Source organism: Exiguobacterium sp. UBA5002 (assembly GCF_002396765.1).
Lineage (GTDB): Bacteria > Bacillota > Bacilli > Exiguobacteriales > Exiguobacteriaceae > Exiguobacterium_A.
In genome coordinates, this window is the sequence record NZ_DGYQ01000040.1 from 57,672 (window position 1) to 102,996 (window position 45,325).

General features: G+C 45.7%; 44 protein-coding genes. 22 read left to right on the forward strand and 22 right to left on the reverse strand.

What is annotated here, in order from left to right:
• Positions 1-267: 267 nt before the first annotated feature.
• The gene (locus B4C70_RS12710) at positions 268-549 is read right to left on the reverse strand and encodes a helix-turn-helix domain-containing protein (protein ID WP_290779965.1); all 282 of its coding nucleotides are present in this window, start codon (positions 547-549) and stop codon (positions 268-270) included.
• Between the two features lie 256 nt (positions 550-805).
• On the opposite strand from B4C70_RS12710, the gene B4C70_RS12715 reads away from it, so the two are divergent.
• The 5 genes from B4C70_RS12715 to B4C70_RS12735 all read left to right on the forward strand — a co-directional run bounded on the left by B4C70_RS12715 (position 806) and on the right by B4C70_RS12735 (position 6,837).
• Positions 806-2,473 (forward strand): PTS transporter subunit IIBC, encoded by a 1,668-nt coding sequence (locus tag B4C70_RS12715; protein ID WP_290779968.1) that lies wholly within the window; start codon positions 806-808, stop codon positions 2,471-2,473.
• 86 nt (positions 2,474-2,559) lie between these two features.
• Complete coding sequence (locus tag B4C70_RS12720; RefSeq protein ID WP_035395584.1) at positions 2,560-3,363, forward strand: endonuclease/exonuclease/phosphatase family protein; 804 nt, start codon at positions 2,560-2,562, stop codon at positions 3,361-3,363.
• Between the two features lie 169 nt (positions 3,364-3,532).
• Positions 3,533-4,945: a sucrose-specific PTS transporter subunit IIBC gene (locus tag B4C70_RS12725; RefSeq protein ID WP_290779975.1), complete on the forward strand. Its 1,413-nt coding sequence runs from the start codon at positions 3,533-3,535 to the stop codon at positions 4,943-4,945.
• Positions 4,946-5,072: 127 nt separating this feature from the next.
• Positions 5,073-5,915: a PRD domain-containing protein gene (locus B4C70_RS12730; protein WP_231681717.1), complete on the forward strand. Its 843-nt coding sequence runs from the start codon at positions 5,073-5,075 to the stop codon at positions 5,913-5,915.
• Complete coding sequence (locus B4C70_RS12735) at positions 5,902-6,837, forward strand: carbohydrate kinase family protein (protein WP_050677176.1); 936 nt, start codon at positions 5,902-5,904, stop codon at positions 6,835-6,837. Before B4C70_RS12730 ends, B4C70_RS12735 begins: the two co-directional genes overlap by 14 nt.
• Before the next feature lie 106 nt (positions 6,838-6,943).
• Here B4C70_RS12735 and B4C70_RS12740 read toward each other — a convergent pair whose 3' ends face one another.
• Positions 6,944-7,639, reverse strand: a complete 696-nt coding sequence (locus B4C70_RS12740) for an alpha/beta hydrolase (protein WP_214728837.1) — start codon at positions 7,637-7,639, stop codon at positions 6,944-6,946.
• 158 nt (positions 7,640-7,797) lie between these two features.
• Here B4C70_RS12740 and B4C70_RS12745 point away from each other — a divergent pair, with 158 nt between their 5' ends.
• Positions 7,798-9,069, forward strand: a complete 1,272-nt coding sequence (locus B4C70_RS12745; protein ID WP_290779981.1) for a purine/pyrimidine permease — start codon at positions 7,798-7,800, stop codon at positions 9,067-9,069.
• 45 nt (positions 9,070-9,114) lie between these two features.
• Here the strand turns inward: B4C70_RS12745 and B4C70_RS12750 are convergent, their stop codons facing one another.
• The 4 genes from B4C70_RS12750 to B4C70_RS12765 form a co-directional block, all read right to left on the reverse strand.
• Entirely contained in the window at positions 9,115-10,608 is a 1,494-nt protein-coding gene (locus B4C70_RS12750) for a peptide MFS transporter (protein WP_047390672.1), read from the reverse strand.
• A 239-nt stretch (positions 10,609-10,847) separates the two neighbouring features.
• Positions 10,848-11,483, reverse strand: coding sequence for a hypothetical protein (locus B4C70_RS12755; RefSeq protein ID WP_058704374.1), 636 nt, complete (start codon positions 11,481-11,483; stop codon positions 10,848-10,850).
• A gap of 20 nt (positions 11,484-11,503) precedes the next feature.
• Complete coding sequence (locus B4C70_RS12760) at positions 11,504-12,703, reverse strand: glutathionylspermidine synthase family protein (RefSeq protein ID WP_290779983.1); 1,200 nt, start codon at positions 12,701-12,703, stop codon at positions 11,504-11,506.
• Positions 12,700-13,029: a hypothetical protein gene (locus tag B4C70_RS12765; protein ID WP_035395686.1), complete on the reverse strand. Its 330-nt coding sequence runs from the start codon at positions 13,027-13,029 to the stop codon at positions 12,700-12,702. The genes B4C70_RS12760 and B4C70_RS12765 overlap by 4 nt, the downstream gene beginning before the upstream one ends.
• Positions 13,030-13,176: 147 nt before the next feature.
• On the opposite strand from B4C70_RS12765, the gene B4C70_RS12770 reads away from it, so the two are divergent.
• The 4 genes from B4C70_RS12770 (at position 13,177) to B4C70_RS12785 (ending at position 16,386) form a co-directional block, all read left to right on the forward strand.
• Positions 13,177-13,620 carry a hypothetical protein gene (locus B4C70_RS12770; protein WP_290779986.1) on the forward strand — a complete coding sequence of 148 codons (444 nt, stop codon included), beginning with the start codon at positions 13,177-13,179 and terminating at the stop codon, positions 13,618-13,620.
• A gap of 86 nt (positions 13,621-13,706) precedes the next feature.
• Entirely contained in the window at positions 13,707-13,880 is a 174-nt protein-coding gene (locus B4C70_RS12775; RefSeq protein ID WP_023469740.1) for a hypothetical protein, read from the forward strand.
• A 31-nt stretch (positions 13,881-13,911) separates the two neighbouring features.
• A complete protein-coding gene (locus B4C70_RS12780) occupies positions 13,912-15,468 on the forward strand; it encodes an ABC-F family ATP-binding cassette domain-containing protein (RefSeq protein ID WP_023469741.1) in 1,557 nt (518 codons plus the stop codon).
• A 132-nt stretch (positions 15,469-15,600) separates the two neighbouring features.
• A complete protein-coding gene (locus tag B4C70_RS12785; protein WP_290779989.1) occupies positions 15,601-16,386 on the forward strand; it encodes an alpha/beta hydrolase family protein in 786 nt (261 codons plus the stop codon).
• 9 nt (positions 16,387-16,395) lie between these two features.
• Here B4C70_RS12785 and B4C70_RS12790 read toward each other — a convergent pair whose 3' ends face one another.
• From B4C70_RS12790 to B4C70_RS12800, 3 genes are read right to left on the reverse strand one after another with little or no spacing between them, the layout of a single operon-like run.
• Positions 16,396-16,974: a hypothetical protein gene (locus tag B4C70_RS12790; protein WP_290779992.1), complete on the reverse strand. Its 579-nt coding sequence runs from the start codon at positions 16,972-16,974 to the stop codon at positions 16,396-16,398.
• Entirely contained in the window at positions 16,962-17,852 is an 891-nt protein-coding gene (locus B4C70_RS12795; protein ID WP_290779995.1) for an FAD:protein FMN transferase, read from the reverse strand. Before B4C70_RS12795 ends, B4C70_RS12790 begins: the two co-directional genes overlap by 13 nt.
• 11 nt (positions 17,853-17,863) lie before the next feature.
• Positions 17,864-18,172, reverse strand: a complete 309-nt coding sequence (locus tag B4C70_RS12800; protein WP_058704368.1) for a hypothetical protein — start codon at positions 18,170-18,172, stop codon at positions 17,864-17,866.
• A 101-nt stretch (positions 18,173-18,273) separates the two neighbouring features.
• Here B4C70_RS12800 and B4C70_RS12805 point away from each other — a divergent pair, with 101 nt between their 5' ends.
• The 3 genes from B4C70_RS12805 (at position 18,274) to B4C70_RS12815 (ending at position 20,606) form a co-directional block, all read left to right on the forward strand.
• Positions 18,274-18,951 carry a response regulator transcription factor gene (locus B4C70_RS12805; protein ID WP_058704367.1) on the forward strand — a complete coding sequence of 226 codons (678 nt, stop codon included), beginning with the start codon at positions 18,274-18,276 and terminating at the stop codon, positions 18,949-18,951.
• Positions 18,944-20,113, forward strand: a complete 1,170-nt coding sequence (locus B4C70_RS12810) for a sensor histidine kinase (protein WP_290780001.1) — start codon at positions 18,944-18,946, stop codon at positions 20,111-20,113. The genes B4C70_RS12805 and B4C70_RS12810 overlap by 8 nt, the downstream gene beginning before the upstream one ends.
• A 79-nt stretch (positions 20,114-20,192) precedes the next feature.
• The gene (locus B4C70_RS12815; protein WP_023469748.1) at positions 20,193-20,606 is read left to right on the forward strand and encodes a DUF2231 domain-containing protein; all 414 of its coding nucleotides are present in this window, start codon (positions 20,193-20,195) and stop codon (positions 20,604-20,606) included.
• Positions 20,607-20,672: 66 nt separating this feature from the next.
• Here the strand turns inward: B4C70_RS12815 and B4C70_RS12820 are convergent, their stop codons facing one another.
• From B4C70_RS12820 to B4C70_RS12840, 5 genes are all read right to left on the reverse strand, one after another.
• The gene (locus B4C70_RS12820; protein ID WP_290780004.1) at positions 20,673-21,905 is read right to left on the reverse strand and encodes a DEAD/DEAH box helicase; all 1,233 of its coding nucleotides are present in this window, start codon (positions 21,903-21,905) and stop codon (positions 20,673-20,675) included.
• Between the two features lie 104 nt (positions 21,906-22,009).
• Positions 22,010-22,309 (reverse strand): DUF3817 domain-containing protein, encoded by a 300-nt coding sequence (locus tag B4C70_RS12825; protein WP_050677188.1) that lies wholly within the window; start codon positions 22,307-22,309, stop codon positions 22,010-22,012.
• Between the two features lie 78 nt (positions 22,310-22,387).
• The gene (locus B4C70_RS12830; protein WP_290780007.1) at positions 22,388-23,353 is read right to left on the reverse strand and encodes a ring-cleaving dioxygenase; all 966 of its coding nucleotides are present in this window, start codon (positions 23,351-23,353) and stop codon (positions 22,388-22,390) included.
• A gap of 119 nt (positions 23,354-23,472) precedes the next feature.
• Entirely contained in the window at positions 23,473-23,673 is a 201-nt protein-coding gene (locus B4C70_RS12835) for a cold-shock protein (protein WP_023469752.1), read from the reverse strand.
• A gap of 274 nt (positions 23,674-23,947) precedes the next feature.
• The gene (locus B4C70_RS12840) at positions 23,948-26,335 is read right to left on the reverse strand and encodes an immune inhibitor A domain-containing protein (RefSeq protein WP_290780010.1); all 2,388 of its coding nucleotides are present in this window, start codon (positions 26,333-26,335) and stop codon (positions 23,948-23,950) included.
• 254 nt (positions 26,336-26,589) lie between these two features.
• On the opposite strand from B4C70_RS12840, the gene B4C70_RS12845 reads away from it, so the two are divergent.
• The 3 genes from B4C70_RS12845 to B4C70_RS12855 all read left to right on the forward strand — a co-directional run bounded on the left by B4C70_RS12845 (position 26,590) and on the right by B4C70_RS12855 (position 30,197).
• Positions 26,590-28,077: an HD domain-containing phosphohydrolase gene (locus tag B4C70_RS12845; RefSeq protein WP_290780013.1), complete on the forward strand. Its 1,488-nt coding sequence runs from the start codon at positions 26,590-26,592 to the stop codon at positions 28,075-28,077.
• A gap of 18 nt (positions 28,078-28,095) precedes the next feature.
• A complete protein-coding gene (locus tag B4C70_RS12850; protein ID WP_050677192.1) occupies positions 28,096-28,527 on the forward strand; it encodes a GyrI-like domain-containing protein in 432 nt (143 codons plus the stop codon).
• A gap of 173 nt (positions 28,528-28,700) precedes the next feature.
• Entirely contained in the window at positions 28,701-30,197 is a 1,497-nt protein-coding gene (locus B4C70_RS12855) for a M4 family metallopeptidase (RefSeq protein WP_290780018.1), read from the forward strand.
• Between the two features lie 106 nt (positions 30,198-30,303).
• Here B4C70_RS12855 and B4C70_RS12860 read toward each other — a convergent pair whose 3' ends face one another.
• The 4 genes from B4C70_RS12860 to B4C70_RS12875 all read right to left on the reverse strand — a co-directional run bounded on the left by B4C70_RS12860 (position 30,304) and on the right by B4C70_RS12875 (position 33,799).
• Positions 30,304-31,164 (reverse strand): hypothetical protein, encoded by an 861-nt coding sequence (locus B4C70_RS12860; protein WP_290719620.1) that lies wholly within the window; start codon positions 31,162-31,164, stop codon positions 30,304-30,306.
• Positions 31,165-31,231: 67 nt separating this feature from the next.
• Positions 31,232-32,215 carry a YhdH/YhfP family quinone oxidoreductase gene (locus B4C70_RS12865; protein ID WP_290780021.1) on the reverse strand — a complete coding sequence of 328 codons (984 nt, stop codon included), beginning with the start codon at positions 32,213-32,215 and terminating at the stop codon, positions 31,232-31,234.
• Between the two features lie 254 nt (positions 32,216-32,469).
• Complete coding sequence (locus tag B4C70_RS12870; RefSeq protein ID WP_290719614.1) at positions 32,470-32,982, reverse strand: hypothetical protein; 513 nt, start codon at positions 32,980-32,982, stop codon at positions 32,470-32,472.
• A 43-nt stretch (positions 32,983-33,025) separates the two neighbouring features.
• Positions 33,026-33,799 (reverse strand): hypothetical protein, encoded by a 774-nt coding sequence (locus tag B4C70_RS12875; RefSeq protein ID WP_290780024.1) that lies wholly within the window; start codon positions 33,797-33,799, stop codon positions 33,026-33,028.
• A gap of 142 nt (positions 33,800-33,941) precedes the next feature.
• Here B4C70_RS12875 and B4C70_RS12880 point away from each other — a divergent pair, with 142 nt between their 5' ends.
• Positions 33,942-35,579 carry a glycosyl hydrolase family 28-related protein gene (locus tag B4C70_RS12880; protein WP_290780027.1) on the forward strand — a complete coding sequence of 546 codons (1,638 nt, stop codon included), beginning with the start codon at positions 33,942-33,944 and terminating at the stop codon, positions 35,577-35,579.
• 41 nt (positions 35,580-35,620) lie between these two features.
• Here B4C70_RS12880 and B4C70_RS12885 read toward each other — a convergent pair whose 3' ends face one another.
• The 3 genes from B4C70_RS12885 to B4C70_RS12895 form a co-directional block, all read right to left on the reverse strand.
• A complete protein-coding gene (locus B4C70_RS12885) occupies positions 35,621-36,442 on the reverse strand; it encodes a DUF1028 domain-containing protein (protein ID WP_133208431.1) in 822 nt (273 codons plus the stop codon).
• A 99-nt stretch (positions 36,443-36,541) separates the two neighbouring features.
• Positions 36,542-37,945, reverse strand: a complete 1,404-nt coding sequence (locus tag B4C70_RS12890; RefSeq protein WP_290780032.1) for a YfcC family protein — start codon at positions 37,943-37,945, stop codon at positions 36,542-36,544.
• A 231-nt stretch (positions 37,946-38,176) separates the two neighbouring features.
• Entirely contained in the window at positions 38,177-38,458 is a 282-nt protein-coding gene (locus B4C70_RS12895) for a putative quinol monooxygenase (RefSeq protein WP_035411908.1), read from the reverse strand.
• A gap of 156 nt (positions 38,459-38,614) precedes the next feature.
• On the opposite strand from B4C70_RS12895, the gene B4C70_RS12900 reads away from it, so the two are divergent.
• The 5 genes from B4C70_RS12900 (at position 38,615) to B4C70_RS12920 (ending at position 44,847) form a co-directional block, all read left to right on the forward strand.
• Positions 38,615-39,100: a cupin domain-containing protein gene (locus B4C70_RS12900; RefSeq protein ID WP_035411904.1), complete on the forward strand. Its 486-nt coding sequence runs from the start codon at positions 38,615-38,617 to the stop codon at positions 39,098-39,100.
• An 86-nt stretch (positions 39,101-39,186) separates the two neighbouring features.
• A complete protein-coding gene (locus tag B4C70_RS12905) occupies positions 39,187-40,077 on the forward strand; it encodes an aldo/keto reductase (RefSeq protein ID WP_290780035.1) in 891 nt (296 codons plus the stop codon).
• A gap of 13 nt (positions 40,078-40,090) precedes the next feature.
• Complete coding sequence (locus B4C70_RS12910; RefSeq protein WP_035411898.1) at positions 40,091-41,023, forward strand: aldo/keto reductase; 933 nt, start codon at positions 40,091-40,093, stop codon at positions 41,021-41,023.
• Between the two features lie 80 nt (positions 41,024-41,103).
• Positions 41,104-41,556, forward strand: coding sequence for an OsmC family protein (locus tag B4C70_RS12915; protein WP_155960205.1), 453 nt, complete (start codon positions 41,104-41,106; stop codon positions 41,554-41,556).
• A 126-nt stretch (positions 41,557-41,682) separates the two neighbouring features.
• Positions 41,683-44,847 (forward strand): DUF3427 domain-containing protein, encoded by a 3,165-nt coding sequence (locus B4C70_RS12920; protein ID WP_290780038.1) that lies wholly within the window; start codon positions 41,683-41,685, stop codon positions 44,845-44,847.
• Here the strand turns inward: B4C70_RS12920 and B4C70_RS12925 are convergent.
• The gene (locus tag B4C70_RS12925; protein ID WP_035411892.1) at positions 44,822-45,226 is read right to left on the reverse strand and encodes a (deoxy)nucleoside triphosphate pyrophosphohydrolase; all 405 of its coding nucleotides are present in this window, start codon (positions 45,224-45,226) and stop codon (positions 44,822-44,824) included. The two genes, B4C70_RS12920 and B4C70_RS12925, sit on opposite strands and share 26 nt — an antisense overlap.
• Between the last annotated feature and the right edge of the window lie 99 nt (positions 45,227-45,325).

Genomic DNA, 45,325 nt, shown 5'->3' on the forward strand with positions numbered 1-45,325 from the left:
GGAATCGATGCCGAGTGAACAAAGCGCTTCTCTGATTGTTCTTTCGATATAAAAAAATGACGCGTTACACGCCACTCCTACAGGAAAAAGCGCGATTTTGCGCTATCAGAGACAAACAAGACCCGTTTTTCTACTCGAATAGAGTGGGAAAACTGGCTTGTGTCTCGCCTGAGGAAAGGGCGTGAAAAGACGCGTCATTTTTTGAGTCAGCCCATTTGTTTACAATCTACAAGAAGAAATCCCTTTGTTCCTCCTTTTTGATGCCCATCAACTAGATGGAAGGTCGATCAAGGACGTGCTATCCTGCTGACGGATGACCTCAGGTGGCCAGATATGCCGAATTAAGTGATCCGAAGGGACATGTAAGACACGGGCCAGTCGCTCAATCATTGAAAATGAGGGATGGGCAATGCTACTTTCAATACGCTGGATCATCTCAGGTGTCGTCTCAGTTAACGCTGCTAATGTATTTTGATCTAACTGATGACGTTCTCGTAACGTACGAATCCGCTGTCCGTACTGTCCGATCGGTTGAATCCCTTCTTTCATCCGCTTCAAACATCCTTTCTTCTTTTAAAACTAGACAACGTTCACTTTAGTCTTATTCCCACTTTTTTTAAATCTGAATACCTTTCCGAACTATCAATTTTTAATCAAAATAAAATCTCAAATATTTTTCTTATAAAACACTAGCTTTTTAAAAAGTTATCGCTTACAATTCTATATGCAAACGGTTGCATTAATCGCTTACATTATTGCACTGTTCTTACACACATATTAGAAAAAAAGAGATAAAAAGGAGTGAATGATCTTGAAAAATGCTATTTCGTTCGATTTTTGGCAAAAACTCGGTAAAGCGTTGATGGTCGTCATCGCGGTTATGCCTGCTGCAGGAATCATGATCTCGGTCGGGAAACTGATCGGCATGTATGGAGGCGATATCGCGTTAATGCAAACGATTGCTCGAATCGTTGAAGATTTAGGTTGGGCCATCATTACGAACCTTCACGTCTTATTCGCCGTCGCGATTGGTGGGTCATGGGCAAAAGAACGTGCTGGTGGTGCGTTCGCAGCGTTACTCGCCTTCATTTTGATCAACCGCGTCACAGGAGCTATCTTCGGTGTCAACGCTGACATGATCGCGGACCCAAAAGCAACGGTCGATTCATTGCTTGGTTCTGAGCTCATCGTAAAAGATTATTTCACTTCAGTTTTAGGGGCACCTGCTCTCAACATGGGAGTATTCGTCGGAATCATCTCTGGTTTCCTTGGTGCCGTTCTCTTTAATAAATTTTATAACTTCAGTAAATTGCCAGATGCGCTTGCCTTCTTTAACGGAAAGCGTTTTGTTCCATTCGTCGTCATCGGTGGATCAGTCGTTGCAGCATTCGCCTTATCACTCGTTTGGCCGTTCGTTCAAGGCTTATTGAATGACTTCGGTCGCTGGATTGCCTCATCACGTGATTCTGCACCGATCATTGCACCGTTCGTATACGGTACACTCGAGCGTCTATTACTTCCGTTCGGTCTTCATCACATGTTGACTGTCCCGATGAACTACACGGAACTCGGTGGAACGTACAAAATTCTGACAGGTGCTGCTCAAGGATCGACGGTTGCTGGTCAAGATCCGCTTTGGTTAGCTTGGATCACTGACCTTGTTAACTTAAAACAAGCCGGTAACACACAAGGATACAATGATTTGATCAACAGTGTCGTGCCTGCTCGTTTTAAAGAAGGACAAGTCGTCACATCACTTGCTTCATTGATCGGTATTGCTGTCGCAATGTATATGTCAGTTGATGAAGATAAGAAGAAAGCATACAAACCTGTCTTCTTATCTGCTGGACTTGCAGTCTTCTTGACAGGTGTCACGGAGCCAATCGAATTCATGTTCATGTTCATCGCTCCTGTTCTTTACGTCATCTATGCCGTGCTAACGGGTGTTGCCTTCGCACTAGCAGATGTCATGCATCTTCGGATTCACGCATTCGGTGCGATCGAACTCTTGACGCGGATTCCATTGATTGCAAAAGCTGGATTAATTGGTGATTTAATTCGCTTCATCGGTGTCTGTGTGTTCTTCTTCTTCTTGAACTTCTTCACGTTCCGTTTCGTCATCAAGAAGTTCAACTATGCGACACCAGGTCGTAACGGGAACTATCTTGACGATATCAACGTATCTACAACTGAAGCTTCAGGTGTGGCTGCTGCGACATCAGCTCCTGCCGACGGTTCGCAAGCTTCACAAATCATCGATTTGCTTGGTGGACAGCAAAACATCGAGGACGTCGATGCCTGTATGACGCGTCTTCGTGTCACTGTCAAAGATCCAGCGCTTGTTGCAAAAGAAGCAGACTGGAAAGCAAACGGTGCACTTGGTCTGATCCTTAAGAACAATGGCGTGCAAGCCATCTACGGTCCAAAAGCCGATATCTTAAAATCAGATATCCAAGACCGGATCGGCGCATAAACCTGCGAGATTAGGGAACTACCTAAAGGTGAAGCTCTTTTATAAGAGTTTCACCTTTCTTATTTGAAAAATCAGGAGGACCACTCATGCGTCTACTCACACTAAACTGTCATTCATGGCAGGAAGAACAGCCACTCGAAAAATTAAACCAGATCGTTCAACAAATTCTCGCTCAAGATTATGATGTCATCGCACTACAAGAAGTGAGTCAATTGATGGACACACCGATCGTCTATGACGATGTGCGCAACGATAACTTTGCCTATTTGATCCAGCAAGCGTTAAAAGAACAAGGTCAAACCTACTCCCTCGTCTGGGATTTTGCTCATATCGGCTATGATAAGTATGAAGAAGGACTCGCTCTTTTGACGAAACATCCAATCTTAAAATCGGACAGTTATTATGTTAGCCGCAGTCAAGATACATTCGATTGGAAATCGCGAAAAATCGTCCGTGCGACGATCCAAGTCGACGGTACACCGATTACGTTCAATACATGCCATCTTGGCTGGTGGGCAGATGAAGTCGAACCGTTCCAGGAACAATTCAATCATTTGATGGCTCGGATGGATCCACTCGAATGGACATTCTTCCTCGGTGATTTCAACAACGATGCCTTAGAACGAAATACAGGTTATGACTATATGATGCAACGAGGATTACACGACGTCTTCCTGCTAGCTAAGGAAACGGTCGGAATTGAGACGATTAATGGCAACATCGACGGATGGGAAGACAATCAACAAGGATTGCGGATTGATCTCGTCTTATCGAATCGGAAAATTGACGTTGAACGCGTCGGTGTCGTGTTTGATGGGATTCACGGTCCCGTCGTTTCCGATCACTACGGTGTTGAGGTCGATATTCAGATTCAAAAAAATGAACATTAAGTATTGACAACGCTTTCTTTTCTCCTTTAAGATGAAATCAAATCAATAGTGCGGATTGTGACAGTACGGCTGGCAAGACCGAAATGACACCTCGTTAGGAGAGGTGTTGTTCGGTCTTGCCTTTTTTTGTCTCATTCAGCACGTTTCATGAAAAAGGAGGACTTTTCCGATGGATTATCAACAAACTGCTAAACGTGTGCTCGAACTCGTCGGCGGACGCGAGAACATCATCACTGCCGCTCACTGTGCGACGCGTTTACGTCTTGTCTTGCATGATGAATCAAAGGTCGATCAAGCAGCACTTGAAGACTTAGATGGTGTCAGCGGCGCCTTCTCAAGTTCTGGTCAATACCAGATCATCTTTGGTACTGGTACCGTCAACAAGGTATTTGCTGCGTTTGCACCACTTGCCGGTGTAAAAGTCGATGGCGAGGAACCACTCGACGTTAAAAAGGCTGCATCGCAAAAATTAAATCCGTTCGCCCGACTCGCTCGCTCGCTCTCGAACGTCTTCGTTCCACTCATTCCGGCAATCGTCGCAGCCGGTCTCTTGATGGGATTACTCGGTATGATCAAGGCCTTCGGTTGGGTTGACGGTGATTCACCGATCGTCCAACTACTGGATATGTTCTCGTCTTCTGCCTTCATCATCCTACCGATCCTGATTGGTTTCTCGGCAGCCCGTGAATTCGGTGCGAACCCGTACCTCGGTGCCGTCATAGGGGGAATCATGACACACCCGTCCCTCTTAAACCCTTGGACGCTCGGTAATAGTGATCCGGAAGTCATGAAGTTCCTCGGAATGAACATTGAGTTGATTGGTTATCAAGGAACGGTCTTCCCGGTTCTCTTAACCGTTTGGGTCATGGCAAAGATTGAACAACAAGTCCGGAAACGGACACCCGAAACGCTTGACTTACTTGTCACACCGTTCATTACGGTTCTCGTCACTGGATTCCTGGCATTGATCGTCATTGGTCCGATCGGAACGTTACTCGGAAAAGGCATTTCATTCGTACTCGTCTTCTTCTATGAACAGTTCTCAGTCGTCGCCGGTCTTCTCTTCGGTGGACTGTATTCGACAATCGTCATCACAGGGATGCACCATAGCTTCCATGCGATTGAGGCAGGATTACTTGCAGATAAGAGTATCGGAAAGAACTTCCTCTTACCGATTTGGTCGATGGCGAATGTCGCTCAAGGTGGTGCCGGACTTGCCGTTTACTTCTTGACGAAGAACGTTAAACTCAAAGCACTCGCCCTACCGTCTGCGTTCTCAGCATTTCTCGGAATCACGGAACCCGTCATCTACGGTGTCAACTTACGTCTTGGAAAACCATTCATCGGTGGTGCCATTGGTGGTGCGATCGGTGGCGGTTATGTCGTCTTGACACAAGTCGCTGCGAACGCTTATGGATTAACTGGAATTCCGATGATTGCGATCGTCGCGCCACTCGGTGCGTCAAACTTGATCAACTATCTCATCGGATTCGCCATTGCAGTTGTCACTGCTTTCATCTCGACTGTCGTCTTGATGCGTCTCGATGCACGGAAACAAAAAGAAACGGACGTTGCTGCTTAATCCTTCATGCGACCAAACCGAGTCCTCGGGCTCGGTGGTCGCATTTGTCGGTTCGCAAAGCGCTGAAGTTCGCTTTATAATAAAAGAAAAGACCAGAAAGGAGGACGTCAGGCTGATTATTCATAAGATACTCAATAACAATGCTGTTGTCGTCAAAGAAAATGGACAGGAACGCATCGTCATGGGACCAGGCATTGCTTTTGGGAAAAAGAAAAAAGATCCGATTCAAGCGACGAAGATCGAAAAAATGTTCATCCCTTCATTTGAAAATGCAGAACAGTTCAAAGAGATTCTGACAACGACACCACTTGAGATCATTGATTTATCGGAACGCATCATCTCACATGCAGAAGGTGAGCTCCAAACGCCGTTTCATGACTATATTCACGTCAGTCTGACGGACCACCTTGCTCATGCCGTACGATTAGCGCGTGAACAACTCGTCGTGCATAATCGATTGGCAGAAGAGATTCGCCTTTTGTATGGACCGGAGTATGCGATCGGAGAATGGGCAGTTCTTGAGATCGAGCGTGCCTTACAGGTCACGCTACCGAAAGAAGAAGCTGCGAACATCGCGCTTCACTTATACAATGCACGCCAAACGCATCCGAATATGGCCACTGCGTTGCAGACGGTGACGTTGCTCAATGAACTACGCGAACAGATCGAAGTCTTTTTTGGACAAACGATCGAGACCTCATCGATGACGTATTATCGTTTCTTTACGCACATGAAATTGGTCCTCGCCCGAATTGAACAAGGAGAAACCTTACACGACATGGATGATGTGATTTTATCTGCCGTCAAAACACGTTATGCCGAGGCTTATGCCTGTGCGAGTCAAATGGGCAATTGGTTGACTGTCGAACTCGATACACGTGTACCTGAATCAGAAATCGGCTATATGGCTTTACACATCGAACGGATTCGTCCGGATCTTGAAAGGAGTTCTACGTATGAAAATCTTTAGTTTAGGGGAAGCATTGATTGATTTGATTCCTCTTGATGCTGAAAACATGACGTTTCAAAAAAATCCTGGAGGTGCTCCTGCCAATGTCTCTGTCGGACTCGCTCGATTAGGCGCTGATAGTTATTTTCTTGGAGCTGTCGGTGATGATTCGATGGGACACTTCTTGAAAGATACGTTACATCATTATGGTGTTCGTACCGATCATCTCGTCCACGATTCGACGCAAAAAACAGGACTTGTGCTCGTTACAAACGGTCAGGATGGAGAGCGGTCGTTCGAGTTCATCAACGCGGAGCGCGCTGATATGCAATTCCACGAAACACATGTACCGGAGGATTTCACGTCCGTCGATTTATTACACATCGGTTCGATCTCTTTGATTACTGGAGAATCCGTCAACGCGACACGAAAAGCCATCGCACGTGCAAAAGCACACCAAGTACCAGTCTCTTACGATCCGAACTTACGAGAGTCGTTATGGCCGAATCTTGACGAAGCGCGGACGACGATCCGGTCTGTCCTACCGGATGCACAAATCGTCAAACTTGCTGAGGAAGAATTGACGTTTCTAACTGGACAAACGAATCTTGATGACGGGGCTGCTGAATTGTTAGCTGAATATCCGATTCGTCTTCTTGCCATCACGCGAGGAAGTGAAGGATCGATTCTCTATACGGATCGTGCGATGGCTGTCATCGATGCGATTACGGTCGACGCAATCGATACGACAGGAGCTGGAGATGCCTTCATGTCCGGTTTACTCTACCAGTGTGCGTTACGCGATTTTTCGTTTGATTGGTCTGAAGATGAACTTCGCGACATCGGTCGATTCGCAGCGATTTCAGGCGGACTTGCTGCTTCCGTCAAAGGAGCGATGGCTGCTTTGCCAACGCTCGACGAAGTCGCTCATCGCTTGAATTGAATCGATGACTCAGTAGAAATAAGGATGGAGAGATTCCGGACCCAGTGCCAGAATCTCTCCATCCTTTTCATTTGATTGATGAGTCGTTTATTCACTAGAGAATTGATTAAGGTGTATCGATAAATCGTTTGATTTCATCTAACGACTCGTCCTGTTGTTCTTTTGGCGTTAATGGGCTGCTGTTATCCCCTTTTTGTCGACCGTACATACCAAAGTTCGCATGGTTCCCTTGCTTGATTTCATGGAATACCGCATCTTTTCGAACGTCCTGTTTACTTTTTTCGATATCAGCGACTGGTAAGACACCATCTCGTCCACCATAAATCGTCAACGAGGGCACATTAATCGAATCAATCGGATAGGACGCGAGGAAAACGATTCCTTTAATTTTCGGATGTTGTTCGACGATCGTCGAAGCTGCGCTTCCACCGAGCGAATGCCCGATCAGATACCATTTTTTGACCTGCGGATACTCCTCGATGACATCGAGTCCTTCGCTTGAGTCAAGCAACGCAATCCGAAACGGTAGCTTTGGGATGACGACGAAGCGCCCGTCTTTCGCTAGTTGCTTGCCGTAATAACTGTAGGCCGCTGTATCGACTTTTGCCCCTTGATAAAAGATGAATCCGACGTCACTCGTCTTTTTTCCAAATATCACTTCACGTGGTGTAGCTGTCTCCACGTAAGATATCGCTTGGGGAGACGCATCATAATCGAACTGCGCCCAGATCATGAATGCAAATACGAGCAGTGCCAACAGCGCAGCAATCGTTCCAATGATTCTTATACTCCATTTTTTCATTTCATTCCCTCCCGTTACCGTTATACCCCATATTATGTGTTAAATCACATATGAAAACAAATATTAGAATTTTCAGTCATTGTAAGCATCCCTATCTCTTTTTCATGAATTGGTTTAAGATGAAACCAATATTGTTTTTTCGAAAGGAGATTCACGTTTTGCCGCGTACCCTTGTGTCTACGATTCAATGGTTTTTATTCATCATCTGTACTAACATTGCCCCGCCCCTTGCCATCGCAGCATCGTTTGAACTCTCGGGTGCCGAGACGCTTTCCTTCTTATCTCGTTGTCTATTCGTATTTGCCATCTTAAGTCTCTTTCAAGTCCTGCTCGGACACCGTCTACCAATCATGGAAGGTCCTGCTGGAATTTGGTGGGGTGTATTTGCCCTTTATTCGTCGATTGGTGTCACATTGTACGGCAGTTATTCAAGCACTTTACAGTCGCTTGGATTCTTACTCCTACTCAGCGGTATCATCTGTATCGTCTTGACGATGACGGGTGTCTTACGGCGCTTAGTCCCTCTTTTTACACCGCAAGTCATCGGTGTCTACATGCTACTGCTGTCGGCACAACTGTCCGGATCCGTCATGAAAGGATTGCTCAATATCGAGGATGGACGAATTCAAGTATTACCTGCCGTCATCTCGATTCTGACGGTCTTGATCTCGCTTTATTTAGAACGAAGTGATCGCTTACGCCAGTACGCTTTATTAATCACGCTACTCGTCGGTTGGAGCATGTTTGCATTGATCGGTCGTGCCGAGATGCCAAGTTTCGATGGTCCACTGTTCACTTTACCGAGTTTATTGCCGTTCGGCGGTATTCATGTCGACTGGAGCTTATTACCGACAGCTCTCATCATCTCGTTGTTGTTAATGACGAACGTCTTAGCGAACATCAAGGTCATCGAACGGATCATCAGTGCCAAGCGTGGTGAAACCGTCAAAGGACAAGTCGGAACAGCCGGTATCACGGCTGGTATCGGACAACTCTTCGCTGGTCTGTTCGGTACGGTGGGGCCTGTCGCCATTTCCGGAACGGCTGGGTTCATTGCTTCAACAGATAACACGGACCGCAAAGCGTTCGTCTATGCGAACATCACGTGTCTCTTCCTCAGTATCGTGACACCATTCGTCGGATTGATCGCTAAAATCCCCGTCGCTGTCGGTTATGCGATGGTCGCACCGATCGTTGCCGGGATGGCGATCATCGGCGTCACGGAAGCAGCCCGCGACTTGAATCGTCAAACGGCGATGATCACGGTCGGTCTCCCGGTCCTCGTCGGCATCGGTGCGTTGTTACTACCGAAAGGAGCAACGGCCGATTTACCGCCACTCGTGACGACCCTGATGTCAAACGGTCTCGTCCTCGGAACATTGGTCGCCTTGCTCGCAGAAGGGTTACGCCATATCCGGACGAATGATTAATAAAAAGACGCTTTCTCGATTGAGAAAGCGTCTTTTTTTCATGCATCAGCGAATACCGCGCATGTATTTTTGAAGTTTTGGTGCGAAAGCGAACAAGAGTAATCCGAAGATGACGGCAACGATACCCGTGATACCGAAGTACAAAATCTCCGTGTCATTCGTGTAGTATTTAACGATTTGTGCGTTGACCGCTTGACCAGTTGCGTTCGTCAAGAACCACAGACTCATCGTTTGCGCTGAGAAGGCTGCCGGCGCCAGTTTTGTTGTTGCCGATAGACCGACTGGTGACAAGAAGAGCTCACCGATGACGACGAGGAAGAAGCTCAGTGCAAGCCAGAGTGGACTAACTGACGTCTCCACACCGAACAGGATACCTGGTAGTGTCATGACGATGAACGAAAGTCCGGCGAACAGAAGACCAAACGAGAACTTTTGCATCGTCGTTGGTTGACGGTCACCGAGTTTGACCCAGAAGCTCGCAAAAACAGGTGCTAATACGATGATGAAGAGCGGATTCAACGATTGGAAGAATGCCGGTTGAATCTCAAATCCTAAGAATGAAAGGTTCGTCCGTTCACTTGCGAAGATGGAGAGGACGTATGAACCTTGTTCTTGGATTGCCCAGAAAATCGCTGCTGCGATGAACAACGGAATATACGCAATCAAACGTGAGCGCTCATCATCCGTGATCTTTGGACTACGAAGCATGACTGTGAAGTAAGCGATCGGAATCAAGATCCCGAGAATCGTGACCATTAAAGTAAAACGAGAAATCGTCAACAGTCCTGTCATCGATGCAACGACACCGAGTACAGCAATCACGACGACAACGATTGATGCGATCGTGATGAAACGTTTTTTCTCGTCCCCTTTTAATGGGTTCAAGACGTACGTACCCGCTTGACCAAGGTTTTTCTTTTTCGTCAAGACGAAGACGACAAGTCCTGCGAACATCCCGATGGCAGCGAGTGCGAAACCAGCGTGATATCCACCGCGGTCAGCCACTTCACCGACGACGAGTGGTGAGAGGAATGCACCAGCGTTGATCCCCATGTAGAAGATACTAAAACCAGCATCGCGGCGGTTATCCGTCTTGCTGTACAAGTCACCGACGATATTCGATACGTTCGGTTTCAAGAAACCAGTACCGATGACGATGAGTCCCATCGAGATGAAGAGGGCTGTAATGCCTGCTGGTAAAGCAAGGACGATATGTCCTAGCATGATCAAGATACCACCATAAAAGACGGTCCGTGACGTACCGAGTAAACGGTCAGCTACCCATCCCCCAATGATCCCTGACATGTAGACGAGCGAACCATAAACGGCCATGATAGATGCAGCTGTCGTCTTATCGATACCTAGACCACCGTTGGCAACTGAATCGTACATGTAGAAGATAAGGATGGCACGCATGCCATAGTAGGAGAAACGCTCCCAAAACTCAGTGAAGAAGAGGGTGAACAACCCTTTCGGATTCCCGAAGAATCCTTTTTGCGGAACGGTCTTATAGACCTGATCGCGATCAAACTCTGCCATATGATCGGCTCCTTTCATCAATCCTAAATAAGTGCATAATCCATCATCTTTTCCCGCTTTCCCCAAACGATAAGCGTGACGAAACAGATAGGATACGAATACACTGTTTTGCCTGAATTGTCTCACTTTTTTTTTTATATATGAGACAGCACTTTACCATTCAACCGCAAATCATTTGACGAGTCAAATATTATTTACGTTACAAGAATAACAAAAAGAGCAGTCGACTACTCGACTGCTCAGGATTGCATCTGTTTCGATTCGATGATTGTAATTCCAGGCGGTGCATGTAACGTTTCACGGATCATCGCCGCAGCGACTTGACCAGCTTCGATCGGAGCAATGGCGCTCCGCTTCAACAAGGGGCGTAAGACCGTCGAAATTTTCGCAGCCGCTTGTTCGCCTAAGCGGAATTCATCACGATCCCCTAATAACAAGGATGGTCTAAAAATCAATAACGCGTCATACCCCAGTACACGTAATCCGTTTTCCGTGTCCCCTTTTACGCGATTGTAGAAGGTTTTGGCATTCGGATGGGCACCGAGCGCCGAAATTAAGGCAAATCGTGTCGCCCCGAGGTCTAACAATTCACGGCCAAGTTCAATCGGATATGTGTAGTCAACCAAACGAAATGCCTCTTGCGATCCTGCTTGTTTGATCGTCGTGCCCAGTGCACAATAGACATGGTCGACGACAGGTAATTCGATTTCTGTCACACGATCAAAATCAATCACCCATTCTTCCAATTTCGGATGAAAACGGCGCATCGGGCGACGAACGAGAACATGTACCTCGCTATATGCATCTTCTGCCAACAAACGATCCACGAGTTCTTGTCCGACTAGACCAGATGCTCCTAAAATTGCTGCTCTCATACGTTTCTCCCTCCTTCATGCTATCGACCAATTGGTACGAAATAAGAACGGTTTCCAGTGATCCGTTCTCCGGCACGTACACCGATCGCACTTGGTCTTCCTCCTAAAATAAAGACACCGTACATATACGCGACTTCTCCCTCTTCCTGAAGTGAGTACGTCGGTAGTTCTTGATACGCTTGATAAACAGCCGGTTGATCACGAAACGTATGCTGTTCGTTCTTTAACATGATATTTCCGTGTCCATCATGGACCGTGACGGTATCTCCCTCACGCCCGAAAATCGGTTTTTTAACGAATGATCGCTGGCTTGAAATGAATGGATCAGCGGATAAGTACGTCGGTAAAAAATAACGCGCAATCGTCATGTGGTTCGTTTCGCTCAAGTACGGATGATTGGCTTCATGCAACATCCAGATCAATGCAAGAACTGACTTGGCTTGCATTAAAAAGGCAGACGGCGGGTTGATGATTTCGAGTCGCCCTGCCTCGACGAGTTGCAGGAGTAATTGTCCTAAATTTCTTCCGTCTTCATCCCGGTCAAGTAAGGCCATCTCGATCGGAAAGGTTTGACGATATAAGATATCGATTCTTTTACCTGCCTCATCGTACAGACCTTCTTCCGGACGAATCTCTAATGCATGAAGTGGACAATAGGTCGCCTCATCCCAAAACGACTGCAAATACTCAGCCGTCAACCGATCCTCGACATGGTCACCATGTGAGGTGAAGACGACATGCGGATGCTGTTTCGTCCGATGTGTCGCGGCTTCGATCGCACGACGGACAGTTGCCTTCAGCCATTTGTTTTCCCCATCGTTGACCCGTTCAAAACCTTGTTTTTCCGCTACGACATCATTGACTTCGAATACTTCCTTGATGAAAGTCGGCGTATCCGCGTTCCATTCCATGAGTGAAATACGATCTGTCGTCGCAATGAAATCAAAGCGTCCGATGACGGTCAACGGTCGCATCGTCTCGAGTCGTAAAAAAGCGAGACTCTCAGATGGGAAGCCAAGCTCTAGCAGTGCCTCATCATCCATCGATCGAAGAATCGGAAGTACTTTTTCAAATATCTTGTAAACTTCTTGCGCCGCGATATGCAGTTGGTCGATTCGTTCTTCCGAGATGGGCATGACTTCCGTCACAGCGTACGGTTCCCCGTCTAGCACATCCCAAAAACGATCGATGTCTCCGTAAAAGGTTTGTCGTCTACTCATCCGCCGAAAAACCCGGAAGATGAGCCTGTTCCGAATCCTTTTGTCTTCGTGTTATAACTTTTTACTTCTTTTGATTTCGGCGTATACCCTTTTGTTCGCATCGCACTATGCATCAAGGCACGAGATGCGAAATAACTGCCACCCCAGTAATAGTAGCCTGAATGGGTTGACGAACTATCATCACAGTACCAAACGCCTTCATCATTATCATACTCATAGTCATCACAATCCGGATCATCTGGTCGTTCCGCCCGTGCATCATCCGATCCACACCCACTCAGTGTCGTTCCGATCAACAGTGTTGCAGCTAGTGTCGCTTGTTTCATCCAATTCACCGTCTCAGTCCCCTTTCCTTTTACTCTCGTTATGGATAGTATACGCTTTTTTGGAGAGAAAAGTTTCTTTGTTCTGCCGGAACTTTTTTTCCTTGAAGGTGGTAATAGTATCTATAGAATGAAAAGGAGGATTTACGCATGTCACTTGCCTACTATGTTGAAGAAAATGGTGAATTCCATCCGATCTATCAATATGATCGCTATGCGATCGAACCGGAAGAGATCATCGCCCACCAACTCTGTGAATTTCATATCATCGAAGGACATCAATACGAGCTTCGTTCCAATGAGATGGCAGGTGATTACGATCAATTGATCGTCGATCATATCAAGGCATCACCGCGTGCGACAGAAGAACGCGTTTATCCACCGCACCAAATTCATATCGAGTTCAGACAGTATTTGTCCGACAGCGCTCAACCGCTCCTAAAGACATCAACGGTTCCGAATCACATCCAAGCGATGCGTTTTTTGATCAAAGACAAGATCGAAGTCGAAGACCACGGTATTTTTGAGCGTGACAGCTGTGAAATCGATATCGACCGGAATTGTTACGTCGTCTATCTCGCCGATACACTTTGAGATGTAAAATCAGGTCTCTTCATTTCCAAGAGACGTTTTTTTTGGCATACTAGAAAGTAAGAACGAATCAATCGAGGTGAACGAACATGAGTGAACAACCAAAAAAACTATCGTTGCAAGAGGCAATGATCGAACGCTTGAAAGCAAAAAAACAAGCGCAAACAAAACGTCCGACTGGCTTACAAGGAACACAAACGAAACAATTGACGAGCCAACAGACGAAAAAAGCAAACAACCAGAAAAAACGGACAGGCGTCTAAGTCACAGGAATTCATGAAATAAGGAGTAATTATGAGTATTTTAACGGTATCTAACTTAAGTCACGGATTCGGTGACCGCGCCATTTTCGAAAATGTCTCCTTCCGCCTGTTAAAAGGCGAGCACATCGGTCTCGTCGGTGCGAACGGTGAAGGAAAATCGACGTTCATGAACATCATTACGTCGCAACTTGAGCCAGATGAAGGAAAAGTCGAATGGGCGAAGCATGTACGCGTCGGTTATTTGGATCAGCACGCTGTCCTTGAAAAAGGATTAACAATCCGCGATGCACTTAAAGGTGCATTCCAGTACATGTTCGACATCGAACAGGAAATCAATGATTTGTACGGTAAAATGGGCGAAGTCGAGCCAGAAGAACTTGAAAAGATGCTCGAAGAAGTCGGCGTCTTGCAGGACATTCTGACGAATAACGACTTCTATACGATCGATGCAAAAGTCGAAGAAATCGCGCGCGGTCTTGGTCTTGATGAGATCGGACTCGACCGGGATGTACAAGAGCTCAGTGGTGGACAGCGGACGAAAATCCTGCTTGCCAAACTCCTTCTTGAAAAACCAGACATTCTCTTACTTGATGAGCCGACCAACTATCTCGATGTCCAGCATATCGAATGGTTGAAACGCTACTTGAATGAATATGAGAATGCGTTCATCTTGATTTCGCACGATATTCCATTCCTCAACAGCGTCATCAACTTGATTTATCATATGGAAAATCAAGAATTGAATCGTTATGTCGGCGATTACGACAACTTCGTCACGATCCATGAAGCGAAGAAAAAGCAACTCGAGTCTGCGTTCAAGCGTCAACAGCAGGAAATCTCCGAGTTGAAGGACTTCGTTGCCCGGAACAAGGCACGTGTCTCGACACGGAACATGGCGATGTCACGTCAGAAGAAGCTCGATAAGATGGATGTCATCGAACTTGCGCAAGAGCGTCCAAAACCAGAGTTCCACTTCCTCCAAGCACGGACACCAAGTAAATTGATGTTCGAAGCAAAAGGTCTCGTCATCGGATACGATGAGCCACTTTCGCGCCCTCTTGATCTGACGATCGAACGTGGGCAGAAGATTGCGTTGCACGGTGCGAACGGAATCGGGAAATCGACGTTGCTCAAGAGTTTGCTCGGTGAAATTCCAGCTGTCTCGGGTGTCGTTGAGCGAGGCGAGAACTTGCATATCGGGTACTTCGAACAAGAAGTTAAAGAGAAGAACTCGAATACGTGTATCGAAGAGATTTGGAATACGTTCCCGTCTCTGACACAACAACAAGTCCGTGCCATGCTCGCGAAGTGTGGTTTGATGACGAAACACATCGAATCGAAAATCGAAGTGCTCAGCGGTGGGGAAAAAGCGAAAGTCCGTCTTTGTAAATTGATGAATACGGAATCGAACATCCTCGTACTCGATGAGCCGACGAACCACTTGGACGTCGAAGCTAAAGAAGAATTAAAACGTGCGTTACAAGAGTACAAAGGAACAGTCCTGTTGATCTCACACGAACCAGAATTCTATGAAGCTGTTGCGACAGACTTATGGAACTGTGAATCATGGACGACAAAAGTATTCTAAGCTACATCATACAAAAGATGGGATGCCCAGAAGGGTGTCCCATCTTTTTAGTTCACACACTTAATCATTGCATGATCGTGCATCTTCACGCACACTAAGACTTAGAAAATGATTATGAAGGAGCGTGTTTTTTTGGAAACGATCACGAAAAAGGCAACACTATCCTATCTCCATGTTCCAAGCGGTGGTTCAGAACAATTGATTGCCCGTCTCTATTCACCTGAACATACAGCGGATGCTCCACTGGTTGTCCTCTTCCACGGATTTCCCGGGAAACAGTTGAACATGGACTGGGCAGTTCAACTTCAAAGTGCAGGGTACCATGTACTCATCACGTCGTATCGTGGAACGATCGGGAGTCCTGGAACCTTCCGATTCCAACATGTTTTGGAAGACGCGACCGCGACACTACAGCACGTCTGCTCAGAGCCTTTCACTGCCGAACATGGCATCAAGGCGGATCAGATTACCGTCGTTGGTCATAGCATGGGTGGATTCGCCGGTCTACATGCTTTTGCTGAGACACCGGAGGCTGCACATTATGTCGGAATCTCTCCGTTTAATTTTGGTCTCGTCGGTCAGCTCGTCCTCGAACATCCGGAATACGAAGCTGCGCTACACGGTGTACTCGAACGAGGAGCTTCGTTCCTGAATGGTGCCGTTGCTGACGCGTTACTCGATGAGTTGAAGCACCATCATACGACTTGGAATTTACTGACGCTAAAAGAACGTCTAGCCGATCGCTCGATGTTGCTTATGACGTCAGAACGGGACGAAACATCGATCAAAGCACTCCATCATGACTTATTGCTACCCGGCAGTCCGTTCGAGGAAGCGATCGTCGATAGTGATCACAACTATATCGAAAATCGGGACGCTGCCTTTAACGAATGGACGTCTTGGCTCGCCCGACAATAAAAAGAGCGCTCAGCGTACGACTGAGCGCTCTTTTGCTGAAGTTTGATTTCGTTGCACAGGACGAATCCGCATCCGATAAAGGACGAGCGTAAACATCGTCAGTGATGAGATAGCGTACCAAATCGTCGTGAACAGGGTTCCGATATCCGTACCGATGAAAAGACCATGTGCCGTCATTAATAGCCAAGCAGGTAAGACAAGCCAGTGCGTCAATTTCCAAAGCGTCTTGCCTAACGTCTCCTTTAAGAAATCTGATGTCACGAGAACGAAGCCGAATAAGTAGAGACTGATCGTTCCTAGCGCATTCCAGAGTGGTTCATAAGAAGCTTGGCCCGGAATCAGGACTTCAAAGATCGTCAGTGGTGCGTATGAATCGACGATGATGAGCGTTGCATGAAGGACGATTGCGAGCAAACCTGCCCAGCCACTATATAAATGCACGTGATGCAGTCGTGCTTTTTGTTTTTTGAGTGCCGGGTAGGAACCGAGCAATCCCGCTAAGACTGAAATCGTCATGAAGAAGTGCCCACTTAATCCACTCAACCGGATCATCGTCCATGTTGAGAACAACCATTTCATCCAGTCCATGTCTCACTCACTCCTTTCTGTTCACTTCGCCATTCCCCAGCAGTATCCAAAATCAATAATCGTCCTTTTGGAAACCAACGAAACAGCTTTTCTTGACGTTCTGTCTCTGTCATCTGAAAGGCAAGTTTCGTCATGACTTCCGCTTCATAGAGTTGTGGCGCAGATGCGGTCACTTGAAGAATCGGACTTTTCGTCGGACGTCCTGTTCGTCCATCTAATAAATGATGATGCGTCTGTCCGTCCGTCTTCCACGATCGGTAGACGCGGTTCGATGTCGCGACCGCGCCTTGTCGCAACTGCACATCAGCGACGCGTTGTTCGGTCTCGGGATGCGTGATCGTGATATTCCATGGTTCCTCATCGGACCAGACGATGACGTCGCCTCCCGCTTCAATCAATCCACGATTCCAGCTTTTTCGTAGTCGTTGCGCTGCAATCATCGCGGCAGCTCCTTTTCCGATTCCACCTAGGTCGATAAAACCGCCTCCGACTCGAGTCACGTCACATCCTTCAATGATGAACGGGGCGATCTCTGGTGGAGCAACCTCTTCATAAGCGACAGCTTGTGTGAATGGAAATGATTGGCGATAGCCATTGGCTTGTTGTTGCGCCAGCAGGAATGGGGAAAAATAACGTTCGGTCTGCTCGAAATATCGTGTGGCGCGGGCAAGCAAGCGGGCTAACGGTAAGGACACCGATAACGTGTCGCCAATCCGTAAGCGATTCAATCGACTGACTTCGCTTTGCTCATCAAAGCGTGACCACTGCCGATCCACATAATGAAAGAATCGGACAAGTTCCTCCCATTCTGCTTCATCGATCAGCTGATCCGTTACGAACCGCACCTGATTATGCATCGCATACAATTGTCGCTCCATCTTCCTCCTCCTTACCTCGAATGGCTAGACTGACCGTCACTCGATCCGCCGGGTTGACTGAAGCCAGACGATTCATCACCTTGCCATTGATCATCATCGTCTTCTTCGTAATATCCATCATCCCCTTCGTATTCGCCTTCATCATCGCTATATTGATTCCCTTGAGATGGTAATGTCGTATCGTTCGAATACGTATCGCCTGTCGAAACAGGTGTCGTCGAGGAATCGTTCGAACTGACACTCAACTGACCAATGGCGAGTCCGATGAAGACGGAACTACTAAGCCCGACGAGCCATTTCGCAAATGGTTTGGGTTTCATCTGTTTCCTCTCCCTTCTTGTTACGTTTACTGTATCGAAAAAAACTGACAACTAACTGACGGCAACTATGGGATAATGAGAAAAAAAGAGGAGCGATGTGCATGCGCGTTTTGGTAGCAGAAGATGATCAGCGTCTTGCGAAGATGTTACGCCTCCATTTAGAGCGGGCAGGATATCAGGTAGATGTTGCGCAGGATGGAGTGGAAGCACTCCTCCAATGTCAGACGTATCGCTATGACTTACTCGTTCTCGATTGGATGATGCCTCGTAAGAGCGGAATCGAAGTCGCCGCTACCTTACGCCAAGAACAGTTCGAAGGCGGCATCTTGATGCTGACTGCTCGTGATACGGAAATCGATCTCGTTCATGGTCTCGATAGTGGAGCCGATGACTATCTCGTTAAACCGTTTCAATCGAATGAATTACTGGCACGACTGCGCGCGCTCAGTCGTCGTCAACAAAAGGCATTCGTGTCAACGGTCTCTTTCAATGGACTAGTCCTCGATCTGTCCTCACAAACGATTTCCTACGAGCGACATCCAATCGATTTAACACGACGTGAATTTGAATTCCTTTCTTTGCTCTTAAGACGACCTGAACAGGTGATGAGTCGTGAATTGATCATCGAAGTCGTATGGGGGATCGGAGCGGATATTACGGATAACGCGCTCGATGCACTCGTCCGACTCGTTCGGAAAAAATTAGATGCGGTCGGAGCTCCTAATTTGATTCGGACAGTTCGCGGATTCGGTTATCGTTTAGGTGATCCGCATGCTTGAATCGATTCGAAAACGACTAACCTTGTTATTCAGTGGTTCGTTTTTTCTTGTACTAGTCCTCATCCTGATCGGAGTGTATGTCACAAACGCCCAATTGCTGAATCGGATGGAATTGAATCAATTGAAGGGCGTATCTGATCGAGATATCTTCGAACGGATCGAGCATGGGGAAGACCAATTCATTCGAAATCCGATCTACTTCCAGTTACTCGACGGTTCAGGAAACGAACGCTATGCAAGTCTGCCGCCTGGCGTCGAGATGAAAACACTACGCCGTTTTTTAAGTTCGAATGATACGACGAAACAAGTGGAATGGGATGATCGACACTTCTTGCTGTATCAACGGAGTACCGAAGAAGGACGACTACTACTGATGAAGGACATCTCTCCGACCGAAGACACCTTACAGCGATTGATTGCCGTTCTGGCGGGGATCGCGGTGCTCGCAACGATTGTCCTGACGCTAGTCGGATACATCCTTGCTGGTCGAGCCGTCATTCCGGTGCAACAAGCATTCGATCGCCAACGTCGTTTTACGTCCGATGCTTCACATGAACTACGGACACCTCTGACAATCGTCTATAGCGGAATTGAATTGCTAGAAGCGGAATCACTTTCGAATGAAGGACGTACGATTCTAGAGGACATTAAAGCAGAAACGGCAGGCATGCAGTATTTAGTCTCTGATTTATTATTACTTGCGCGAGAAGGACAACCTTCACCGAAACAGGAAGTTGATCTTAGTTCACTCGTCCAAAAGACTGTCGAACGTTTTCAGCATGCCTACTCGGATCGTGTCATCCATGCTTCGATTGCGCCTAACTTACGCATGAAAGGGGATGCCCATCAATTGAACCGCTTATTGACGGTCTTTCTTGAGAATGCTCTCGTCTACAGTGATGACGTCATTGATGTCTCCCTCGAAGAAACTACTACAGAACGCCAGTTGATGATACAGGACCGTGGAATCGGTATCGCTTCCAGTCAACAAACTAAAATATTCGAGCGTTTTTACCGGGGGGACCATTCGCGTCACGGAACAGGAACTGGTCTTGGGTTATCAATCGCTCAATCCATTGCGGAGCAACATGGTGGAACGATTTCCATTGATTCAACATTAGGTGAGGGCACACGGTTCATCATTCATTTCCCCACTCTTTAAAACGATGTCAGTTAACTGTCAGATAAGCAGGGTAAAGTGAAATTATGCTTTACCATACTTATCCAAGGAGGTTTTTGATATGTTGGGGAACGTACCGCTTCATCCACTTCTTGTCCATGCACCGATTGCACTTTTATTATTTGCGACGATCCTATTACTCATCAGTCTGAAGTGGACACAATTCAAACTGTTTGCCCTTTTTACGTTAGTCGTCGGTCTGATTTCTGGAGTTGCTGCCTATTTGTCTGGAGACGGGGCAGAGGAGTATGCGGAAGCGAACTTAAGCAGCGTTACCCATGCTGCCATCGAAAATCATGAGCATTTCGCGTTGTTCAGTCTTGTTGCCTTTGGTGTCTCACTGTTATTTCTTTTGTTGGGTTACCGCTCGAACAAAAAAATGTTTTTATTACTCAGTTTCGTTGTTGCCATCGTCGGTAGCGGACTACTTGCTTATACTGGTCATCTCGGTGGTCAAATGGTCTATGCCAAATAATACAAGAGCCGGTCTATTTTCTCTTTTGATGAGAGAAGTAGACCGGCTCTTGTATGTTGTTTCGATTTATTTACGATGTGCACGTCCCGAGCGACGGTTATTCGAACGACGCGTGTTTCCGCGTCCTTCTGTCGTCTTCCGTGATCCTTTACTTTGATCGTGCTGTGCGCGAATCGCCTCTTCAGACAATTCGACGACGATCGGCGTGACCGAGATGTTCAATTCCCGTTCCATATCACGGAACGTCCGACCATCTTTCGGTGTCACGATGGAAACGGCAATACCGTCGTTCCCAGCACGTCCCGTCCGACCGATTCGGTGAACGTAGCTTTCCGCATCGTCCGGTAAATCATAGTTAAAGACGTGTGTCACACCTGTCACATCGAGTCCACGCGAAGCAACATCTGTTGCGATCAGGAATTGTGTTTTTCCTTGATAGAACTTCGCCATCGCTTTTTCCCGTTTCCCTTGCGTTAGTCCACCGTGCAATTCATCCGTCGGATACCCTTGCATCTGCATTTCTTCGTTCAATTTACTAACGCGACGTTGTGTACGGCAGAAAATGATTGCTGCGTATGGACGCATCTCGTCAAGCATCGTCCGCAGTGTCGCTTGTTTGCGGCGATCCGTCGTCTCGACGACGAACTGTTCGATCGCTTCAACAGTAATGCTTTCCGCTTCCACCTGTACTTCGACTGGATTACGCAAATACGTTTTCGCCAGTTCCTCTACTTTCGGTGGCATCGTTGCAGATAACATGACGAATTGACGATCAACCGGTGCTGCTTCGATGATGTCTTCAATTTCTGGCAAGAAACCGATTTGCAGCATTTGGTCCGCCTCATCCAAGACAAGCGTCCGTAATTCACTTAAATCAAGTGTACCGCGACCGACGTGGTCAAGAATTCGTCCTGGTGTCCCAATGATGATTTGTGGCATCCGACCGAGACGTTGAATCTGTTTAAAGACGTCTTGTCCGCCATATACAGCAAGTGCACGATACTGTTCCGTATTCCGAATCAGTTTATGCGTCTCATCGGCAATTTGACGCGCAAGTTCACGTGTTGGTGCAACAATCAATGCTTGAACCGTTTGTGATTCGACATCGATTTGCTCAAGGATTGGTAAGAGAAACGCTAACGTCTTTCCTGTTCCCGTTTGCGCCTGCCCAATCAAGTCACGTCCGTCGAGTAATGACGGAATCGCTTGTTCTTGAATGGGTGTTGGCTCCTTGATGCCTTGTTTTTGTAATTTTTTTATCCACAGATCGCTGATGTGTAATGTTTCAAATGTTGACATGATATATCCTCCTAAAAATTATCCACAGAAAAAAGCTGTGGATAACCTGCTTCGCATAGACAAAAACAGTTATCCACAGCCGTGCTCTATTCAGTATACACAATTTACGCGTTTGTTGCTTCCTGTTTTAGCTTCCAGTCGAGCACGAATGTACCAAACGGGATGAATGATGCAATGAACGCAATCCCAGCCTTGATAATCGACCAATCGTATTTGAATTTCACGACCGCGAGCCAGAGTGCATACATGACGAACAAGACACCATGAAGTGCGCCAACGACCGAAACAGCTTGCGGAATATCCGCCATATACTTCAACGGCATCGCAATCAACAGTAAGACTAAAAACGAGATTCCTTCTAGTATCGCAATCATTCGGAACTGCCCAAGCGTAGTTCTTAACATCCCGTCACTCCTTTTTCTTGATTCCTGTTCTTAGTATACGGGATGGACGATCCTTCTGTGACCTGTGTCACAGGATTGTCAGATTTCAAGTGGACGTAACCGTGCTTCGATGGCAGCTCGCTTTGGTTCAAGAAACGGTGGTAACGCAAGCGTCTCTCCTAATGTTTCAACGGACTCATCCGTCGCGAACCCTGGTGTGTCTGTTGAAAGCTCAAACAAGATATGGTTCGGTTCCCGGAAGTAAAGAGCTTGGAAATAGTGACGATCGACTTTACCGGAGTTCGGTAAGTGATAAGAATTCAAGCGTTCGACCCACTTTTCATATTCATCACTGTTCGGCACTCGGAACGCGACGTGATGCACACCACCACGACCGAGACGTTCTCGGTCGAGATCTGGACGTGCCTCAATATGAACCTCTGCTCCGATACCACCTTCTCCAGTTGCATAGACTTCAATCGGTGCAAAGTCACCTGCTAAAGATGGATAAGAACCTACTTTTCGGAATCCCATGACTTCCGTCAGAACACGAATCGTCAACGTCGGATCGTTGACCGTCAATGTCACGGCTCCAAGTCCAACGATGGCATGTTCAGAAGGAATCTCTTCTTGCGGCCATGGGACACCGCCTGCGACACCTACTTCGCCATCTTCCGCGACGAGAATCAAGCGTGTTCCTTCCTGATCACGAAAGGCTAGTGTTTGGCGCCCTGCTCGCTCGACAATTTCATCGTGATCCACACCTTTCGCTTCAAAACGTTGTTTCCAAAAATGAAGTGCAGCCGTTGTTTTGACACGAAGCGATGTCGAAGAAATACTCGATGCTCCTGATACACCCGTTCCAAGATGTGGAATATCGAAAAACGTCAAATCTGTTCCAGGATTCCCTTCCGCATCTCCATAAAACAAATGATACGATGTCGTGTCATCTTGATTTACTGTCTTTTTAATCAAACGCATTCCGAGTATTTTCGTATAAAATTGATAATTTCGCTCTGCCATGCCTGTTAAGATTGATACATGATGAATTCCGAGTAATTCCATCTTCCTCACTCCTTGTCAATGATTTGGTAATTGGAGTATATCTCATATTTACCTTGAATTCAAGATATTAGTCTAATAAAAAACCGCCCCTCCGAAAAGGGACGATTGAATAGTTGAAATTAAAGTTTTACGACGTTAGCAGCTTGTGCTCCACGTGCGCCTTCAGTGATTTCGAACTCAACTTCTTGACCTTCGTCAAGTGTTTTGAAGCCTTCACCAGTGATTGCTGAGAAATGTACGAATACGTCTTCTCCGCCTTCAACTTCGATGAAACCGAAACCTTTTTCTGCGTTAAACCATTTTACTTTACCTGTGTTCATGGGAACAACCTCCAAAAATAAATTACTTAATACATATGCTGAGCATATGAAAGGAATTCATTATTGTCCCGAAATACATGGAGCAACGAAAAGATTGTTCGTGACACGATGTGAATCCGTAATGACAATAACAATATTAAGCTAACGTAAGTATAAAATGGATGCGCTTTAAAAGTCAAGTTGCCAGACCAATGTTTTTCCAATTGATTCCACTTCTTCTACGTAACTCAAACAAAAAACAGGTTCAGCTGAAACTGAACCTGTTCTTCTGTTTTTAACGGTGGATCCAGACTGCTCCAGCAGAGTTATCTTTTGCTTCACCGATGACTTGAATCTTCAGCCCGTTGTTCGGAAGCAATTTTCCTGCGTCCGGAATCAACTGGTTGATGTAAGATTTTGAATCATCAAACTTCGTCACACCTGGGAGACCTTTGTAGTCGTATGTTCCACGTGATGGCGAATCGATGAGCCATGCAGGTGCTTTATCGTAGCTGAACGCAGCATCTGCGATCTGGTAACGTGTGCTTCCTGTCGTGACCGGCTTACCGTTAAGTGTTCCAACGATTGCTTCAGGGTGCGAGTCAACGACTCCGAGGAATCCTTCACCTGGGTGTACGCCAACCCAGTTATTGTCAAAGCTCGAGTCACCGTACCAGACGACAAGACCTGTGTTGTACTTGACGCCACGTGCATGCTCGAGTGCTTTATCCGAGCCTGCATAGTTACGCCATTCGAGGTAGTATGCGTTATCAGCATAAGAGAAACCATTTGAAGCGATGAAACCATTCAATGTGAATTTCGGAGTGCCTTCTGCATCATCTTCGAAGACGACTTTTCCGTCGACTGTCAACTTCGCGTTATCAAGTGCGAATCCGTCGAGTGCGAGACCCGCATCACCGACATATTCGAACTTCAACGTGACTTTTTTACCAGCAAATTCGCTCAGATCATACGATTTATCAACCCATGCACCTTTTGTTGAATCAGCGCGCTGATCGCCATCTGTATCTTCATCACCGATTTTGTCGATGATTTTTGATTGACCACCGGCAGTTGCCGTGACAGTCAAGAAGTCATAGTTGTATTCAACGTCATACAGTGTCTTGAAGTCGAATTTCGCTTCTTTTGCATTCGTCAAATCGAATTCTGGTGATGTCATCGACGTTTTCAAATCATTTCCTTTTGTACTGTAGTAATATTTTTGACCGAACGCCGGCGCGATACCTTTTACCGGTTTTTTCGGTAGGTTAACCTTGATGATTCCTGGATTTTTTGATTTCGTTACGCTTTGGTCGAGGTACGATGCCGTCCCTGCCTTAGTGAGTGAATCAAAATCAATCTGTTGGATGTTCGCCCAGTTTCCACCCATCACGTTTTGGAAGAACTCTTTGTTTTGTGGCGAGAAACTTGTTGGTTCTGTTCCAGCAACTTTACCATTCCAGCTACCACCACTCATGATCGACCATGAAGCGACCGGTTCACCTTGACCTGTGTACTGTGTATCGTACTCATCAGGAAGTCCAAGATCATGACCAAATTCGTGCGCGAAGACGCCGACTGCACCATCTTCTGGTTGAACCGTGTAATCATATGCAGCCATTTTTCCGCCCCAGTAATTGACGCTTGCCGTCGTATCCGCTACAGGATATACGCTACCAAGTGTCCAGCGGTGTGACCAGATCGCGTCGTCACCGAGCTTACCGCCACCCGCTTCTTGTCCAGTACCCGCGTGAATGATCATCAAGTGATCGACGAGACCGTCTGGCTCATTCAAGTTGCCGTCTCCATCCATATCGTACTGGTCAAACTTATCGTAATCTGCTAAGTTGATGCCAGCTTTAACAGCTGCAGCTAACGAATCTTTGACGAGACCACGTGGTCCTTTTGCTCCCGGTAGATTATCATTCCCGCCTTTTGGATCATCTGAACCGTAATCCTTAGCAGTTCCTGGAACCGTTAGCCAGTTCGAAACCTTCCCGTCAACGGAATAACTTCCACCTGATTGCTCTTCGTAATATTGTTTGAATGTCTTTACTTTTTCTCCATTGAAGAGTTTGAATTCCTTATCACCAAACATTAAGTCTTGATAATGTTTTTGGTTGAAGTCATTCGAATACATATATCCAGGCTCCTGCACGACGTTATTATGCTTGAAGTCGCTATATTCGACGAGAAGAACGAGGACTTTATCCGTCCGTGTTGCTCCGTTATAGGCAGCCTGTTTCGCTTTATCAACTTTGACGAAGCCATTCGGATTGCCTTTTTTATAGTTGTCATGCTTTTTCTTTAATTGTTTAGCCAATTGATCTTTCTGTTTCGATAAGAAATCTTTTGTTTTCTTATCGAATGCGGCTTCTTTACTTGATTCATGATGATCATGATCGGCTGCCGGTTTCCCATTCGCCTTTTTATCAAGATACTTTTGAACGGCTTGTTGCTTCGTCGCGGCTGAAGCTGCTTTTGAAATGACCCCACGTTTTTCAAGCACTTTTGCTAATCGATCCTGATCGACCGTGTTCAAATCCATCGGTGCACCAGGTGCTACTTTTTCTGCTGCTTGTACGGACGTTACCTGCCCACCAGGTAAGACCGGACCAACAGCAAACGCAGCTGCCGTAATTCCAGATAGAACGGCTAGACTAAGCTGTTTCTTTTTTCCCACGTGAATTGACCCCCTATGTAGTAGTGAAAAGCATCTGATTACTATACTTTTCTGAATATTCAAATCATAGATTATTTTATTTCGTTAATCAATTGCTTTTAAAACAATTAGTGCTTTGTAACCATACCTATTTTTGGGGATTATTTTCAAAAGATTTTCAAAAGATTCTTTCACCTCTTTTTCAAAAAAATACGCTTCTCTCATTTTAGAAAACGGTACGCTGAAGGCACTCTGATTACCATAAAAAGGATCCAATGAGCGCTTTACGACATTTTGAACGTCATTTACTTAGAAACTACCTGATTGGTTCATTCGTCGCTGTCTTTGGCGTCGGTTGCCTATTTATTTTCGAGACGCTTACCTTCACTGGAATAGAACAATTGATTTTAATCGGTATCATGGCTGCGTCCGTCAGCCTGATGTTTTCACTGGAATACACGCTCTACTCCCGACATGTCGCTTCCTTACGTCGCTTTTTCGAAAACGATATTCCTTCTCTCGTCTCGTTTCAAGAAGCCTATCAAACGACGCATCGTTTTCCGGTACTGACTGTCCAGCGCATCATGGGACCACACTTTTTAGGTCTTTCCGTTCCCGCTTCACTTCTGACAGCCCTGGCGATCTCTCAAGGGTGGTTACAGATGCCGTACTATTTAATTGGTCTTGCTTGTTTTGGTGCGGTCCTCGTCGCCATTCTGCATGCGCTGATTGAGTTTTTTCTTACCTATCGTGTTACCGAACGTATGCTACTCACTTTAGAAAACTATGCGTTTAAACACGGATTTGATTTCCCTAAAAAAACGACGGTCGTCACACTAAAGCAAAAAATGCTCATCAGTACACTGATCATCGGTGTTTTTCCCGTCATGCTGTTCGTTCTCGCCTCAGCTGTCCAGTTAACGGAAAATGAGAGCCTTCGCTCTTACTGGAGTTGGGCGACACTCATTTTAATCGTCATCTTATCCGTTGCGACGTTTTGTAGTCTTCTTCTCTATGAAAACATCCGTAAACCAATCGCTACCCTGCAACAAGGGATTCAAGATGTCGAAAGCAATCGACTCGTCTCGTTACCAAATCCGTATTCGGACGAGTTCTCCCACCTCGTTTCTGGTTTTAACTTGATGATGGAAGGTATCAAAAAGCGTGATGCGGAAAACGAACAGTTACTCGATAGTTTGTTTACCTTGTTCGCTGCGACACTAGATGCCCGTGATCCTTACACAGCCGGTCATTCCGTTCGTGTCGCTGCCTATTCAGTCGAAATTGCTACCGCTGCCAATCTACCGAACGAACAAATCGAACTGTTACGTAAATCCGCGCTGTTACATGACATCGGAAAAATTGGGATTCGAGACGATGTGTTATTGAAAGAAGGACGTCTCACAGACGAAGAATTTCAGGTCATTCAGCAACATCCAGTCATCGGTGTGCACATTCTATCGCAAGTTCAGTTACCAAAGACGTTACAACCGATTCTTCCTGGGGTAAAGTACCATCACGAACGCTATGACGGAAAGGGGTATCCGGAAGGTCTCGTAGGAGAGGACATTCCACTCTTCGGTCGAATCATGGCGATTGCTGACGCCTATGATGCGATGACATCCGACCGTCCTTATCGTAAGGGAATGTCCGCAGAAAAAGCCTTGTCGATTTTAGAAGAAGGTATGGGTATACAATGGGACGCCACCTTTACGCGTCTATTTCTAGATTTGAAGCGTTCGCCCGTCGAGGACGTGTCATAAGAAGGAAGGGAGTTTCTGATGCATCCAAAAATCGTTGAACGCCATGAATTTTATTTTGTTGGACTTGGACTGACGTGTGAAGAGAACGAGTTGCATACATTGATGCCGGAACTCTGGCGTGAATTTTCAAGACGTTCGCATGAGATCCCTGCAAAGCTGGACAGCTATCCGCTCGATATCTCGCTCGAACGAAACGGAACCAAATATTCGCAATGTGTCGGGTATCCCGTCTCGTCGCTTGAACAGATTCCTAAAGGTATGAAAGGGCATCGGATTCCTGCTGCGCGTTATGTCTTTTGGAAGCACGAAGGACCGGATATCGAAATTTGGAAATCATTCGAGAAAATTCAACGCTTCGCTTCAAAACAAGGAATCGAGCTTGATCCACATGACTTTAAGATTGATGAGACACGAGATGACGTCCATCATCTCTACCAACGTATTCGCTGAACCATTCTCTTGAATGGTTCTTTTTTTGTCTTGAAATATCTTTTACACTTAATAATTCAGTCCAGGTACTACGGACTATATTCAGAAAATTCTATTTAATTCGAATGACTTATTCTCGCTTCTCTAATTCTTTGGCATAGTTAGACTCAACCCAAACAAGGAGGCGATTTATTTTGAAAAAGTTTCTCGCTACATCGCTTGTCGCAAGTGTACTTGTTGTTCCTACGGTAGTAGGTGCAGAAGGTCTTCAGTCTGGTAAGCTCACGAAAGCTTCGTCAGAACCAGCTGCAACGATCGTTAAAGATTTCGTGAACAAAAAAGGTGACTTTGCTGTTCAGAACGTCGAAAAAGACGGATCTTCACAGATCGTACGTCTCCAACAAGAAGTGGATGGCGTCCCTGTCTTTGGTAGTGTCGTCGTCGGGAACGTCGCGAAAGACGGTACTTTGAAAGCAGTCGTAAACGATGCAATCAACGTCAAAGGAAAACCAGGTCTCGCGAAAAAAGCAACGCTCTCTGAAAAGAAAGCCATCAAACTTTATCAAAAAGCAATCAAGGCTTCTAAATTCGAAGTCGCTCCAAAAGCAGAACTCGTCATCTATCCAGTAAAAGATGATGCTGTCTATGCATACAAAGTTACATCGACGGTCCTCGCAGGCAAAGAGCCATCACGTTGGACATACTTCATCGATGCAAACTCAGGTAAAGTACTTAACAAGTTCGACCAACTCGCTCACGCAACAGGTACGACAGTACTTGGCACAAGCGCAACGTTCAACACGACGTTGAGTGCTGGGAAATACTATCTTCAAGATACGACGCGTGGAAAAGGTGTCTACACATACGACGCGAAAAACCGGACATCACTCCCGGGAACACTCTGGGCAGATGCAGATAACGTCTTCAACGCGACATATGACCGCGCTGCTGTCAGTGCACACGTCAACGCTGCAAAAACATATGACTTCTATAAAAACACATATGGTCGTAACAGTTACGACAACGCTGGTGCACGCTTGAACTCAACGGTCCACTATTCAACGAACTACAACAACGCATTCTGGGATGGCACGAAGATGGTCTATGGTGACGGAGATGGCACGACATTCGTCGCACTTTCAGGCGCACTTGACGTCGTCGCTCACGAATTGACACACGCTGTCACAGAATACACAGCTGGTCTCGTGTACCAAAACGAATCTGGTGCGATCAACGAAGCCGTCTCAGATATCATGGGTACAGTAGCTGAGTATACAGTCGGATCGAACTTCGACTGGCTCGTAGGAGAAGACATCTACACACCTGGAGTCAATGGTGACGCACTCCGTTCGATGTCGAACCCAGCTGCTTACGGTGATCCAGATCACTACTCTAAACGTTACACAGGTACACAAGATAACGGTGGTGTCCACATCAACTCTGGTATCATCAACAAAGCCGCTTACCTCCTCGGTAACGGTGGAACGTTCTACAACGTATCTGTCACAGGAATCGGTGTACCGAAACTCGGTGCGATCTACTACCGTGCTCTCAACGTGTACTTGACTCCGAACTCGAACTTCAGCTCACTCCGTGCAGCAGTCGTTCAATCGGCGAAAGACCTTTACGGTTCAACAAGTGCAGAAGCAACAGCTGCAGCGAAATCATTTGATGCAGTAGGCGTCTACTAAGAAAATCTCCTCCCAAAGGATTTTCATATTTCCTCCCGAGTGTCGGACTCGGGAGGTTTTTTGCGCAAAAAAAGACGAATTCGCTTGAAGCAAATCCGCCGTTCATTCATTCTTGTCCAGGATCACGCGCAAGACGTAAACGCATCTTTCCGTTATCCGGGAACACTTTTAGTTGTAAGGATTCTCCCTCGTACCACGTACCATAGCTCGTATCGACGACGGGTTCACCCAGTGTCGACAAGGCGTTCGTTGAGGCATTCGTCCAGTCGATCGCTTCAATGATTCCGTCCGAGACGACGAGCAGGTATCCGGCGTTCGAGAAGTAATAGGTATTGACCGCGTCCTGTTGCGTATTACCAACAACACCATATTTTGCTTCGAAGTCAGCAATTGGTTTTCCGAGATACTGCTCCGGCTTATCAATCGGTTGGTTGGCAACTGCTTGTGAGAGTGCCGTAAGGACTGCTTTATCTGATGTTCCTTTTGGTGCTTCTAATCGGACATCGGTCTCAGGCAAATACCCTTCGATACTATCGTTGAGTTTCAAGTGGACCATTCCGTCTTTTGCATCCAATACCTCATAGACATCACCTAAATCTGCTTTATAGATGACACTACTTCGGCTTGCATCGCGATAGACGTTCGCGAACGGACGTGTCACCCAAGCTGCTTGCGCATACTCTGCCGCCTTTTTCTTTGATTTCTTCTTCTCTTTTTTCGCTTCTTTTGGATCCTTTGTCGAGGCTGTCTCTTTCTTCGACTTTTCGTTTTTCGTTGCTTGATCCGTCGTTTTCGGCTTCTCAAGCGTCGATGTTGCTTGAGAGGCATCGTTATTCGTCAACATATACAACCAGCCACCTACGATGAATAGCGTTGCTAAAATACCGCCAAACGCAATCCCCCGGCGATTGCGTTTCTGTTTCCGTCGTTCTTGTCGAGACTGTCGTTCTTGTTGGTGTTCACTCATGTATGGTTCCTCCTGAAAAGTCGACACAGTTTTTCCCCACTATACCACCAATGTTTACTCGAAATATTTAAATTTCGATGACAGTTCGACCACGATGACGTGAAGTCAGCAAGGCTTCTGTAATTTCAGGTAAATCGTTTAGTGTTTTGATAGCGACTTCTGACGCAAGATCGACCTGCCAGTCACTCGCTAAACGTTGCCATAGCTCTTCGCGATAGGCGATTGGTGTTTGCACCGCATCGATTCCAATCAAGCGGACACCGCGTAAGATGAAGGGATAGACTGTCAATGTCATCTCTGCCCCACCGACGTTACCACACGTCGTGACGACACCACCATATTGCACGAAGCGAATGACGGACGCGAGCAATGGTCCTCCTACCGTATCAATAACACCGGCATAAAGCCCTTTTTTTAGAGGACGATCGGTTTCTTCTAGGAATGTCGTGCGGTCTAGTACCTCAGCCACTCCCTTTTTGAGCAATCGTTCTTGTTCTACTCGTTTTCCGGTCACGGCATGAACCGTGTATCCTAATCGAATCAGTAAAGAAATCGCGATCGTACCAACACCACCCGTCGCTCCCGTCACGAGGATCGGTCCTGCATCCTTCGAGACGATTCGTGACAATTCATCAACCGATTGTGCTGCCGTCAATCCGGCCGTTCCATATTGCATCGCTTCTAATGGACGAATGGATTCTGGAAGTAGCGTCACCCAATCGGCTGGTACACGTATGTATTCTTGAAATCCGCCTGAAGTGTTCATCCCGAAATCAAAGCCATTGACGACGACGGCTTGACCGATGTGAAATCGTTCATCAGTCGTTTGTTCGATGAATCCTGCTGCGTCAACGCCCGGGGTATGCGGATAGGATTTCGTCACCCCACGATTACCCGACATCGATAAAGCATCCTTATAATTGACGCATGAGTGCGTGACACGAATCAGGACGTCTCCTTCTGGTAAATCATCGACGTGCTTTGTCTCGATATTCCCCTCGTATGATCCATCGACTTCTCGAACGACGAATGCTGAAAAAGTGTGTTCCATGATCTCTCTCCTTTCGCTTGTGCTTCTCTATACCCTGTTGTTTCCATCGACACACTAAAAATCCCTGCCGTTTCTCAAAGAAACGGCAGGGAGCGGGGACGGAAAAAGCATCAGGGTTCCATAGGTGGTCAAAGGTAACAGGTCAATCTGTCAATGGTTCGTGGTCATCGGTTTGCCGTCGCCATTTCTTCTCCACAGAGGAAAATTGAGGTCCGTCCCCTCCCCTTGACGTGGAGTCTCACCACGCCAAGGAGTTACATATAACGTCCACCATCAAAATCGATCGTCGTCTGGTAGTTCGCGGCATTAATCGCATTTGATACTTTGTGCGCTTGTCGCTCCACTTCCTCCGCCTTTAGGCGATAAGTATCAGGATCAAACAAGGCATGGCGAATGACCGTCGTCCCTTCGAATCCGTATTGGAACTCACGTTTCGGTCGACTCGCAAGCATCTGGTAATTTTGTGCCTTCGCCCGCAATTGGGTAGCCCACTCGATCGCTTCGACGAGCGGCATGTCTCCTTCATCCGTCGCGATCACGGTGTTTAAATTTGCTGCATAAACGAGACGATCTAAGACCCGCATGTCGTAACGCACAATGTCCATTGCGGCTTCTACGTCAGTTATCGTTCGTCCTTGTTGCGTCGGGAGTGCTTCTCCCTTTTCTAAATCAATGAACGCGACGCGCTCCATTTCTTCGATTAGCTGATCGAGTTGTTTCCTCAAAATACTCTTTAATTTCACGGCATCTGCTAGGTACATCATCATCTCCCCTTTCCTGTTCCATTTACGTCATTCCTTTCAAAAGGTTTCAATCAAACTGATGGACAAAGGCACCAAATTCTCCCTGAATCGTTGGCTTGTCCATCTCCGATATCGTAGCAGTTCGTTCTGTGTAGCGTTCTAAGAGGTAGGCTTTTATTAGGATATGTGACGGTTTGAATCCGATCCGCAGGCACCATTCCTGAAGTGTTTCTGTATCATGTCGCTGTAAACGGACCGGGAGAATCTGATTGAACTGGATAAGCTGTTTGCGAATCCAGACATCTGGTAGCTCGACCGGATTCTCAGTTAAAACAAAGTCGTTGGCTAAGGGCTGTAACGGGATGTCGGCTCTGATCGATTCCTCGTCCTGCTTCTTGGTCTTTCGACGTTTTCGCCAAACGATATAGCTTATGATGACTAGAGGTAAAACAAGCAAGCTCATCAGTAAGATCGATGAGGACGATCCCCCTTTTTCGTTCGTACCGCGCTCAGCATTTTCAACCCCTATAGTGAATATCTTATTCTTTTTCTTTTTCGGTTTGAGGCCTTTCTGCTTCTTCGGCTTTTCATTCGTGTCCCAAACACGTAAATCTTCATCATTCTTCATTTTCTTTTTAGGTAACCACGAAAGAAATCGAATGTTTAACAATTCGCCTTTTTTCTTGCAATTCGGTTTACACGATCCATTCGTTTTGAATCCCGACGTCTGAACAGCTTTTGGCTTCAATGCTTGAACAGCCGCTTCCGTCAGTGGCTTACCGATCCCTAAGATTATCAAAATCAGGCCGATACCAATTACGAGTCGTTTGCGAAGTGACATCAGAAGATCCTCCTCTTTTGACATCCATTATAATCCATTTTAAAAATTTTTGTGTATTTTTATGGATGTATTGAAACGAGGAATGATTGTGTAAGGAGAGGGGAAAAGGTAAACAGACCTATTCAGAGAGGGGAACCATTTCATGTTAAAACTCGATCACACGCATGATCCGTATCAAAATGCGGCGTTGATTCAGGAATACGTTGAAACGTCAACCAACGAACAAGCAGTTCGACAAGCGGAACAACTGCTACACGATAGTCCATTCGTCGCACCACGACGCAATCCTAACCTCAGTCGAACGCTTCGTTCGATGATCTCGCCATTATTTTTGACGAACCGTGATAAACATATTCTACCGCTGACACCCGCTTTCGTGACACCACGCGATGAGATTCGACCAAGTTGGTTCGGTCGTCTCAATCATGAGTTCGAACGTTTGATCAGCGATGTCGAAACTGTCGATGTCACTGCTTTTGGCGCAGTCGGTGATGGACAGACGGATGATACACAAGCGTTCATCGACGCACTCGGTGATGGACATCGACAAGTCCATGTCCCAGCCGGTACGTATATCGTTCGAGGGATTCGTTTGCCTAGTTATACGATTTTAACAGGAGCCGGAAAAGGGAAGACAATTTTAAAGATGCACGATGAGGCACCAAAAGGACGACGTCTCGTGACGAATCAAAATTATCTTCTCGGTAATCATCATCTACTCGTCGAGAAAATGACGCTTGATTGGAACATTAAACGCATCGGTGACGCGAAAAAAAGTAGCACATGGGGCAACCACTCCAGTTGTCTTACGTATGCGCATGTCACCTATGGTTGGGTCTTTGATGTTGAGGCCGTCAACCCGGGACTTCACTGTTTTGATATATCGACACCATATTACAATTACAACGGAGATGGAGCTCGAGCAAATTTAAGTAGTTCATTCATCTGGTTCGATGGATTGATCGGTTCTGGATTCGGCGATGACGGGATTACGACGCATCATAGTGATCATCTCTTCATCTCGAACTGTTTCATGCATGACCCAAGTGGACGTGCTCATGCAGAAGGTTTCTCGAATTCAAATGGTATTGAAATCGATGATGGATCACGCGACGTTTGGTTGTTCAACAACGCAACAAGTCGTTGTTTCGGTGGACTTGAGATTAAGGCACATGCAACCTCTTCTGCTGCCTCGACCGTCAAAATCGTCGGGCACCTATCGATTGATGATCATCGCGCCTTTAACTTCCGACACATCGGTCACCATCAAGCGACTGATCCGACGTCTCAGACGGCTTATAATATCATCGCAACGCGTTTGATTGCTCAGACTCCTAAATATACAGAACTCTATGCGAATTCAAAACCGCGTGCGCTCGTCGTTTCCGCTTATCGTAATGTCGTCATACATGATTTTACGGTGCTCGGTGATCCATATTATGACTATCAAGAACAACCGATGATCGGAATTCAATATAAGGCACGAAACGTCACGCTCAGTCAGTTGAAGATGAGCGGATTCCGTCAAGCGAAAACGGATATTCAAATCTTTGGTGGAGAAAACGGGGCTGAGGACGTGCGCCTTCGTGATATCCGCATTGAGGATTCCGCTAAACACGGAATTACGATCGGTCCAGACATCACGCGTGTCAAGCTGACGAACGTGGCATTAAAAGGAGACGGAACAGTTGGCTTAAACGCTAAATCGGAACCGGAAATGGAACGGTTCATCGCGACCGGATTCAAAGTACCGATTCGCGCCCAGTCGACACAAGTATGAAAAAAATGACAGGATGGACCGCGGTCCATCCTGTCATTTTTTCATTGTGCTCGAATATACGCGAGAACACGTGTATCAATCGAACGATCCGCTTGTTCGCGCATCTCGAAGTTTTCCGTATGCAGATACGTCCGGAACGCGTCTTCGAAATCACCCCGGTAGCCGAGCGCTAATAATTTATCCATCAACTCTGACTCTAAGGCATCATCGATTGGCTTGATTTCTTCCGGCTTACTCGGTTGCAAATAAAGTGTATGCAGTTGATAGATGCGTTCGAGCTCTTCAATCGGACTCGGATGATCGTCAACGCGTAAATCAATATATCGGTCGTTGAATCCACCGTATCCGCCACCCTCCTTGACGACGAGGAGTGCCGCTGATTGCATTCCGCGTGAATCCCCGCCTGCTGCTTGACCAGCTGCTAACGCACGCAACAAACGTTCTGCGAGCGGACCTTGTGTTGATTCAAAGACACGTGCCATCTCTTTTACCGTGTTACCGTCTACAAGAATATTCCCTTGCGCTGCAAAGTGTTTCCCGGCAATACCGCCTGCCCAGTCGTTACATCCCTCTCCCGTGAATGTCGCACTCTTGCCATTCGCATCAATGATTCCCACTTGACGATCCGCTCGTCCTTCATCTGCTTCCGTCAATCGACGCAACACTTCGTCCGCTGAAGCACCTTGTTCGATCATTCGTAATCCTTCAGGGCCATACGTCGTGTTTGCAAATGATTGTGTCGCTACAGCACCTACTCCCGCTTTCGCAAACGGAACAGCACTCCCAACAGCTAAAAATTTCGATTGGACAGCAACACCCCATGCTTGTTCTTTCTCGCAATAACCAACGATTGAATATGTCACTTCAGTTCCCCCTTTAGTCACTTCTCTACCCGTTCGTGATAACGCTTCCCGATTCCTGCAACAGAAAAACCTTCCGGACAGATGTCCGAAAGGTCGACTTCATTGAATACCTAGCGTCACAGCAAGTAATAAGGCGGCACATGCTAAAGCAATCCAAATCGCGAAGAGTTTCCAGACGAAACGTAACCATTGCTCATACGGAATGCCTGCGATCGCAAGAAACGCCATCAAATGCGCACTTGTCGGAAAAATCATGTTCGTCAATCCATCTCCGTATTGAAATGCTAAAACAGCTACTTGACGCTCGATACCGAGTAAGTCAGATAAAGGTGCCATGATTGGCATCGTTGTCGCGGCTTGCCCGCTCCCCGATGGAATGAAGAAATTCGTGATCAGTTGTACGATGTACATTCCGATGACAGCGAAGAACGTTGGTAAATGTCCTACGGCATTCGATAAGCCGTAAATGACCGTGTCAATGACACGACCTTCTTCAAGAATGACGACAATGGCACGGGCAAAGCCAACGATCAATGCACCGAACGTCACGGCTTTCGCCCCGTCAATCAGACTCTCAAAAGTACCGTTCACACCGAGTGTGATGATCCCAGCAATCAGTCCAATGATCAAGAACGAGGCTGTCAGTTCCGTCAAATACCAGCCCCACTCGAAAATTCCGATGACGTTGAGCGTGATTCCACCGATCAAAATCAGTAAAACAAAAGCATGACGTTTCGAAAAGCGTGAAATCGTCGTTGCTGCTTCTTCCGCACGACGTTGTTCGAGATCATAAACGAGGCTACGCGTTGGATCCTGTTTGACTTTCCGTGCGTAAGTCATGACATAAAGAATCGTTACGACTAAGAAAACGATATAAACGGCGGTTCGATAACCAAAACCGCTAAAGAGTGGAACTTCCGCGATCGATTGAGCAACACCTACCGTAAACGGATTCAGCATCCCGCCAGCAAAACCAACCGCCGCTCCTAAACTAACGATTGCAGCTCCTGTCATCGCGTCATAACCGAGTGCACGCGCGAGCATGATACCAATCGGTACAAAGATAATTGTTTCCTCTGCCATCCCGATTGTTGCTCCGGCAATCGAAAAGACGAACATCGTCATCGGAATCATGATGTGTCCCTTTTGACCAAACCGACGAATCAATTGATTGATTCCCGCTTCAATGGCACCCGTTTGACGAATGATGCCAAAGACACCACCGACTAAGAAAATGTAAAAGATGATCGCAGCGCCTGCTTCCATTCCTTTCGGGATCGCTTCGAATAAACCAAAGAAATTGACGGGTGCAGACTCCACCGCGCGATAGGTACCATCGATAACGACGGTCTGACCATCCTGTTTTTCACGGTCGAATTGTCCTGCTGGAAGCGTGTACGTCAAGATGACTGAAATAATGAGAATCGCCATGATGATGGCATATGTATGAGGCATCTTGAAGAATGATTGCTTCGACTGTGTGGCATCTGTTCGATCATTCATGATAAAGGCCTCCTTTTCGTGTCTTTATAAGAATAATGCCCTAATCAGGGAAAAACTAACAGTTTCAATGAAATGTCATATGATTGTAAAAGAAAAGTGGAATACTGCTAACTTAAAGTTTCGTTAAAAGTAGAGGCTTTGATCAACCGTGTCGCATGAAACAAAAAAGGAAGGTATTCTAGGCCATGAACCCCGAATACCTTCCTTATGTGTTACGTCAATCTCTTATGATTATGCTTGGAATGATTGAACATCCAATGGTTTAGCAAGAGCTGTTTGAGCAAATGCAACGAATTGTCCGAAATGAGCACTTGTGTTATGAGCTTCGATCGCAGCTTGGTCTTCCCATTTTTCAATCATCATGAAGACATTTTCGTCTTCTGTACTTTGGAACAGATCGTAGCTGATGTTTCCAGCTTCAGCACGCGATCCTTCTACTAATGTTTTAGTTGCTGCTAAAAATTCTTCTCGTTTTGCGGGTTGTACTTCTAACTTTGCTTCGATGGCGATCATCGGAAAGCCTCCTTTGTAATTTCGTTAACTTAAGCATCGTAGCACCTCCCGATTCGTTACGCCATAAAGATGCTCGGACGATTGATGATATTTAATTACGGGTATTTATAGAGGGAATTATTACTTTGTACCACATCAGAGAAGGGAGCAACGAAGATGCGTGTTGAGGTATTTTACTTTGAGGATGACGGACATATTCCGAATAACCCTAATTTTCCGGTGTTGATTTATCGGCATGCATTTGAAGAACCGTCACGCATCGAACAGACTTTCCATTCACATGACTGGCGCAATAGCTGGGTAGATGGCATTTTTGATTTTCATCATTATCATAGCATCGCCCATGAAGTGATTGGTATCCTCGAAGGACATGCGACTGTCCAACTCGGTGGTCCACTCGGTAAGACCTTCACCTTGACGAGTGGAGACGTTCTCTTACTTCCTGCAGGCACAGGACACAAAGCGCTTGATACAAGTCGACACTTCCGTGTGATCGGTGCCTATCCGAATGGTCAAGACTACGATACGTTGACCGGGCAAACAAGTGAACGCCCGGAAAACCTTCAGCGTATCCGCCAGGTAATGCGTCCCAAAAAAGATCCCGTCCTCGGCGATCATGGTCCCTTATTTGAGCATTGGTGACGTCTCTTTCTCTTGAAGAAGACGTTTTTGTTCAGAGTTCGCGTGGTAAACCCTACTATTGTCTCTCTACTTAAAGGAGGAATTCGATGAACGCAACAGAAAAGACGCTAATACTTGCTGCATTAAAGCAAAAAACAGTGACGTTTCCCGATCAGACGCACGTTCGGGCACTTGGACAAGGCACATGGCGGATGGGAGAAGAATCGGAGAAACATGAAGCTGAAATCGAAGCACTCCGCGTCGGTCTCGACAGCGGGATGGAACTCATCGATACGGCAGAAATGTACGGGGAAGGTGCTTCTGAAGAATTAATTCGTGACGCGATCGCTGATCGACGCGAAGAAGTCTTTCTTGTCTCGAAAGTCTATCCGCATCACGCTGGTGGGGAAGCGTTAAAAAAAGCTTGTTCCAAATCGCTTGAACGTCTCGGTACGGATTATCTTGATCTCTATCTTCTTCACTGGCGTGGCGACATTCCACTTAAGAAAACCGTTGAAGGACTGGAAGCCTTAAAACAAGAAGGCAAGATTCGCCGTTGGGGTGTATCGAACTTTGACGTATCAGACATGAAAGAACTGTTAGCATTACCGAACGGTGATCAGTGTGCTGTCAATCAGGTACTCTATCACCTCGGCTCACGCGGAATTGAGTATGAACTGCTCCCGTTACTACGCGAACATGGTATTCCAGTAATGGCGTATTGCCCACTAGCTGAAAGTGGTTCACTGCGTGATCAACTCCTGAATCATCCGACCGTCGAGGAACTCGCTGAGACACATGGTGTTGAACCGGCACAGATCTTACTTGCTTGGGCGATGCGTGAAGGTGACGTCATCGCAATTCCTAAAGCCGGACAAGCACATCATGTCGAAGCCAACGGTCGCGCCGCACTTTTGAATTTAACAAAAGAAGAGCTAGCTGCACTTGATCAAGCGTTCCCAGCACCAACAAAAAAAGAACCACTCGATATCGTTTAAGGAGGTCATTTTCATGACAAAACATGTTCAACTCGGTCAATCTAACCTATTCGTTCACCCCATCGGTCTCGGTACGAATGCTGTCGGTGGACACAACTTGTATCCAAATCTTGATGAGCAAGCCGGACGCGATCTCGTTCGTGTCGCGTTACAGCAAGGGATCAATTTCCTCGACACAGCTTTCATCTACGGACCAGAACGTTCGGAGGAACTCGTCGGTGAAGTCTGGCACGACACGGTCGCTCGAGAAGATGTCGTCCTCGCGACGAAAGGTGCGCATCAGTTCGTTGACGGAAACGTCGTCATGAACAACTCACCTGACTTTCTCCGTCAATCGGTCGAAGATAGTTTAAAACGTCTTAAAACAGACTATATCGATTTATATTACATCCATTTCCCAGATGAATCGACACCGAAGGATGAAGCCGTCGCTGCACTTGCTGAACTGAAAAAAGAAGGAAAGATTCGCGCGATTGGTGTCTCGAATTTTTCACTCGAACAACTGAAGGAAGCGAACAAGGACGGACATGTCGACGTCTATCAAGGAGAATACAATCTGTTTAAACGGGATGCAGAAAAAGAGTTACTTCCATACATCGTTGAGAACGGCATGTCCTTCGTTCCGTACTTCCCACTCGCCGCTGGATTATTGGCAGGGAAATATACGAAAGAGACGACGTTTGATGATTTACGAAAAAACGACCCGTTGTTCCAAAAAGACGTCTTTGAACAAAACCTCGCAAAAGTCGATCAACTGCGTCCGATCGCAGACGCACACGATGCGGAAGTCGCACACGTCGTACTCGCCTGGTATTTGGCACAAGATGGCATCGATGCTATCATTCCTGGTGCGAAACGCCCGGATCAGGTGACAGATACGTTGCGTACGTTAGACGTTCAGTTATCGCAAGAGGATATCGAAAAAATCGACCAAATTTTTAGCTGATCGTTCTCTTCTTATGCACATGAGCAGAATAGGCGAAAAATCATGCTGAACTTCGTATGATGGAGGCATGGAGGCGATTGATCATGAAGCACCATTTTCATTTAACTGCAGACTGGCCGGGAAATCGCAATGATGTCGGTCAGATCGAGACAGGTGAGTTAAAAACAAAAATTTCAATTCCGGACGCTATGGATGGTCCAGGGGTTGGCACGAATCCAGATGAGATGTTGCTTGGGGCAGCTGCTACATGCTATATCATCACGCTTGCCGCAATGCTTGAGCGTAGTAACATCCCAAAAGTCTCCTTAACGATGGAATCTGAAGGCATCGTTGATGTCACGAACGGCGTCTTCACATACGATGCGATCATTCATCGTCCGAAACTCTTATTACCAGCCGATCTGTCGGATCGTGATGTGGAGAAGGCGCAACGTCTCGCTGAAAAAGCAGAAGGTTCGTGTATGATTACGCGGGCACTGGCTGGTAATGTCAAAGTATCGCTTGAGGCTGTGGTAGAGAGAATCTCAAATTAACAAACAAAAATCATCGTTTAACTTTTTAGTTGAACGATGATTTTTTACTTTATTTGTCTAATTATTGGTATATTATTGATGATTTAATCATTCTAAATACCATTTACTATTATTCGGAGGATAACCATGTCTTATTATGAAACATTACGTTCTTCAACTGAAACTAACTCACAATCCGATGCAATAAGTGTATCTGTACCAGCACATGACTACACAACAGAATTACTTACACACCTCAATCAAGTACTGTATCAATCTTTAGACCATTTCCAAAAACAAGATAAACCTGATCAAATGGTTGAAACGGTCAATGAATGGCTCATGCATTTAAATCAACCTCTGATCGACTTGCCACTTCATCGTGAACTCACTACTAGCACAACACATGCTTTACCTACACAATATAAAAATTCTTTGCGTGCTTGGGAACTCATTGCTCCTGGCCAACTGGAACAAGAACAGTTATTGCATCATATTAGTCAAGAATTATGGACAGCATCTGCTGCCGATTGGATGGTGAGTTTTACACGTCATTCTGGAGTACAGACGCTTGTCCCAGCTTTGAAGGAAGCAGAAGCTCAAAGCAAATCAATCCGCATTTTGACTTCATTTTATATGAATATTACAGAAGCGAAGGCTATCCGACAGTTGATGGAATTCAGAAATATTGAAGTAAAAATTTATGAACCGATAAAAAAAAATCATGCGTTCCATCCGAAAGCCTATTTATTTTCTCGTCCTGATCAGTTGGATAGTGCTATTGTTGGGTCCTCTAATTTATCAAAGTCGGCTTTAACGCACGGTATGGAATGGAATATTCGTATACCTTCTACACCCGTCACAACATTAGTCACTCAAGCGAAAAACTTATTTGAACAACTTTGGAACAGCCCAGAAGCGACTATTTGTACAGAAGAATTATTACTTCAATACGAACAGTACCAACAAGAAACCCCACCTATAAAATCATTTTCTATCCGCGATACAATTGCCGAATCCGCTGTCGATTACAACGTTATTGAACCGAACCTCATGCAGATTCCGGCTTTAGAAGAACTGGATCGTTTACGCGAGCGAAAAGAAACAAAAGCAATGGTCATTGCGGCAACTGGAACTGGAAAAACGTATTTAGCAGCATTTGATGTCCGTCAAACTCAGGCTAAAAAAGTATTATTTGTTGCACATCGTGGAAAATTACTATCACAAGCTGAGCATACATTTAAACAAGTTTTTTCAAATGAAAATTATACATTTGGTAGATATTCAGGATCACAACAAATTCAAGATGCACAATTTACCTTTGCTACCGTTCAAACACTTTCAAAAGAGGTTCACCTTAATCAATTTTTACGGGATGCGTTTGACTACATCATTATTGATGAATTCCATCACGCTTCATCTGCTTCTTACCAAAACATTCTTGACTATTTTACGCCTCAATTTTTGCTTGGAGTAACAGCAACACCAGAGCGTATGGATGGTCAAAATATCTTCCGGCTTGTTGACTATAATATTGCTTACGAAGTTCGTCTGTATGATGCCTTAGCACAAGATTTACTTTCACCATTCCATTACTTTGGCATTCAAGATGATGAATCGATTGATTATTCTCTTATTCCTCAACAAAACGGCTTTTATGTAGAACAGGATCTGGTTGTTGCACTCGAACGCTCAACGCGAACAGATTATATTGTTGAAATGATTCGTAAATTTGGGTTCAGTGGTAATCAGGCGGTTGGATTAGGATTCTGTGTCAATATCAATCATGCAGAGTTTATGGAGAAGGAATTTAAACGACATCAGATTGAAGCAATGGCTGTTACAAGTAAACAGTCCGAAGAAGCACGCGAAGAAGCCATTCGCCGACTAGAGGATGATCAAGACCCACTGCAATATATTTTTACCGTTGACTTATTTAACGAAGGAGTCGATATTCCAAAAGTCAATCTAATGCTATTTTTACGTCCAACGGAATCCCCTACTATTTTTATTCAACAATTGGGTCGAGGCTTACGTAAACACAGCTCAAAAGAATTTGTTACGATTTTAGATTTTATCGGAAATAGTCAAAAAGCTTTTGTTGCACCACTTGTGTTATCTGGTCAACAATCGTTTCATTCTATTGATCGTTATAAAATTGCTACTGCTGTAAAACAACATTTTCCGATTCTACCCGAAGGATCTTTAGCTATTCTGGATTCAATTACAGAAAGATTTATTATTGAACAAATGAAAAAAATAGAGTTTTCAGCTAGCAAACGGCTTCGTGAAAGTTATCAACGATTGACACGTATGATCGGAAATCCTCCGAGTTTAAATGATTTAGTTACGCACAAAGACGCACCAGCTATTGAAAATATTGTTCAGCAGTGGAGAAGTACATTACGTCTTAAACAACTTGAAAAACATGCTACCGATGAAGAACTATGTTTACTGCAAGATGATACTACACGCAAAATTGTTGAACAGCTCGAAGGACTATTCCCAATTCGTGAGCCTTTCAGCTTACTGATTTTAAAACAGTTACTGCGTCATCCTTCTGCTTCAGTACAAGATATTGAACAAGAAGTTTTCAAAGAATTTGCCTTATCGACGAATCATTCTTTTTCAAAGCGCCCTATTATTCATCATCTATTTAAACGCTGGTCTACTGCGTTAAAAAATGATCGTATTCAATTACTAGATGCTGTATCAGAAGAGCACTATCGCTTTTCAAATACAGTCGTCCAAGCACTTCAACAATCAACTGAATTGCGTTCATATATGATGCATTTTATCCAAGCAGGTCTACTTGCATTTCATCAACTACCAGATCGAATTAATTGGTTGATCGAAGACCAGGCGTTTCTATTACATCAAACATACAATCGTTCCGTTATCCAACGTCTTCTATGTTCATCAAGTCAGGAAGGTTCTTGGCGTGAAGGTGTAGCTCAAGCTGGTAACGACTACATTTTATTTGTGAATTTACACAAAGATGAAGCCATTGATGAGCAACTGAAATATAACGATTATTTCTTAGATCAATATCGTTTCCATTGGCAGTCTCAAAGTAATGCAACTGCTACAGGTAAAGCGGGTACTTTATATCAAAACCATAAGAGCGAAGGAATTCGTATTCATTTGTTTATGCGTAAAGCAGATAAAGAACAAGGAAAAACGCTACCGTTCACATACTTTGGCCAGTTAAAGCATCTTCAAAGTACAGGTTCTAAACCGATTAGTGTGACTTGGTCACTTCATTCTCCACTATCAATTGAACTGTTTAAGGAGTGGCAAACTCTTTCTTGATGTACTCAACTGCAGGTATATCGGCAGGAGCCCATTCAAGCTGATCAAGGTCTGAAACAGCCACCCAGCGAAGCTCTGCATGTTCTACGGCAATCGGTTCTCCTGTTACGATTTCAGCTTCAAACGTATGCAATGTAACAATAATAGCATCGTACTCGTAAGTCGTTTTTTCGATTGGTTGCTTGACCTTAATATTACATTTTAATTCTTCATTGATTTCACGAACTAACGACTGTGATGGCGTTTCATGTAACTCAATTTTTCCACCAGGAAACTCCCATAAGTTGGGCAATGACATTTGGCTACTACGAAGTGCACACAATATTTCATTATGATCGTTGCGAATGACAGCACCTACGACTTGAACTTGTTTTTTCATTTTTTATGTTTCACTCCAAATCATTATAGATTTTTTAGTTCTCTGCTTATCATAACAAAAACTGTTCTTCCTTTGACTTATGATATGCTCCCCAAAAAG

What these genes read in the sequence shown, in the direction of transcription:
- B4C70_RS12710 (WP_290779965.1), bottom strand. Translation starts at nt 549, where the DNA reads ATGAAAGAAGGGATTCAACCGATCGGACAGTACGGACAGCGGATTCGT.
- B4C70_RS12715 (WP_290779968.1), top strand. Translation starts at nt 806, where the DNA reads ATGATCTTGAAAAATGCTATTTCGTTCGATTTTTGGCAAAAACTCGGT.
- B4C70_RS12720 (WP_035395584.1), top strand. Translation starts at nt 2,560, where the DNA reads ATGCGTCTACTCACACTAAACTGTCATTCATGGCAGGAAGAACAGCCA.
- B4C70_RS12725 (WP_290779975.1), top strand. Translation starts at nt 3,533, where the DNA reads ATGGATTATCAACAAACTGCTAAACGTGTGCTCGAACTCGTCGGCGGA.
- B4C70_RS12735 (WP_050677176.1), top strand. Translation starts at nt 5,902, where the DNA reads ATGAAAATCTTTAGTTTAGGGGAAGCATTGATTGATTTGATTCCTCTT.
- B4C70_RS12740 (WP_214728837.1), bottom strand. Translation starts at nt 7,639, where the DNA reads ATGAAAAAATGGAGTATAAGAATCATTGGAACGATTGCTGCGCTGTTG.
- B4C70_RS12750 (WP_047390672.1), bottom strand. Translation starts at nt 10,608, where the DNA reads ATGGCAGAGTTTGATCGCGATCAGGTCTATAAGACCGTTCCGCAAAAA.
- B4C70_RS12755 (WP_058704374.1), bottom strand. Translation starts at nt 11,483, where the DNA reads ATGAGAGCAGCAATTTTAGGAGCATCTGGTCTAGTCGGACAAGAACTC.
- B4C70_RS12760 (WP_290779983.1), bottom strand. Translation starts at nt 12,703, where the DNA reads ATGAGTAGACGACAAACCTTTTACGGAGACATCGATCGTTTTTGGGAT.
- B4C70_RS12765 (WP_035395686.1), bottom strand. Translation starts at nt 13,029, where the DNA reads ATGAAACAAGCGACACTAGCTGCAACACTGTTGATCGGAACGACACTG.
- B4C70_RS12770 (WP_290779986.1), top strand. Translation starts at nt 13,177, where the DNA reads ATGTCACTTGCCTACTATGTTGAAGAAAATGGTGAATTCCATCCGATC.
- B4C70_RS12775 (WP_023469740.1), top strand. Translation starts at nt 13,707, where the DNA reads ATGAGTGAACAACCAAAAAAACTATCGTTGCAAGAGGCAATGATCGAA.
- B4C70_RS12780 (WP_023469741.1), top strand. Translation starts at nt 13,912, where the DNA reads ATGAGTATTTTAACGGTATCTAACTTAAGTCACGGATTCGGTGACCGC.
- B4C70_RS12790 (WP_290779992.1), bottom strand. Translation starts at nt 16,974, where the DNA reads ATGGACTGGATGAAATGGTTGTTCTCAACATGGACGATGATCCGGTTG.
- B4C70_RS12795 (WP_290779995.1), bottom strand. Translation starts at nt 17,852, where the DNA reads ATGGAGCGACAATTGTATGCGATGCATAATCAGGTGCGGTTCGTAACG.
- B4C70_RS12800 (WP_058704368.1), bottom strand. Translation starts at nt 18,172, where the DNA reads ATGAAACCCAAACCATTTGCGAAATGGCTCGTCGGGCTTAGTAGTTCC.
- B4C70_RS12805 (WP_058704367.1), top strand. Translation starts at nt 18,274, where the DNA reads ATGCGCGTTTTGGTAGCAGAAGATGATCAGCGTCTTGCGAAGATGTTA.
- B4C70_RS12810 (WP_290780001.1), top strand. Translation starts at nt 18,944, where the DNA reads ATGCTTGAATCGATTCGAAAACGACTAACCTTGTTATTCAGTGGTTCG.
- B4C70_RS12815 (WP_023469748.1), top strand. Translation starts at nt 20,193, where the DNA reads ATGTTGGGGAACGTACCGCTTCATCCACTTCTTGTCCATGCACCGATT.
- B4C70_RS12820 (WP_290780004.1), bottom strand. Translation starts at nt 21,905, where the DNA reads ATGTCAACATTTGAAACATTACACATCAGCGATCTGTGGATAAAAAAA.
- B4C70_RS12825 (WP_050677188.1), bottom strand. Translation starts at nt 22,309, where the DNA reads ATGTTAAGAACTACGCTTGGGCAGTTCCGAATGATTGCGATACTAGAA.
- B4C70_RS12830 (WP_290780007.1), bottom strand. Translation starts at nt 23,353, where the DNA reads ATGGAATTACTCGGAATTCATCATGTATCAATCTTAACAGGCATGGCA.
- B4C70_RS12835 (WP_023469752.1), bottom strand. Translation starts at nt 23,673, where the DNA reads ATGAACACAGGTAAAGTAAAATGGTTTAACGCAGAAAAAGGTTTCGGT.
- B4C70_RS12845 (WP_290780013.1), top strand. Translation starts at nt 26,590, where the DNA reads ATGAGCGCTTTACGACATTTTGAACGTCATTTACTTAGAAACTACCTG.
- B4C70_RS12850 (WP_050677192.1), top strand. Translation starts at nt 28,096, where the DNA reads ATGCATCCAAAAATCGTTGAACGCCATGAATTTTATTTTGTTGGACTT.
- B4C70_RS12860 (WP_290719620.1), bottom strand. Translation starts at nt 31,164, where the DNA reads ATGAGTGAACACCAACAAGAACGACAGTCTCGACAAGAACGACGGAAA.
- B4C70_RS12865 (WP_290780021.1), bottom strand. Translation starts at nt 32,215, where the DNA reads ATGGAACACACTTTTTCAGCATTCGTCGTTCGAGAAGTCGATGGATCA.
- B4C70_RS12870 (WP_290719614.1), bottom strand. Translation starts at nt 32,982, where the DNA reads ATGATGATGTACCTAGCAGATGCCGTGAAATTAAAGAGTATTTTGAGG.
- B4C70_RS12875 (WP_290780024.1), bottom strand. Translation starts at nt 33,799, where the DNA reads ATGTCACTTCGCAAACGACTCGTAATTGGTATCGGCCTGATTTTGATA.
- B4C70_RS12880 (WP_290780027.1), top strand. Translation starts at nt 33,942, where the DNA reads ATGTTAAAACTCGATCACACGCATGATCCGTATCAAAATGCGGCGTTG.
- B4C70_RS12890 (WP_290780032.1), bottom strand. Translation starts at nt 37,945, where the DNA reads ATGAATGATCGAACAGATGCCACACAGTCGAAGCAATCATTCTTCAAG.
- B4C70_RS12895 (WP_035411908.1), bottom strand. Translation starts at nt 38,458, where the DNA reads ATGATCGCCATCGAAGCAAAGTTAGAAGTACAACCCGCAAAACGAGAA.
- B4C70_RS12900 (WP_035411904.1), top strand. Translation starts at nt 38,615, where the DNA reads ATGCGTGTTGAGGTATTTTACTTTGAGGATGACGGACATATTCCGAAT.
- B4C70_RS12905 (WP_290780035.1), top strand. Translation starts at nt 39,187, where the DNA reads ATGAACGCAACAGAAAAGACGCTAATACTTGCTGCATTAAAGCAAAAA.
- B4C70_RS12910 (WP_035411898.1), top strand. Translation starts at nt 40,091, where the DNA reads ATGACAAAACATGTTCAACTCGGTCAATCTAACCTATTCGTTCACCCC.
- B4C70_RS12920 (WP_290780038.1), top strand. Translation starts at nt 41,683, where the DNA reads ATGTCTTATTATGAAACATTACGTTCTTCAACTGAAACTAACTCACAA.
- B4C70_RS12925 (WP_035411892.1), bottom strand. Translation starts at nt 45,226, where the DNA reads ATGAAAAAACAAGTTCAAGTCGTAGGTGCTGTCATTCGCAACGATCAT.